54 protein-coding genes and 2 tRNA genes (2 of these 56 running past the window's edge) are annotated in these 57,518 nt (G+C 65.2%); 48 read left to right on the top strand and 8 right to left on the bottom strand.

From position 1 onward, the window contains the following. Nucleotides 1–1,665: the 3' portion of an energy-dependent translational throttle protein EttA gene (ettA, locus tag KI794_RS06915; protein ID WP_119279361.1), read on the top strand. It extends 15 nt beyond the left edge of the window; 1,665 of the gene's 1,680 nt are visible here — the last part of the coding sequence; the start codon falls outside the window, past its left edge; the stop codon is at nt 1,663–1,665. Between the two features lie 80 nt (nt 1,666–1,745). Further along, nucleotides 1,746–2,213, top strand: coding sequence for an acyl-CoA thioesterase (locus KI794_RS06920; protein WP_119279363.1), 468 nt, complete (start codon nt 1,746–1,748; stop codon nt 2,211–2,213). A gap of 66 nt (nt 2,214–2,279) precedes the next feature. Here KI794_RS06920 and KI794_RS06925 read toward each other — a convergent pair whose 3' ends face one another. Next, nucleotides 2,280–3,176 carry an acyl-CoA thioesterase gene (locus KI794_RS06925; RefSeq protein ID WP_255809595.1) on the bottom strand — a complete coding sequence of 299 codons (897 nt, stop codon included), beginning with the start codon at nt 3,174–3,176 and terminating at the stop codon, nt 2,280–2,282. Between the two features lie 81 nt (nt 3,177–3,257). On the opposite strand from KI794_RS06925, the gene KI794_RS06930 reads away from it, so the two are divergent. From KI794_RS06930 to KI794_RS06945, 4 genes are all read left to right on the top strand, one after another. Continuing rightward, nucleotides 3,258–3,920, top strand: a complete 663-nt coding sequence (locus tag KI794_RS06930; protein WP_119279615.1) for a hypothetical protein — start codon at nt 3,258–3,260, stop codon at nt 3,918–3,920. Between the two features lie 31 nt (nt 3,921–3,951). Further along, a complete protein-coding gene (rpoZ, locus tag KI794_RS06935; protein ID WP_119279365.1) occupies nt 3,952–4,203 on the top strand; it encodes a DNA-directed RNA polymerase subunit omega in 252 nt (83 codons plus the stop codon). A 107-nt stretch (nt 4,204–4,310) separates the two neighbouring features. Beyond that, a complete protein-coding gene (gene metK / locus KI794_RS06940) occupies nt 4,311–5,495 on the top strand; it encodes a methionine adenosyltransferase (protein WP_162920789.1) in 1,185 nt (394 codons plus the stop codon). Between the two features lie 13 nt (nt 5,496–5,508). Further along, nucleotides 5,509–7,626, top strand: a complete 2,118-nt coding sequence (locus KI794_RS06945) for a hypothetical protein (RefSeq protein ID WP_255809596.1) — start codon at nt 5,509–5,511, stop codon at nt 7,624–7,626. 223 nt (nt 7,627–7,849) lie between these two features. Here the strand turns inward: KI794_RS06945 and trpB (KI794_RS06950) are convergent, their stop codons facing one another. Further along, entirely contained in the window at nt 7,850–9,058 is a 1,209-nt protein-coding gene (gene trpB / locus KI794_RS06950; protein WP_119279370.1) for a tryptophan synthase subunit beta, read from the bottom strand. 207 nt (nt 9,059–9,265) lie between these two features. On the opposite strand from trpB (KI794_RS06950), the gene KI794_RS06955 reads away from it, so the two are divergent. The 7 genes from KI794_RS06955 to rpe all read left to right on the top strand — a co-directional run bounded on the left by KI794_RS06955 (nt 9,266) and on the right by rpe (nt 19,110). Further along, nucleotides 9,266–10,813, top strand: coding sequence for an SWIM zinc finger family protein (locus KI794_RS06955; protein ID WP_255809597.1), 1,548 nt, complete (start codon nt 9,266–9,268; stop codon nt 10,811–10,813). Further along, nucleotides 10,810–11,685, top strand: coding sequence for a hypothetical protein (locus KI794_RS06960; protein WP_255809598.1), 876 nt, complete (start codon nt 10,810–10,812; stop codon nt 11,683–11,685). Before KI794_RS06955 ends, KI794_RS06960 begins: the two co-directional genes overlap by 4 nt. Beyond that, on the top strand, nt 11,652–14,333 hold the full coding sequence (locus KI794_RS06965; RefSeq protein WP_255809599.1) for a hypothetical protein: 2,682 nt from the start codon (nt 11,652–11,654) through the stop codon (nt 14,331–14,333). Before KI794_RS06960 ends, KI794_RS06965 begins: the two co-directional genes overlap by 34 nt. A 49-nt stretch (nt 14,334–14,382) precedes the next feature. Next, nucleotides 14,383–15,333: a methionyl-tRNA formyltransferase gene (locus tag KI794_RS06970; RefSeq protein WP_119279374.1), complete on the top strand. Its 951-nt coding sequence runs from the start codon at nt 14,383–14,385 to the stop codon at nt 15,331–15,333. After that, nucleotides 15,330–16,856, top strand: coding sequence for an RsmB/NOP family class I SAM-dependent RNA methyltransferase (locus KI794_RS06975; RefSeq protein WP_255809600.1), 1,527 nt, complete (start codon nt 15,330–15,332; stop codon nt 16,854–16,856). The genes KI794_RS06970 and KI794_RS06975 overlap by 4 nt, the downstream gene beginning before the upstream one ends. A gap of 99 nt (nt 16,857–16,955) precedes the next feature. Beyond that, a complete protein-coding gene (locus KI794_RS06980) occupies nt 16,956–18,443 on the top strand; it encodes an MFS transporter (RefSeq protein ID WP_255809601.1) in 1,488 nt (495 codons plus the stop codon). Nucleotides 18,444–18,447: 4 nt separating this feature from the next. Beyond that, nucleotides 18,448–19,110, top strand: coding sequence for a ribulose-phosphate 3-epimerase (gene rpe, locus KI794_RS06985; RefSeq protein ID WP_255809602.1), 663 nt, complete (start codon nt 18,448–18,450; stop codon nt 19,108–19,110). On the opposite strand, the gene KI794_RS06990 is transcribed toward rpe, so the two are convergent. Both KI794_RS06990 and KI794_RS06995 read right to left on the bottom strand, forming a co-directional pair. After that, entirely contained in the window at nt 19,107–19,430 is a 324-nt protein-coding gene (locus KI794_RS06990; protein WP_119279380.1) for a DMT family transporter, read from the bottom strand. The two genes, rpe and KI794_RS06990, sit on opposite strands and share 4 nt — an antisense overlap. A gap of 81 nt (nt 19,431–19,511) precedes the next feature. Then, nucleotides 19,512–20,948, bottom strand: coding sequence for an NAD(P)/FAD-dependent oxidoreductase (locus tag KI794_RS06995; RefSeq protein ID WP_255809603.1), 1,437 nt, complete (start codon nt 20,946–20,948; stop codon nt 19,512–19,514). A 348-nt stretch (nt 20,949–21,296) separates the two neighbouring features. Here KI794_RS06995 and KI794_RS07000 point away from each other — a divergent pair, with 348 nt between their 5' ends. The 4 genes from KI794_RS07000 to KI794_RS07015 all read left to right on the top strand — a co-directional run bounded on the left by KI794_RS07000 (nt 21,297) and on the right by KI794_RS07015 (nt 24,273). Continuing rightward, entirely contained in the window at nt 21,297–22,754 is a 1,458-nt protein-coding gene (locus tag KI794_RS07000; RefSeq protein WP_119279385.1) for an aldehyde dehydrogenase family protein, read from the top strand. 113 nt (nt 22,755–22,867) lie between these two features. Then, entirely contained in the window at nt 22,868–23,395 is a 528-nt protein-coding gene (locus KI794_RS07005; protein WP_119279387.1) for an Lrp/AsnC family transcriptional regulator, read from the top strand. Between the two features lie 40 nt (nt 23,396–23,435). Beyond that, on the top strand, nt 23,436–23,837 hold the full coding sequence (locus KI794_RS07010; protein WP_255809604.1) for a cupin domain-containing protein: 402 nt from the start codon (nt 23,436–23,438) through the stop codon (nt 23,835–23,837). 94 nt (nt 23,838–23,931) lie between these two features. Beyond that, the gene (locus KI794_RS07015) at nt 23,932–24,273 is read left to right on the top strand and encodes a thiamine-binding protein (protein ID WP_255809605.1); all 342 of its coding nucleotides are present in this window, start codon (nt 23,932–23,934) and stop codon (nt 24,271–24,273) included. Here KI794_RS07015 and KI794_RS07020 read toward each other — a convergent pair. Further along, entirely contained in the window at nt 24,270–25,220 is a 951-nt protein-coding gene (locus KI794_RS07020) for a DMT family transporter (RefSeq protein ID WP_255809606.1), read from the bottom strand. The two genes, KI794_RS07015 and KI794_RS07020, sit on opposite strands and share 4 nt — an antisense overlap. 70 nt (nt 25,221–25,290) lie before the next feature. On the opposite strand from KI794_RS07020, the gene KI794_RS07025 reads away from it, so the two are divergent. The 15 genes from KI794_RS07025 (at nt 25,291) to KI794_RS07095 (ending at nt 37,735) form a co-directional block, all read left to right on the top strand. Further along, nucleotides 25,291–26,169, top strand: coding sequence for a LysR family transcriptional regulator (locus tag KI794_RS07025; protein WP_119279391.1), 879 nt, complete (start codon nt 25,291–25,293; stop codon nt 26,167–26,169). Between the two features lie 205 nt (nt 26,170–26,374). After that, nucleotides 26,375–26,638, top strand: a complete 264-nt coding sequence (locus tag KI794_RS07030; RefSeq protein ID WP_255809608.1) for a phosphoribosyl-ATP diphosphatase — start codon at nt 26,375–26,377, stop codon at nt 26,636–26,638. A 105-nt stretch (nt 26,639–26,743) separates the two neighbouring features. Further along, nucleotides 26,744–27,586, top strand: a complete 843-nt coding sequence (hisG, locus tag KI794_RS07035) for an ATP phosphoribosyltransferase (protein ID WP_255809609.1) — start codon at nt 26,744–26,746, stop codon at nt 27,584–27,586. Between the two features lie 12 nt (nt 27,587–27,598). Further along, nucleotides 27,599–28,384, top strand: coding sequence for an imidazole glycerol phosphate synthase subunit HisF (gene hisF / locus KI794_RS07040; RefSeq protein ID WP_119279395.1), 786 nt, complete (start codon nt 27,599–27,601; stop codon nt 28,382–28,384). A gap of 5 nt (nt 28,385–28,389) precedes the next feature. Continuing rightward, nucleotides 28,390–28,758, top strand: a complete 369-nt coding sequence (hisI, locus tag KI794_RS07045; RefSeq protein ID WP_119279623.1) for a phosphoribosyl-AMP cyclohydrolase — start codon at nt 28,390–28,392, stop codon at nt 28,756–28,758. Between the two features lie 69 nt (nt 28,759–28,827). After that, complete coding sequence (locus KI794_RS07050; RefSeq protein WP_255809610.1) at nt 28,828–30,438, top strand: anthranilate synthase component I; 1,611 nt, start codon at nt 28,828–28,830, stop codon at nt 30,436–30,438. Next, complete coding sequence (locus tag KI794_RS07055) at nt 30,431–31,123, top strand: Trp biosynthesis-associated membrane protein (protein WP_255809611.1); 693 nt, start codon at nt 30,431–30,433, stop codon at nt 31,121–31,123. The genes KI794_RS07050 and KI794_RS07055 overlap by 8 nt, the downstream gene beginning before the upstream one ends. 93 nt (nt 31,124–31,216) lie before the next feature. Further along, complete coding sequence (locus KI794_RS07060; protein ID WP_119279402.1) at nt 31,217–31,450, top strand: DUF6704 family protein; 234 nt, start codon at nt 31,217–31,219, stop codon at nt 31,448–31,450. A gap of 2 nt (nt 31,451–31,452) precedes the next feature. Then, a complete protein-coding gene (gene trpC, locus KI794_RS07065; protein ID WP_119279404.1) occupies nt 31,453–32,223 on the top strand; it encodes an indole-3-glycerol phosphate synthase TrpC in 771 nt (256 codons plus the stop codon). 54 nt (nt 32,224–32,277) lie between these two features. Further along, on the top strand, nt 32,278–33,528 hold the full coding sequence (gene trpB / locus KI794_RS07070; RefSeq protein WP_119279406.1) for a tryptophan synthase subunit beta: 1,251 nt from the start codon (nt 32,278–32,280) through the stop codon (nt 33,526–33,528). Further along, complete coding sequence (gene trpA, locus KI794_RS07075) at nt 33,525–34,313, top strand: tryptophan synthase subunit alpha (RefSeq protein WP_119279408.1); 789 nt, start codon at nt 33,525–33,527, stop codon at nt 34,311–34,313. The genes trpB (KI794_RS07070) and trpA overlap by 4 nt, the downstream gene beginning before the upstream one ends. Before the next feature lie 126 nt (nt 34,314–34,439). Then, nucleotides 34,440–35,378 (top strand): prolipoprotein diacylglyceryl transferase, encoded by a 939-nt coding sequence (gene lgt, locus KI794_RS07080; RefSeq protein ID WP_255809612.1) that lies wholly within the window; start codon nt 34,440–34,442, stop codon nt 35,376–35,378. Between the two features lie 11 nt (nt 35,379–35,389). Then, complete coding sequence (gene pyk, locus KI794_RS07085; RefSeq protein WP_255809613.1) at nt 35,390–36,853, top strand: pyruvate kinase; 1,464 nt, start codon at nt 35,390–35,392, stop codon at nt 36,851–36,853. 38 nt (nt 36,854–36,891) lie between these two features. Continuing rightward, nucleotides 36,892–36,975, top strand: a tRNA-Leu gene (locus KI794_RS07090). Nucleotides 36,976–37,126: 151 nt separating this feature from the next. Further along, the gene (locus KI794_RS07095; RefSeq protein WP_042544218.1) at nt 37,127–37,735 is read left to right on the top strand and encodes an ANTAR domain-containing response regulator; all 609 of its coding nucleotides are present in this window, start codon (nt 37,127–37,129) and stop codon (nt 37,733–37,735) included. A 111-nt stretch (nt 37,736–37,846) separates the two neighbouring features. Here the strand turns inward: KI794_RS07095 and KI794_RS07100 are convergent, their stop codons facing one another. Next, entirely contained in the window at nt 37,847–38,311 is a 465-nt protein-coding gene (locus KI794_RS07100) for a hotdog fold thioesterase (RefSeq protein ID WP_255809614.1), read from the bottom strand. A gap of 72 nt (nt 38,312–38,383) precedes the next feature. Here KI794_RS07100 and polA point away from each other — a divergent pair, with 72 nt between their 5' ends. Continuing rightward, the gene (gene polA, locus KI794_RS07105) at nt 38,384–41,005 is read left to right on the top strand and encodes a DNA polymerase I (protein WP_255809744.1); all 2,622 of its coding nucleotides are present in this window, start codon (nt 38,384–38,386) and stop codon (nt 41,003–41,005) included. 195 nt (nt 41,006–41,200) lie between these two features. Then, a complete protein-coding gene (gene rpsA, locus KI794_RS07110; RefSeq protein ID WP_119279626.1) occupies nt 41,201–42,649 on the top strand; it encodes a 30S ribosomal protein S1 in 1,449 nt (482 codons plus the stop codon). A 149-nt stretch (nt 42,650–42,798) separates the two neighbouring features. On the opposite strand, the gene KI794_RS07115 is transcribed toward rpsA, so the two are convergent. Beyond that, nucleotides 42,799–43,407, bottom strand: coding sequence for a DUF4126 domain-containing protein (locus KI794_RS07115; RefSeq protein ID WP_255809615.1), 609 nt, complete (start codon nt 43,405–43,407; stop codon nt 42,799–42,801). A gap of 45 nt (nt 43,408–43,452) precedes the next feature. Here KI794_RS07115 and coaE point away from each other — a divergent pair, with 45 nt between their 5' ends. Continuing rightward, nucleotides 43,453–44,079 (top strand): dephospho-CoA kinase, encoded by a 627-nt coding sequence (gene coaE / locus KI794_RS07120; RefSeq protein ID WP_119279423.1) that lies wholly within the window; start codon nt 43,453–43,455, stop codon nt 44,077–44,079. On the opposite strand, the gene KI794_RS07125 is transcribed toward coaE, so the two are convergent. Then, nucleotides 44,076–44,684: a vitamin K epoxide reductase family protein gene (locus KI794_RS07125; protein ID WP_119279425.1), complete on the bottom strand. Its 609-nt coding sequence runs from the start codon at nt 44,682–44,684 to the stop codon at nt 44,076–44,078. The genes coaE and KI794_RS07125 overlap by 4 nt on opposite strands. A gap of 265 nt (nt 44,685–44,949) precedes the next feature. Between KI794_RS07125 and KI794_RS07130 the strand changes: the two genes are divergently transcribed. From KI794_RS07130 to KI794_RS07190, 13 genes are all read left to right on the top strand, one after another. Next, nucleotides 44,950–47,556: an Rne/Rng family ribonuclease gene (locus KI794_RS07130; protein ID WP_255809616.1), complete on the top strand. Its 2,607-nt coding sequence runs from the start codon at nt 44,950–44,952 to the stop codon at nt 47,554–47,556. A 137-nt stretch (nt 47,557–47,693) separates the two neighbouring features. Continuing rightward, nucleotides 47,694–48,002 carry a 50S ribosomal protein L21 gene (gene rplU / locus KI794_RS07135; protein WP_119279627.1) on the top strand — a complete coding sequence of 103 codons (309 nt, stop codon included), beginning with the start codon at nt 47,694–47,696 and terminating at the stop codon, nt 48,000–48,002. Between the two features lie 28 nt (nt 48,003–48,030). Then, a complete protein-coding gene (gene rpmA, locus KI794_RS07140) occupies nt 48,031–48,285 on the top strand; it encodes a 50S ribosomal protein L27 (protein ID WP_119279429.1) in 255 nt (84 codons plus the stop codon). A gap of 168 nt (nt 48,286–48,453) precedes the next feature. Continuing rightward, nucleotides 48,454–49,962 (top strand): GTPase ObgE, encoded by a 1,509-nt coding sequence (gene obgE, locus KI794_RS07145; RefSeq protein WP_119279431.1) that lies wholly within the window; start codon nt 48,454–48,456, stop codon nt 49,960–49,962. Then, on the top strand, nt 49,959–50,747 hold the full coding sequence (gene proB / locus KI794_RS07150; RefSeq protein ID WP_119279433.1) for a glutamate 5-kinase: 789 nt from the start codon (nt 49,959–49,961) through the stop codon (nt 50,745–50,747). Before obgE ends, proB begins: the two co-directional genes overlap by 4 nt. 23 nt (nt 50,748–50,770) lie before the next feature. Further along, complete coding sequence (locus tag KI794_RS07155) at nt 50,771–52,021, top strand: glutamate-5-semialdehyde dehydrogenase (RefSeq protein ID WP_255809617.1); 1,251 nt, start codon at nt 50,771–50,773, stop codon at nt 52,019–52,021. Nucleotides 52,022–52,078: 57 nt separating this feature from the next. Next, the gene (locus KI794_RS07160; protein ID WP_119279437.1) at nt 52,079–52,288 is read left to right on the top strand and encodes a hypothetical protein; all 210 of its coding nucleotides are present in this window, start codon (nt 52,079–52,081) and stop codon (nt 52,286–52,288) included. A gap of 2 nt (nt 52,289–52,290) precedes the next feature. Beyond that, nucleotides 52,291–52,890, top strand: coding sequence for a nicotinate-nucleotide adenylyltransferase (gene nadD, locus KI794_RS07165; protein WP_255809618.1), 600 nt, complete (start codon nt 52,291–52,293; stop codon nt 52,888–52,890). Further along, nucleotides 52,887–54,389 carry a hypothetical protein gene (locus KI794_RS07170; protein ID WP_255809619.1) on the top strand — a complete coding sequence of 501 codons (1,503 nt, stop codon included), beginning with the start codon at nt 52,887–52,889 and terminating at the stop codon, nt 54,387–54,389. Before nadD ends, KI794_RS07170 begins: the two co-directional genes overlap by 4 nt. Nucleotides 54,390–54,426: 37 nt before the next feature. Beyond that, entirely contained in the window at nt 54,427–54,786 is a 360-nt protein-coding gene (gene rsfS / locus KI794_RS07175) for a ribosome silencing factor (protein WP_119279443.1), read from the top strand. A 100-nt stretch (nt 54,787–54,886) separates the two neighbouring features. Beyond that, a tRNA-Ala gene (locus KI794_RS07180) sits at nt 54,887–54,959 on the top strand. A gap of 236 nt (nt 54,960–55,195) precedes the next feature. Beyond that, nucleotides 55,196–56,191 carry a spermidine synthase gene (locus KI794_RS07185; protein ID WP_255809620.1) on the top strand — a complete coding sequence of 332 codons (996 nt, stop codon included), beginning with the start codon at nt 55,196–55,198 and terminating at the stop codon, nt 56,189–56,191. 113 nt (nt 56,192–56,304) lie between these two features. Further along, nucleotides 56,305–57,518, top strand: the 5' portion of a protein-coding gene (locus KI794_RS07190; RefSeq protein WP_255809621.1) for a GNAT family N-acetyltransferase. 418 nt of this gene lie beyond the right edge of the window; the window shows 1,214 of its 1,632 coding nt (coding positions 1–1,214); the start codon lies at nt 56,305–56,307; its stop codon lies beyond the right edge, outside the window.

A 57,518-nucleotide genomic window follows, 5' to 3' on the forward strand; every position in this document is an offset into this window, starting at 1 on the left:
TACCAAATGGTTCGCGCCCGCAAGGCAGTCGGCGAGAAGCTGATTCTTGATGACGTGACGATGTCGTTCCTTCCGGGCGCCAAGATCGGCATGGTCGGCCCGAACGGCGCCGGTAAGTCGACGATCCTGAAAATCATGGCGGGCCTCGATACCCCGTCCAACGGCGACGCCGCGCTGACCCCCGGCTACACCGTCGGCATCCTCATGCAGGAGCCCGAGCTCGACGAGACCAAGACGGTCCTCGAGAACATCGAGAGCGGTATCGCGATCAAGGGCAAGCTCGACCGGTTCAACGAGATCTCGGCACTCATGGCCGAGCCCGACGCTGACTTCGACGCGCTGCTCGCCGAGATGGGCACGCTGCAGGAAGAGATCGACGCCGCAGACGGCTGGGATCTCGATAACCAGCTCGCGCAGGCGATGGATGCGTTGCGCACCCCGCCAGGCGACGCCGAGATTGGCCCGCTTTCTGGCGGTGAGAAGCGCCGTGTTGCGCTCACCAAGCTGCTGCTCCAGAAGCCCGACCTGCTGCTCCTCGACGAGCCGACCAACCACCTTGACGCCGAGAGCGTGCTGTGGCTTGAGCAGCACCTGCAGAAGTACCCGGGAGCGGTCATCGCGATCACCCACGATAGGTACTTCCTCGACAATGTCGCGGAGTGGATCGCCGAGGTAGACCGCGGCCGCCTCATCGGGTACGAGGGCAACTACTCGACCTACCTGGAGAAGAAGCACGAGCGCCTCGAGGTCCAGGGAAAGAAGGATCAGAAGCTCGCGAAGCGCCTGAAGGATGAGCTCGAGTGGGTCCGCTCGAACACGAAGGGCCGCCAGGCGAAGTCGAAGGCGCGTCTCGCGCGCTACGAAGAGATGGCGAACGAGGCCGAGCGTACCAAGAAGCTCGACTTCGAGGAGATCCAGATTCCCGCAGGCCCGCGCCTCGGCAACCTCGTTATCGAGGCAAAGGACCTCAAGAAGTCGTTCGGCGATCGCACGCTCATCGACGGCCTCTCGTTTAGCCTGCCCCCGAACGGCATCGTCGGTGTCATCGGCCCGAACGGCGTCGGCAAGACGACCCTGTTCAAGACGATCGTCGGCTTGGAGCCGCTCGATGGCGGCGAACTGCGCATCGGCGAGACTGTGAAGATCAGCTATGTTGACCAGAACCGCGCAAACATCGACGCAGACAAGACGCTCTGGGAGGTCGTGAGCGAGGGCCTCGACATCATCACCGTCGGCAAGACTGAGATCCCGTCGCGCGCGTATGTGTCGAAGTTCGGGTTCAAGGGACCGGATCAGCAGAAGAAGGCCGGCGTGCTGTCGGGCGGAGAGCGCAACCGGCTGAACCTCGCGCTCACGCTGAAGCAGGGCGGCAACCTCCTGCTCCTCGATGAGCCGACGAACGACCTTGACGTCGAGACGCTGCAGTCGCTCGAAAACGCGCTGCTCGAGTTCCCAGGCTGCGCCGTCGTCATCACCCACGATCGCTGGTTCCTCGACCGCATCGCGACGCACATTCTCGCGTACGAGGGCACCGACGAGAACCCGGCTGACTGGCACTGGTTCGAGGGGAACTTCGAAGCCTACGAGGCGAACAAGATCGAGCGCCTTGGTGCGGACGCTGCGAAGCCGTCGCGTAGCCATTACCGCAAGCTCACCCGCGATTAGCGAATGATCGAGTGCCCGCAGGCGTGTCCTGCGGGCACTCGTATTTTGTCACCCAGAGGTTTCCGCGAAAGGATCGCACAATGGCCCGAGCCCACGTCACCCTGCAGCTTCGCTGGGGCGATCAAGACGCCTATGGGCACATCAACAACGTCGTGTTTGCCCGACTGCTTGAAGAGGCGCGCGTGCGCGTGCTGTGGCTCGGCGCGGCGACCGAACCCACCGGGCTTGAGGAGCATTTCCAGTCGAATATCGCAGGCGGGCCGAAGATGCTCGTTGCGAGCCAGTCGATCGAGTTTCTCAGCGTGCTCGAGTACTCGGAGCAGCCAGTCACTGTCGAGCTTTGGGTCGGCAAACTTGGTGGTTCGCACCTCGAGATCCATTGTGAGATTGTCGACGGAGCTGCGGCTGAGCGCTCAGTCGTCGCGCGCGCGATCACCGTCGCGGTGATGGTCGACGGCGAGACGCTGAGGCCGGCACGTCTGAGCGCCGAGGGCCGCACGGCCGTCCGAGAATGGATGGACGAGCCGCTCATGCTCGGGCGTGGCTAACGGAACATCGCTCGCGGACAACCGCTCCCAGGCCGTGGCTTGGGAAGCGTCGGTCGCGGGCCGTGGCTAACGGGGGAGTCGAATCATCGACTCCTGCGAGACGCTCGCGACAAGCGCGCCAGAGCGGTCGTAGAAGCGGCCATGCGCGAGTCCGCGGCCGCTCTGTGCGGTGGGCGACTCGAGCGTGTACAGCAGCCACTCGTCAACGCGGAAGGGTCTGTGAAACCACATGCTGTGGTCGAGGCTTGCCGCGCTCATCCCTGGCGTCGCCCAGGGAATGCCATGGCGCCGCGCGACCGGCTCGAGAAGGAGGTAGTCGGACGCGAACGCGAGCGCGGCTGAGTGCAGCGCCTGACCGCCGTCAAGCGGCTCGCGGCTCTTCAGCCATACCGCCTGATTGCTACGCGGCTCGCCCGCGTCGACCAAGATGTCGCCCTCGACGTGGCGGAAATCAAACGGCCTGTTGAGTACCCACGAATTGCGCCGCTCTCCGGTGAGATGGCCGTACTTGTCCCATACCGAGGGAAGCGACTCTGGCTGCGCGATTGCCGCGGTGTCGAGGCCGTCCTGATGGTCGAGCCCCTCCTCGGGCCCCTGGTACGAGGCGATGAGCGACATCAGTACGGCGCCATCCTGGTAGGCCTGGGCGCGCCTGGTCGAGAAGGACCTGCCGTCGTGAAGTCTTGCGATCTCGAACGTCATTGGGGTGTGGCTGTCGCCGGGGCGCACGAAGTAGCCGTGCATCGAGTGAATCTCGCGGCCCTCTGGAGCGGTGAGGCCTGCTGCCATGAGCGCCTGTCCGAGCACCTGGCCGCCGAATGCGCGGCCGTGGGGAGTCGGCATCGCAGGCCCCGTGAAGATGTCGTAGTGGGTGCGCGCCTCGGTGTTGGCGAGCGCGAGCATCTCAGCAAGGTTGGGGGCGGGAACCTCGTCGCCGTGCATAGTCTTCGCCGCGTCAGTCATAGGCATCAGTCTATGTCGCGGCTGCGCTAGCGGGTGAAAGCTCGCGGCTCGCATCAATCTTGCGGCGATAGGCTGATGCTGATGACCGAACAGACTTTCACTCTTGGCCTCGCAGACAAGCCAACACGAGACGACTTGCAGAACTACCTCTCCCGCCTCGCCCGGCTCGGGGAGGCCGAGGTTCGGCTGCAGACCCGTGGCAGCGCTCTCGCAGTGTACGGCTGCACACAGGCGCCGGTGGGGATCATGGACGAGTCGCCAGTCGTGCTCGTCATGCGCGCCTTCCCGTTGGCTGCCGCCCCGGCTGCGCCGATCGACACTGTCGTGGAGGTGCGTGCGCTCACAGATAGGCTTGCGCGTGCCGCATCCGGGCTCGATCTTGCGCTTCCCGACATGACAGTTGCTGCGGCGTGGGCCGGAGTACTTCCCCCAATCGCGGGTTGGGAGGCCCGTGGTGAAATGGACGCGGGGTCTCTCGCTGTCGTCGCTGCTGAGGGCATGGCGCGCGTCGCCGAAAACGTACCGGCCGATGCCGGCGATCCTGTTGTGCAGAAGGTTCGTCGGGCAGTTTGGGGCAGTGAAATCGCTCCCGGGATCCCTGCGGCGGCCGCGTTCGCGGCCGAAGGTCTCGGCTTCCTATCGGGCATTGATCGCCTGACGATTTCGGGTACTCGAGCCTGGACGAGGCTGAGCAGTCGTAACGGGCACGTCATCTTGCGCCGCGGCGTCGGCCTCATGGGCTAGAATAGACGGGTCTATCTAGAGGAGTTAATTCATGGCTAATGTCAACGGCATCATCGACCCACCGATCGACGATCTGCTCGACAAGGTGGACTCGAAGTACGCTCTGGTCGTCTTCGCTGCTCAGCGCGCGCGCCAGATCAACGACTACTACACTGATCTGCACGACGGGAACCTGTTCGATAACGTCGGTCCCCTTGTAGATTCGTCGGTGGATGACAAGCCGCTGTCGATCGCGCTGCACGAGATCGTCGAGGGCAAGCTGCAGATGACGCCGAAGGCGTAACTGCTCACTCTGTCGGTGGCGCCGGATACCCTCTAGGTACCGGCGCCACAGCCATTCTGGGGCCATACGTTTCGGCCCATTTCATCACTATTCGAGGAGCATCCGTGCTGCGTCAGTTCACGTCCGAGTCCGTCACCGAGGGGCACCCCGACAAGATTTGCGATCGCATTTCTGACTCGATCCTTGACGCGATGCTTGAGCAAGATTCGGGGGCGCGCGTCGCCGTCGAGACGCTCGTGACGACTGGGCTCGTACACGTCGCCGGCGAGGTGTCCACGAGTGGCTATGTCGAGATCCCGCAGATCGTGCGTGACGCGATCCGTGAGATTGGGTACACGAGCTCGGAGATGGGCTTTGACGCCTCGTCGTGCGGCGTGTCGGTGTCGATCGGGCAGCAGTCGCCAGACATCGCGGGTGGCGTGGACGTGTCGCTTGAGGCGCGCGAAGCCGGCGACGATGACGCGCTGAGCGCGCAGGGCGCAGGCGACCAGGGCATCATGTTTGGCTTCGCGACCGACGAGACCCCCGAGCTGCACCCGCTGCCGAGCTGGATCTCGCACCGCCTCGCTGAGCGACTGACTGAGGTGCGCAAGAGCGGCATCATCCCCGAGCTTCGCCCTGATGGGAAGACCCAGGTCACTATCGGCTACGACGGCGACCGTCCCGCGTCGATCGAGGCAGTCGTTGTATCGACCCAGCACGCGGCGAGCCTCTCGACCCCCGCGCTGCGCGAGGTTGTGGCCCGCGAGGTCATCAACCCTGTGCTCGACAAGGTCGACCTGCCGCGCGCCGGCGCAGAGTTCTTTATCAACCCGGCGGGCCCCTTCGTGGTGGGCGGCCCGATGGGTGATGCGGGTCTCACAGGCCGCAAGATCATCATCGATACCTACGGTGGCGCGAGCCGGCACGGCGGCGGCGCGTTCAGCGGCAAAGATCCTTCGAAGGTCGACCGCTCGGCAGCCTACGCGATGCGCTGGGTCGCGAAGCACGTCGTGCGCGCGGGCCTCGCTCGACGGGCCGAGTTGCAGGTCGCCTACGCGATCGGACGCGCGCATCCGGTCGGCCTGTATGTCGAGACCTTTGGCACAGAGATCGTTCCGACAGCCGTCATCGAGACCGCCGTGCGCGAGGTGTTCGACCTGCGCCCCCTCGCGATCATCCGCGATCTCGAACTGTTGCGCCCGATCTACGCACAGACGAGCGCCTACGGACATTTCGGTCGCGAGCTGCCCGACTTCACCTGGGAAGCGACGCCGCGCGTCGCCGAGCTGCGCGCAGCCGCAGGGCTCTAGTTGAGGCGGCGGCGTGTCGGCCGGTGAGCTGAGCGACGTCTCCGCAGCTGCGGGGTCTGGCAAGCGAGCTGAGGCGGCCGCTCCCGCGGAGCCAGTGGTTCCCGCGACCTCGTGCAGCTGTCTCGACGCCGAACGGCCGAACGGTCGGGCCGTCGCCGAGGTGCTCCTCGATTCGGCGCTGCCGCAACTCGACCACCTGTTCGACTACGCGATCCCAGAGGGGCTCGCAGGCGAACTTCGTGTCGGCCAGCGCGTTCGGGTGCCGTTTCGCAATCAACAGCGCAAGGCGTTTGGGTACGTCATTGGGTTCGCCGAATCGAGCAGCTTCGGTGGTGAACTCTCGCCAATCGCCGATATCGTGAGCCCTGTCCCGCAGCTCACACCAGAGATTTGGCGGCTCGCGCGCGCAGTGGCCGACCGCGCCGGCGGTTCTGCCGGCGACATCCTTCGTCTCGCAATTCCAGGCAGACAGGTGCGCGTCGAGAAGCAGCACCTCGCCGCGGCGGAGTCTCAGCCTGAGAGGCCCGACGGCGCGCCTGCCGGAGATCTCGATGCCGATTCCGCTGGTATCGCGGCTCGCCTCGTTGTTGGGGAGCGGCTCGCGCTCACCGCGAATCACTCACCAGAGCGGCTGTCGACAGGCGAGTGGGTCGGGGCATGGGCGATCCGGCTCGCGCAGGTCGCGATGTCGGTCCACGCCGCGGGCAAGAGTGCGATCGTTGTGCTTCCCGACTACCGCGATCAGGATCAGGTGCAGAGCGCCCTCGCCGCCCTCGGCGCCGAGGGCGTACTCAGGGTTGACGCGAGGCAATCAAACGCGGAGCGCTACGCAAGCTTTCTGCAGGCGCTCGACTCGGCGCCGCGAATTATTGTCGGGAATCGTTCTGCTGTGTACGCCCCGGCGCACGATCTTGGGGCGATCCTGATGTGGGACGACGGCGATCCCGTGCTCGCCGAGCCGCTCGCACCATATGTGCATGCCCGCGACGCGGCGCTTGTGCGCGCCGAGCAGTCGGGCGCCGGGCTCTTCTTCGCCGCGCACGCTCGCAGCGCTGAGGTCGAGCGGTTGGCCCTCATCGGATACGTGCAGGATCAGGTGAACCCGCCCAGGCGTACCCGCGTGATTCACGCCGACCAGTCGATCGCGCCAGACGCGTTCGCAGGGCGTGTGCCTGACTTCGCGGCGAAGACTATCAGGGAGGGGCTGCGCACCGGCCCCGTACTCGTGCAGGTCGCGACGCCAGGATATGCGCCAGTCTCGGTGTGCGGCGACTGCGGTGACCTTGCCCGCTGCACCGGGTGCGGTGGCCCGATCGGGTTTCGCACGGCAGGCACCGCCGCGTGCCGCTGGTGCGGACAGCACGCGGGGGGCTGGGCGTGCTCTGGCTGCGGCGGGAACCGGCTCGCGGAACGCGGCATGGGGTCGGCGCGCACTGTCGAGCAGTTCGAACGGCAGTTCCGCGGATTTCGCGTGCTGCTCTCCGACGGCGACCACCCCCGCGAGCGTGTGGACGCGAGACCGGCGATAGTCGTCGCGACTCGCGGAGCTGAACCGCTCGCGGCTGGCGGCTACCGGGCGGTCGTGCTGCTCGATGCCGAGCGGCTGCTGAGCCTCGAGAACCTCCGGGCCGGCGAAGACTGCCTGCGATGGTGGGAGAACGCGGCCGCGCTCGCTGCTCCTGACGGGGTGTGTCTGATGGCATCAGGGGGAGGCCCCGTGGTGCAGGCGTTCGTCACCGGGCGGCTCGACGAGTGGCTGCACAGCGAGCTTCGCGACAGGCAGGCGCTGAGGTATCCACCCGCAGTCCGCGTTGCGAGTGTGACAGGCGGTTCCGCCCAGGTCGACCGTGCGATCGCGGCGCTCCGCACTCCCGACATGCTGGCGGGTGTCGAGGTGCTCGGGCCGACGCCCGTATCAGCATCCGACCCAGCTGCACGCGGCGCTGGGCTCGTACGCGCCATTGTGCGGTTCGAGTATGCACGCGGCAGCGACGTCGCGAAACGGCTGCGCGGCGCGCTCGTCGCCGACGCGGCTGGCGCGTCGTCACGGCAGAAGGGTCGGGCTCCAGGGCGGGCCGTCCCAGAGGCGCTCAGGCTGCGATTCGATGACCGCGGGGTGTTCGATGGGTGAAGCCGGTGAATCCCGCAAAGTCGGGAGCTGCTGGCCGGGCCCTGCCGACCTCAGCTGACCCGAGCTGACCGCTGCCGTTCCCTGCTGTCTCTGCCGCTATGCCCGGGAACGCCAAGACACACGATCCTCGTGAGAACACATGTCAAACTGCTCGGTGAGCGTGTGTTCTCGCGAGGATCGTGTGTTCGCGGGCCACTGGGAAGCCGTGGCCTGGCCGACCGTGCTACTGCGCGAGGCGCTCGGCGACGAAATCGACATCCTTGTCGCCGCGGCCCGAGAGGTTCACGATGATCACGGCGTCCGAGGGCAGCGTCGGCGCGAGCTTCACCGCGTGTGCGACGGCGTGTGACGACTCGAGCGCGGGGATGATGCCCTCGGTGCGAGTCAGCAGCTGGAACGCGTCGAGGGTCTCGGCGTCGGTGGCGGTGACGTACTCGACGCGGCCGAGCTGCTCGAGCCTGGCGTGCTGCGGGCCAACGCCCGGGTAATCGATGCCCGAAGCAATTGAGTGAACTGCCGAGGGCTCGCCGTTTGCGTCCTGCAGCACCTTCGTGTGCATGCCGTGCAGCATGCCGGGGGTACCGAGCGTCATGGTTGCTGCGTGGCGGGTGCCTTCGAGACCCTCACCGGCTGGCTCGACGCCGATGATGCGCACGCTCTCATCCTCGAGGAACGCGTCGAAGAGCCCCATCGCGTTGGATCCTCCGCCGACAGCTGCGATGAGGTAGTCGGGGAGCTTCCCCTCCGCTTCAAGCATCTGCGCGCGGGCCTCGCGGCCAACCACTGACTGGAAGTCACGCACCATCGACGGGTAAGGGTGGGGCCCGACGACCGAGCCGATCGCGAAGAAGTACTCGTCGGGGTTCGCTGCGTAGACGCCGAACGCTGAGTCGACTGCCTCTTTGAGTGTCTTGCCGCCCTCCTCGACCGAGACGACCTTTGCGCCGAGCAGTTCCATGCGTACGACGTTCGGGTGCTGTTTGGCGACGTCGATGGCCCCCATGTGAATCTCGCACTCGAGCCCCACGAGCGCCGCGGCCGTGGCGAGCGCAACACCGTGCTGGCCGGCACCGGTCTCTGCGATGACCTTCGTCTTTCCCATGCGCTTTGCGAGCAGCGCCTCGCCGAGGCAGTGGTTGATCTTGTGCGCCCCAGTGTGGTTGAGGTCTTCGCGCTTAAGGTACACCTTGGCGCCGCCGAGCTTTGCGGTGAGGTTCTCAGCGAAGTACAGCAGCGAGGGCCGGCCGACGTACTTCGAGAGTAGCGACTGGTACTCCTCTTGGAACGCGGGGTCAGCGCTCGCCTTCGCGTATTCGCGTGCGACCTCGGCGATGGGCTCGACGAGGAACGGCGGCAGCGGCGCGCCCCCGAACTCGCCAAAGAAGCCGTGCTCGTCGGCGCGGTAGGGGGAAGCAGTGGTGGTCTGAGTCATGAGTGGAGATCCTTCGTGGTCACTGAGTGGTGGTCTGAACGCCACTCGTGAGACAAAAAACACCGCCTCAGAGAGGCGGTGTCGAGGTGCATGCAGATGCGTGAAGAGTGACCGCCCTAGGCGGCCCACCACTGAATCACGATCTGCATGTGGCGAGTTTAGCACCAGCCGCGCGCGTGTGTCACCCGTGGTCGCTAGCATCGAGATATGACGATGCAGCATGCGACGGCTCAGGCAGCCCCGCGGGCGTTCGGCATGCTGACAGGGGCGTCGCCTGACGGGCTCGTGCTCGGACTCGCTCCCGCCCTCACCAGGCACGGAATCGACGGTTCGCCGAGTTTCTTCTCCGGCTTTGCGACGGAGCCGCTGGTGCTTGCCCGGGGACTGCTCGCGCTCGCCGACATCACTTCGACCCGCTACTTCAACTACGTGCCGACAACGATGCGCGACCCCGTACTCACCGCACAGGGCGACAGGCTTCGGGCCGAGTGCTTCTCGGCCTGCAACAGCGTGTACGCGAGGCTCGACTTGCTCGGCACAGGTTTTGACGGCGGAGACATTGCGCACGGCACGACGAACGTCGACCTGGGGCGGCAATCGCGTGCGGTGCTGACGGGGGTGCGGCGCGCCGAGCTCCTGCACCTCGATGTCGGGGTCGGCGGTGCGGTGCTCGCCACACCGAACGCGCACGCCACGGAGCGCCCGGTAAACATGCCGGGCCGGTGGGTGCGGGCGTTCGGCAACGTTGCCGAGCTCCACAGCCGCATGGTCCCGCTCGCGAAGCTCACTGCGTCGGAGGCGCGCGCCTTCGTCGCGGCGGTTCCGCCAGCGACGGCGAATGGGAGAACGGCGTGGATCGTTCCCGCGACGGCGGGTGTCAGGATCACGTCGCGGCCGGTGGCAGGGGCGGTCGCGGTTCCGGGGCTGCACCGCTTGAGCGCGGCGAAGCGCCTCCTCCCACACCTCCGGGGCGCGACAGTGCACGGCGCGCCGCACACGGAGACTGGCTCGGTCGCCGTCGTACTCGAGCTCCCGCACGCGCGACTCACACTCGGGCTAACCGCTCAGGCGTGGCGCGGGCACTCGGGGGAGGGCGCGCTTCTCGCGGCGCTTGCGAGTGACGACGTCGTGGCCGACGCGGAGCGTGTTTCCGCGTTACTTGCGTTCGAACCCGTCCTCGATGCCGCAAGGCTTGCCAGCGCGGCAGGGCTCACGCGTGCCCGCGCGGACGGGGCCATCGCGGTCCTTGCCGCCTCGGGGCGTGTCGGATGGGATCTCGAAGGTGGCGCTCACTTCCACAGGGAGCTTCCCGATGACCCGGCGCGTGTCGAACGCGACGGCCCCCGCCTCGCCGCGGCACGGGCGCTCGTCGCTGCGGGACGAGTGATGCCGCTCCCCGGCGAAGGGAGCTCGAGCGGACCGCGGAGCTGGATCGTGCGAGGCGGGAGCGCTGGTGGTGACGGTGGTGGTGGCGGCGGAGGTGCTGGTGGCGGCCGTGGCGTTCGACCGGCAGGCGGGCCTGGCGGCGACGCCATTGTGCGCGTCGGGGACGGCGGGAAGCTTGACTGCGGTTGCGCGTGGGGCCTGAATCACGGGAACGGACGCGGCCCGTGTAAGCACGCGCTCGCCGTCGAGATCACCCGCGCCCGCGCATCCCAGGGCGATCGCCCGGTCACGCCGGCCGCATCTTCCACTCGGACACAGACATCGATACATACGTCGACCCAGGCATCGACGGAGAAGGAGCAGGCGTGAGCGCCTCCGTAGCATTGAACGACTCACTCGCGGTCTACCGCGCGCTCGGCTGGGCTGACCACACCCCAGGCCTGGCGCCAGAAGCGATCCTCGCGCTGCCGCTCGGCACTCCCGAGCAGCAGCGCACCGCGTTGGCGGGGCTCAAAGCTGGCGAGTGGGGATCATTCGAGGCTCTCGACGCCGCGAGCTACGGGTGGCGCAGCTGGCTCGGTGACGGCGTGCACGCCGGCATGCTCGCCCTGTTCGCAATCCGCGTCGGCGTCGCCGCCAAGCGCGCCGTCGCGATCGCTCCAGCGAGCGGGGCAATCAGTGACGAGGTTCTCGCCGCTGTCGTCGCCGCCCGGGGAGTGGAGTATGCCCGGAGCTTCGTGACTCACGCGTCGGCGCGCGGAGGCAGGCTGTGGATCGATGCGACCTCGCGGTTGGCGGGCGCCACCGTCCGCCTGGTGCATGACCTCGCACTCCCGGTGCCCGAGCACGTCGACTACCTACGCGACTGGGCCGTCTACGCTCTCGGCGCGCCGGCAAATGACGGCTGGCTGCAGCCGCGCGACCGCGGCAATATTTCGGGCGAGTCGCTCGGCCCACGCTTTCGCGAGCACGCAGAGACAGCGGTCGCGCTCGGGCTGAGCGTCACTGGGCCGTTCGGCGGACTGCTCCCGGCTGCGCTTGAGCGCGGCTGGCTCGACACCGACACCGCGCTCGATCTTGCACTTGCGGGTCTCGACGCTGCCCAACGGCCCGCGACCGGAAAGTCTGGGCCGCCTTCCTCACCGAGCACCTCGGGCTCACTAGCGAGGCGCGCCGGACAGACCTCCTCAACCGTGCCGACGCGCTCGTGTCAGCAATCGCGACGGGAGACGCCCCACTAGTTGAGGCGTTCGGCCCGGCGCTCATCGCACACGGCGATGACAACACGCTCCTTGAGGTGCTGCAGCTCGGGCTCGGAGTGAAATCGAAGAAGGCGCGGCGCGCGCTGCTCGCCGCTGCCACCGGACGACAAGCCCCGAGCGCCGGTGTCGCCGCGGACGTCGCAGTGCTCATCGAACCGCTGAAGATAGGCAACGACGTCCCGCTCGCTCGCGCTGCGAGACGGTTGCTCGACGCCTGGGGAATCGCCTCGGGGCCGGGTGGCGCCGTCGCAGACGCGTCGGCATCATCGAACACCGCGCAGACGGAAGCCCGCGGCCGCTGGGACGCGACTCCGCCCCTTTGGCAGGTGCCGCTGTTCTCGCTCGCACTGGGTGAAGCAGGGGGTGGGGCAAGCGGACCCGCAGGAGGTGCCGCGCTCGCCACCGCGGGCACTGAGGCGCTCGCCGTCGCGGACACTGACGCGCTCATTGCTGCCGTCACCGCGGCGGCCGCCGAACTCACCGGACGGCCCGAAGGCGGTGCGGTCGACCCAACCGCCGAGCGCGTCCTCGCACTGGCGAATGAGCTGGCGCGGAGAGACACTGGCCTCGCGCGAACTGCGCTTCGGGGTGTGCGGCAACACTGGGTTCCTGGGCTGCGGTGCATCGCCCAGTGGGTTGCTGGCGAGCAGCTCACAGCGCTCGACCGGCCTGCTCGCCCGGACTTTCCTGGCTCGAAGCCGACGATCTTCGGCCCGTCACCCGCCCGTGATGCGGCGGTGACCAAGCGCCTCGGCGAGGTTCCAGTGCTGCTCTCGACGCCGACGTGGGACGACATGGGCCTCTCAATCGATGAGCTCGTCGCGAGGCTGCGGGTGTACGCCGACGAGCGCGCGACAGCGAGCGAGGCCGACCTGCTACTCGCGCTGCTCCGTGTCGACGCCACGACCGTGACGCTCACGCACCGCGACGCGCTCAGCGAGCTCGACGTCGCCATCGTCGGACAGGACGGGGCTACGCTCCCGGTCCGCGCAGGCGCGGTCGCCTGTGCCTATCTCGCGCACCCGCTCACCGAGCCAGAAGTGGAGCTCGACCCCCAGCGGCACTGGTGGGCGCCGACAGGTCTCGAACAGCCGCCTGCGCTCGCTGCATTCCCCACCCGGCTGAAGGCAGACACCTACCGGAGCGATATCGAGGTTGGGGTGCTGCCCGCAGGCGGGGACTGGGCGTCCCTGACAACCGGGGATACTGATAGCTCAGCCCTTGGCCTCGTGCTGCGACAGCTCGTACGGAGGCGCACACCGCTCACTCCCGGGCAAGCGGTGAACCTCATTGGGGCCCAGCGCGGCCTTCACGAACGCGCCGTCGCCGACGGGGTTCTCGCGATCCGCGAGGGCTGGGAGCGCGGGCTCTTGATTCCCGGGGTCGCCGACGTGCGCAAGCTTGGCTGGACCGACACTCCAACGAAGCTCGCCGCACTCGCGAGCGCGTGTCTCGATCTCGCCGATGAGGGAATGCTCGCAGTCGTGTGGCCGCTGCTTGATGACCTCGTCGCGCTGTCACTCGCAGCCCCTAGGCGTCTCGCTGGAACGGCAGAGATAGTGGAAGCCGTCGGAGAGCTGCTGCCGGCAGTGATCTCAGCGGTCGAGGTAGGTGTTGCTACAGGCACCGCGCTCGAGATCGCCGGCGTTAGGGCGCTCGCCGCAGCCGGCGGGTCGTCGCGCGCAGTGCAGCTTGCCCGATCAGTGGTGGAGAGGCTCGCGGAGGTGGCGCCGACGCTTCCCGAAGCTCCGAGGGCAACAGTGCTCAACCCCGCGACACACGTCCCTGCAACGTTGACAGAGGCCGAGTTCGCAGTGTTCTGGCCCGCTGACGTTGAAGCGCAGCCCGTTATCGATGACGGCGCATCTATCAAGGCGACCTGGCAAGACCCAGCGGCCTCGACACGGCTGTTAGAGATCGAACTCGAGTTCGCCCCCGAACGCCTCGCAGACCCGACCGACGGCCCCCGCCGGTTTCGCACCCGGACTGCGTGGTTCTACGACATCGAGGAAGAGGGCCAGTGTGGCATGACCGAGATCCTCTCGGACGCCGATGACGTTCGGCACGACTCCCGTGCATGGCTGCGGTGGGACCCCGCGGCGCGGGCGGTACGGGTGGCTGAGCACCGCAACTGGCGTGACGGCAACGCGGGCCCGCTCGGGCGGGGGGAAGCTGTGCCACCTATTACGGTCGGTATGGTCGCGGTGCTGCTCAGTGGGATGAGCCACGACAACGGCAGCGGCTACCACGTGCTTGCCGCGGTGCGCGCCGGGCTCGTCGGCGCTGACTCCGTGCGGCTCGCGGTCGGGCGGCTGCTCGAGAGCCCAGATTTCACCCCCGTGAAGCTCGCAGGAATGATCGAGTCCGAGCCGGACACGCTGCGCGCGCTCTGGCCTGCGCTGACCGAGTCCGTTCGCGTTGCGGCCGAACAGTCGGCCCCGCCGAAGTGGCTGAACCGTGTGCTTGACGCCGCGCTCGTGCGGGCACCCGTACTCGTCGAGGCTCGGAGGCGAGGACTCATTGCCGGCGACGCTTCGGCGTGGCCCGGGCTCGCCGACATCGCGGCGCGCAAGGGCTCGCAAGCCGCCCTGCGGAAGGCGCGAATGCTGCTTGACGCTCTCGGGTGACGCCAGCCGTGCGTGCGTCGTCTCGTCTGCGGGGTGAGAGAATAGCCTGATGCGTATCGTGTTTGCCGGAACCCCGGAGTTCGCCGTCCCCAGCCTGCGAGCCTTGGTCGAGGCCGGCCACGATGTCGTCGGCGTTGTCACGCGTGAAGACGCCCCGCTTGGGCGTAAACGGGTACTCACGCCGTCACCAGTCGCCCAGGCGGCTGCAGAACTCGGGATCGAAGCGCTCAAGGCGAACCGACTCGGCGACGAGGCCACCGCTTGGGTCGCTGAGCGCGCGCCCGATCTCGGTGTCATCGTCGCCTACGGCGGACTCATCCGCGAGCCGCTCCTGTCGAGCCCCGCTCACGGCTGGATCAATCTGCACTTCTCGGATCTCCCGCGCTGGCGCGGAGCCGCTCCAGTGCAGCGGGCGCTCATGGCGGGAGAGCAGGAGCTGGGCGTCACTGTGTTCAGACTTGTCGCTGCGCTCGATGCCGGGGACGTGCTCACTCGCGACTCGACGACGTTTGCGCCTGGCACCTCTGCGGGCGCGGCGCTCACCGAGCTCTCTGTCTCGGGCACAGGCGCGCTGCTGCGTGCCGTCGAGCTGCTCGCCACGGAACCGGGGGCGGGGGAGCCGCAGACCGGGGAAGACACCTACGCGCACAAGCTCTCCCGCGAGGACGGGCTCATTTCGTTTGGCTCGGGGGTGACTTCAGAAGCCGCGCTCGCGCACTGGGCTGGCGTGACGCCCGAGCCGGGCGCCTACGCGCTCATCGGTGGCGAACCGATCAAGCTCACCGAATTGCGCCCGCTCGATTCCGGCCTCTCGGCGGCGCTGCCGACTGACCTCGCGCCGGGCGAGGCGCGCATCGTTTCAAAGCGTGCAGTTATTGGCTGTGCGAGCGGGCAGTCTGCTGCCGGGCTTGAGCTTGTGCGCGTGCAGCCCGCGGGAAAACCTGCGATGGACGGTGCCGCCTGGTTGCGCGGCCGTGACGGAAAGGCGGACCTCGCGTGAGCGACAAGCATTCACACAGTGGGCGCGGCCGCAACTCGGCTCAGGGTGGCGCTCGCGGACGCGGCGGCAAGCGTCAGAGCCGGCCGCGAATTTCGGGCGCCAGGATCGTCGCCTACGACGTGCTGCGTGACGTCGTCGAACGCGACGCGTACGCGAATCTTTCGCTTGCCTCTCGGATTCGTGACGCGAGGCTCGACGGACGCGATGCGGCCCTCGCAACCGAACTCGCTGCGGGGACGCTCCGCTCGCTTGGCAGGCTCGACCGCATCATCGAGCTCGCGGCCGATCGGCCGACCGAAGACATCGACTCCCGCACCCTGAACGTGCTCAGGATCGGCGCGCACCAGCTGCTCGCCATGCGCACGGCGGCTCACGCCGCGGTCCACGAAAGCGTCGAGTTGCAGCGCCTCGTCGGCAACGAGCGGGCAGCCGGGTTCGTGAATGGTGTGCTCAGGGAGATCGGGCGGTCAACGAACGAGGAGTGGGATGCGCGCATTTCTGACACCGCGAAGAACGCCGACGACGCTCTCGCGGTCCGCACGTCGCACCCCGCCTGGGTCGTGCGTGCCCTCCGCGACGCGCTCCGTGCGGAGGGGAGCGAGACCGAGCTCGACGCGTTGCTCGACGCCGACAATGCCTCACCGCGTGTAAACCTTGCCCTGCTTGAGGGCGCTGGTATCACCGCTGAGGAACTCGCGCTTGTCGAACCAGATGCTGTCGATGCAGTCGGCCCATCGCCTATCGGCCTTGAGCTCACCGGCGGCGATCCCGGCCGTGCAATCGCGGGCGCCGAAGAGCGCGCCGCGATCCCTGCTGGGCTGCTGCGCGTGCAAGATCAGGGCTCCCAGCTCGCCGCGCTCGCGCTCGTGCGCGCGACGCCGGTTGCCGAGGGTGAGCGTTGGCTCGACCTGTGCGCGGGACCTGGCGGTAAGACTGCCATCCTCGGCGCCGAAGCAGTTGTCGAGGGCGCCACGGTACGCGCGAACGAGGTGTCCGATCACCGGGCTGATCTTGTGCGGAACTCGGTTGACGGCATCTCGGCGCTTTCGCCCGGGACCGTGAAGGTCGTGAGCCATGACGGCCGCGACGAGGAGGCATTCGGGTGCGGCCGTGACGGGCACGAGCAGTACGACAGGATCCTCGTCGACGCGCCATGCTCCGGTCTTGGAGCGCTTCGCCGCCGGCCTGAAGCGCGCTGGCGGAAACAGCCGAGCGACCTGCCCGAGCTCACAGCGCTGCAGAGCGAGCTCATCGATGCGGCGGTCGCGCACCTGAAGCCGGGCGGCGTGCTCGCCTACGTGACGTGCTCACCGCACCTCGCGGAGACGCGCGTCGGCGTCGATCGTGCGCTCAAGCGCCACCCGCAGCTCCGGGAGCTCGATGCAAAGGCGGCCGTGCGGGCTGCCGCGCGCGAGGACTCGCGGCCCGAGCTTGCGGGTGAGCATCTCAGTGCACAGCTGTGGCCGCACCGCCACGACACCGACGCGATGTTCGTCTCGTTGCTCACCCGCGACGCAGAGTAGCGGGAGGCCCCGCCGCCACCGCTCCGCGCGCCTGGGAGTTACGCCCGCGTGCGGGATGAGGCTCTTTCGTTTCATCGATGCGACGCATACTCTTGGCCTATGAATGAGTCGGGTGCGATGGAGCCCCGCCACCCTGACGCGGCGCGCGGGGCCGCAGGAGCGCCCGCGGCTGTCCCCAGTGGCGTGGCCGGGCAAGCTCCGAGGACAGGCCCGGAGACAGGCCCGGGGGAGGTGCCGCCAGCTGGGGGCCGAACCTTCGCCCACGTCCTCGTGAACACCGCGGTTGCGAGCCTGACGACGAACTTCCTGTGGTTCGCCATCGTGTTCTGGGTGTACTTGGAAACCCGGAGCATTCTGGCCACCGGGGTGCTCGGCGCCGTCTACATGATTCTGCTTGCCGGTTGCTCAATGTGGTTCGGCTCGCTCGTCGACAGGATGCGCAAACACCGCGTCATGCTGCTGAGCGCCTGGGCGACGCTCGTCTCCTTCGTCATCGGGTGCGCACTCTTCTTTGCGGTGCCCAGTGACACGCTGCTCCGCCTCGACGCCCCCTGGTTCTGGCTGTTCACACTTGTCGTTCTCGCGGGCTGCGTCGTCGAACTCATGCGGAACCTTGCGCTTGCGACGACCGTAACGCTCCTTGTTCCCGTCGAACGCCACGCGAATGCGAACGGGCTCGTCGGCACCGTCCAGGGACTCGCGTTCATCGCGACGAGCGTGCTCAGCGGACTCTCAGTCGGCCTCCTCGGTATGGGGGCGACGATCCTGCTCGCCACGCTCTTCGTCGCGGTTCCGCTCGTGCACCTGCATCTACTGCGGATTCCCGAGCCAGTCGTCGCCCGAGACCCAGACCGCGCTGCCGTCGATTTCCGCGGCGGCATGGCCGCAATGCGTGCAGTGCCTGGACTCTTCGCGCTCGTGCTATTCAGTACGTTCAACAACCTCGGCAGCGGAGCGTTCATGGCGCTCCTCGACCCGTATGGGCTCACGATGTTTCAGGTCGAGATCTGGGGCCTCGTCTTCGGCCTTGCATCGACGGGCTTCATCGTCGGCGGCCTCGTCGTTGCCAAGTGGGGGCTTGGGCCAAACCCGATTCGCACCATGCTTGTGCTCGTCGGGATCCTCGGATTCGTAGGAATCGCCTTCACCCTCCGCGAGTGGCCCTGGCTGTTCATCGCGGGAATCTGGGTGTTCATGGCGCTCATGCCAGCGGTCGAGGCGGCCGAACAGACTGTCATCCAGCGCGTCGTGCCGTTCGAGAAGCAGGGGCGCGTCTTCGGGCTGGCGATGACGTTTGAGGCGGCGGCTGCGCCAATCACCGCGCTGATAGTCGCGCCGATCGCCGAGTTCTGGGTCGTGCCGTTCATGCGTGGCGAGACCGGTCAGCGCGATTGGGGATGGTTACTCGGGCAGGGCGACAGCCGGGGGATCGCGCTCATCTTCGTCTGCACGGGACTTGGAATGATCTTGCTCGCGTGTGCGGCATTCTTCACTCGTTCCTACCGCACACTGTCGCGCGTCTTCGCCGAACAGCCCAGCTCCGGACAGGCGACGCGGCACGGCGCGGCAGAGTCCGCCGTAGACTAGTCGGGTGACCGCGCAGCGCATTAACCCCAGCATCCTGTCCGCAGACTTCGTGAACCTCCAGGCAGAGCTCGAGGCAATCCGCACCGCGGATTTCGTGCACGTCGATGTGATGGACAACCACTTCGTTCCGAACCTCACGATGGGCCCGCCGATCGTCGAGCGAATTCAAGCGGTGTCGCCGGTTCCGCTCGACATGCACCTCATGATCAGCGATGCCGACCGTTGGGCGCCTGGGTACGCTGAACTTGGCGCGTTCTCGGTGACATTCCACGTCGAGGCATCGACCGATCCCGTCGCGCTCGCTCGGAAGATCCGCGACATCGGTGCGCGCGCCGGCATCGCGCTCAAACCCGGTACCGACCCAGAGCCCTACCTCGAACTGCTGCCTGAGTTCGACCAGGTGCTCGTGATGACTGTCGAGCCAGGGTTCGGCGGCCAGTCGTTCATGCCCGACATGATGCCGAAGCTTCGGCGCTTCGCTGAGGCCCGCGCGCAGCACGGCCTCGACGTCTGGCTGCAGGTCGACGGCGGTATCACCGTCGACACCATCGGGATCGCGGCTGAGGCTGGCGCCGACACGTTCGTCGCGGGCTCAGCTGTGTACGGCGGCGTTCCCGAGGAGCGAATCGCCGACCTGCGCGCAGCGGCCGCCGCGCACGCCCACTAGTCTGCGGCGCCGCCGACGTTGAGTAGCACCACGCCGGCGATGGTCAGTGCGACGCCGATGAGCTGCAGTGACGTCAACCGCTCGTGGTAAGCGACGAACCCGATCCCGACGACGAGCACGGTGCCGGCGGCCGACCAGATAGCGTACGCGGTGCCGACGGGCATGGTTTGCAACACTCGCGATAGCAGAAAGAACGAGAGCGCGTAGCCCGCGAGGACAGACACTGTCGGCCAGAGCCGCGTGAAGCCGTCCGATATCTTGAGCATCGAGGTTGCGAACACCTCGAGGGCGATTGCTGCGGCGAGAAGAGCCCAGTGCATGAGTGTCCTTCGTGTTTCGAATAGTGTCCGTGCATGTGGGGGCGGTTGCCAAGCGCGCTCGCCCCCACTCCGGCACGCGTCCTAGGAATCGAAGCCCATGCCGATAGCATCCATGGTGCTGAGCCACAGACCGCGCTTGCCTTCGCGCCTATCGGATCGCGCCATCTCAGCGGTGGTGATCTTGACGCCGAGCGCGGCAATCGGCTCGGGCGGGAACGGGATCGGCTTCTTCTTGACGAGCTCGAGTTGGGTGCGTTCGGTCTGCAGGCCGTCAAGCAGGTCGAGCATGACGTTTGCGCCGAACCGAGTCGCTCCAACACCGAGCCCTGTGAAGCCGGTAGCCGACACGACGCGATCCCGGTGCGCCCGTGTGAAGAAGGAGAAGAACCGGCTGCACGAGTCGATCGCGCCGCCCCACGCGTGGCTGAAACCGATGTCTCCGAGCACGGGGAACGTTTCGTAGAAGTGTGCGACCAGTCTCCGGTAGGTTGGCTCGCTGTTGTAGTACTCCTCGTTGAGGCCCTTTCCGAAGTGGTACAGCGCGTCGTATCCGCCGAACAAGATCCGCTCGAGTCCGTCGGAGCCGCGCGTCTTACGGATGTAGTGGAACCGGTTGTTCATGTCGGCAAGGCCCTGGTTGCCCGCCCAGCCGAGCGCCGCGGACTGCTCAGCGGTGAGCGGGTTGCTCATGAGCGCATAGTCCCACACCGGAACAGTAAACGGCCGGGCTCGCCTCAGGAGATTCGGGAACACATTCGTGGCGAGCGCGACGCGCTGCGCCCGGATCGTGGCACCGCCGTCGGTGGTGACCGTAACGGCGTCGGCTGAGGCGCTGATGTCAGTTGCCTGAGACTGCTCATAGATGTCGACGCCGAGCTCGAGGCAGACGCGCCTGAGCTCCCATGCGAGCTTTGCGGGGTGGACGAGGACGTTTCCTTCGCGCTCCCACAGCGCGCCGTGGTACACGGGTGAGTTGATCTCTGTCTTCACCGCGGCGGCGTCGAAATAGACGGCGCCGGGATCCTGCGCGGCGTCCGCCCTGAGGATCGCGTCCTGGTAGGGCTCCGAGGCGACGCGCAGCACACCCGTCTCGCTCCAATCACAGTCCATGTTGTAGCGGCGAACCGTCTCCCCGAACTCGCGGATGTTCTCGAGTCCAAGCTCGTGCAACCGCGCGGTCTCCTTCGGCAGGTGGCGCTCGCCGTTGCTTGCACCATGCGTCAGGCTGGCCTCGCAAAATCCGCCGTTGCGGCCCGTTGCGGCCCAGCCGATTCGCTGACCTTCGAGCAGAATCACGCGCCGGGAAGCATCGCGTTCCTTGGCAAGGAGCGCGGTCCACAGTCCGGTATAGCCGCCCCCGACGACGAGGAGGTCGGTCTCGATCGCACCCGCGGCGGGTGGGAGCGCTGCAGGGCGCTCGTCCGAATCAAGCCAATAGGGCTCGCGGAGGGTGTTCGCAAGGGCTGCGTCGATGCGCTCCGCCGAGACAGCCGCCTCGGCGCGCTCGTAGGTGGTCATGCGTGTTCCTTTTCGATCGTAGGATGGGCCCCGGCCCGCGAGCAGCGGGCCGGGGCGGGGAAGCCCGGCTGTGACCGGGCCGTCGCTGAGCTGGCGGGCTCAGCTGGTTTGGGGGTCGTGGTCGCCGCGGCCGGCGAGTGTGTGCGTCATGACAACTCCGTTGTTATCGGGGTGTACCCCTGCGTCGAGTGGACAAGACGCATCGTGCACTGATTTGCTGAAATAGTCAATTCGAGTACGCTGAATTGTTTTCTCAGCAACTCCACCGGGATCTATCTTGCGCAATCGTGAAGCGTGTCGTATGGTGGGCATGCAACATTGCAGTTACTGATACACGGAGGTATCGCCATGAGTTCCCTGCCAGTGCCGACTCGGACCCAGCTGTTCATCGCCGGTGAGTTCACCGACGGTGCATCCACCGAGCGGGCCGACATCTTCAGCCCCTCGACGGGCGAGAAGATCGCGTCGATCCCTGTCCCAACAACCGCTGACCTCGACCTTGCCGTCGCGAAGGCACACGAGGCAAAGACTGCATGGCGCAAGCTGGGTGTGTTCGCGCGCGCTGAGATCTGCCACAAGGTCGGCACCGCGCTCGAGTCCCGCGTCGAGGAGCTCGCACGCCTGCAGTCCCTCGAACAGGGCAAGCCCTACGAGGAGTCGCTCGCCGACGTCAAGGAAGCGGCACAGCTGTTCCACCTCCACGCTGAGGACGCCGTGCGCCTGTACGGCGAAACGCTCCCATCGAACGATATTCAGAAGCGCCAGATCACCCAGCGGGCCCCGATCGGTGTGTTTGGCATCATCACCCCGTGGAACTTCCCGCTGCTGATGTTCGCAGAGTTCGTCGCTCCAGGCCTCGCGACAGGCAACGCGCACGTCGTGAAGCCCCCGACGAACACGCCCCTCACTGTGCTCGCTGCGATGGACGCGCTCGTCGAGGCTGGCGTGCCGAACGGGCTCGTCTCGGTACTTCCCGGCGAGGGCGAGTTCGGTGCGGCGCTCGTGTCACACCCAGGCATCGACGCTGTCGGCTTCATCGGCTCGTCGGCAACCGCTACGAAGATCCAGGCGACAGCCGGCCTCAAGCCGCTGCTCATCGAAGCATCTGGCAACGGCCCTGTCGTCGTGCTCGCCGACGCGAACATTGAGCGTGCCGCTAAGGCCGCGGTTGACGGCGCCTTCTACTGCGCCGGCCAGGTCTGCTGCGCGACAGAGCGCGTGATCGTTCACAAGGATGTCCACGAGAAGTTCGTCGCTGCAGTGCTCGAGTACTCGAAGACTGTCGTGCTCGGCGACCCCTTTGACCCGAACACAAACCTCGGCCCGCTGAATAATGAGGGCGTCGCAGCGAAGATGGACCGGCACATGGCCGACGCGCGTGAACGTGGCCTCGACATCCTGCTCGGCGGCGGGCGCCGTGAGGGCCAGCCGACTGACCTCTACTACGAATTCACCGTCGTTGACAACGTGACAACCGACAGCCTGCTGTCGCGCGAGGAGTCCTTTGGACCCGTCCTCCCGATCATCGTTGCCGAGGACGACGACGACGCACTGCGCATCGCCAACGACGATCCGCTGGGGCTGCAGGGCGCCGTCTTCACTGAGAACCTGTCGAAGGCGTTCCGCTTCATGGAAGAGATGGAAGTTGGCCAGGTCGTTGTTAACGACTCAAATGGCTGGTGGGACGTCAACATGCCGTTCGGCGGCGCGGGCGGCAAGGGCACCGGCTGGGGGCGTATCGGCGGCATGTACACCTTGCACGACATGACCTACCTGCGCACCGGCGTGATCCACATCGGCGCGTAGCGCGCGGTCGCGGAGAACGCGAGGATCGGCGACGGGGCGTGGTTCCCCGTCGCCGATCCTCGCGTTGGTAGATTGTGACGAGCGCGACCCCTGACCGTCTTGAAGGAGCCCACATGAAAACCGACCTCGACGACATTGACAGGCGACTCATCGCCATCCTGCAGACCGATGGCCGACGATCGTTCAAGGAGATATCTGAGGAAACCGGGATCCCGGCGTCGTCGGTGCGCTACCGGGTACAGCGCCTCGAAGAATCGGGGACGCTTCAGATCGTCGGCGTCGCAGACCCCCTCAGGATCGGATTCGACAGGCTCGCTCTCGTCGGGCTGAAATGTGAAATGGGCAAAGCCCGGCTCGTGTGCGAGGAGCTCTCGAAGCTCCCTGAGACGAGCTACGTTGTGCTCACGACGGGACCGTTTGACGTCATGGTGGAAGTCGTATGCCGCGATGTCGCGCACTACACCGAATTTCTCCACGACCGCCTCCCGAAACAAGACGGAATTATCGGCGCCGAGACGTTCTTCGTTCTCGAGGCATACAAGCTTGCCTATGGCTGGGGCGTCGGCGACACGCCGGCCGAGCCCGCGGCTGAGGCATCAGATGACAAGCGCGGTGAGCTCGACGAGCTCACCGCGCAGTGAATAACTGCCGCGCACGCGGCACAGTCGAAGGAGACATACTATGACTCAGGATGAGACAGTCCCGCCACCCGCTGGTGACGCGCCGCTGCAGGCGGGCGCGGTGCTCGATACGCTCGCTCTGGCGCTGCCACTTGAAGACTTGCCTGTCGAGGAGGTCCGCGCCGGCGCGCCGCTTGCCGGCGCGATCGATATCGATGCAGGGCCGGGCGTCTCCCTCGGCGTCTGGGAGATGACAGCCGGGACCGCTATCGACGTCGAAGCCGACGAATGCTTCGTTGTGCTCCGCGGGAGCGCTACGGTAACAATTTTTGCTGACGGCGGCGATCCGGCGACCGTGCTGGAGCTACGGCCGGGCTCGCTCGGGCGCCTCTCCGCAGGCATGCGTACCGAATGGGTGATCCACGAGGATCTGCGGAAGGTTTACATTCTGCCGACGGAGTAGCGGTGTGGGCTCCCTGCAAATCTGCAGGGAGCCAACCGATACTCTGCTGGAGGGCGCTACCTTGAGTGCGTCGCCACGTGGAAAGGACTTGGTTGTGATTCTCGCGTTCTCTGTCGCTCCGAGTGGGGGCGAATCGAGCTCTGACGGTTCCGTATCGGAGGCGGTCGCACAGGCCGTTGCCGTCGTTCGAGCCTCGGGGCTTCCTCACCGAACGAGCAGCATGTTCACCGAGATCGAGGGCGACTGGGACGAGGTGTTCGACGTCGTCAAGCGCGCGACAGAGGCCGTGGCGAAGTACGGCTCGCGGGTATCTCTCGTGATGAAGGCCGACATTCGGCCTGGTTTCACCGGCGAGCTTGATGGAAAGCTCGAGCGCCTCGAACGCGCGATCGAAGGTGGCGCGCCTGGTACGCCGGCGCGCGGCCGCCATAGCTAGCGGAGTGCGGCAGGGCTAGCCACTGGCGGTGTGTCGCCGTGTCGCTTTCGCCTGTCGAAGAGCCCCTGGCTGGCGAGCACTCCCAGAACGATGACGACCCCACCCACTGGTTCGTTCCAGTGGACAGATTCGCCGAGCACCGCGACGCCGAGCGTGACGCCCACAACGGGGGTGAGGTACGTGACTGTTGACGCACGTGCCGGGCCCCATGCTCGAATGATGCCTGTGTACCAGATGTACGCGACGCCGCTTCCAAGGATTCCGAGTGCGAGCATTGCAGCGATGACGCTCGGTGTGAGTCGCACCGGCTTGAGCGAGATGAGCGGCGCTGCCGCGAGCGCGAGCAGACTTGCAGTGGTGAGCTGCATCGCAGCTGCCGTGACCGCGTCGAGCCCAGTTCGGGAGAGAAACTTTCGCATGTATAGGCCCCCGAAGCCGTAGCAGAGCGTAGCCGCGAGGCACGCTGCGAGCCCGGGCAGTGAGACGCTTCCGTCGGCTGCGAGGTACCGCCACGGTGCCACAAGGACCGCGACGCCGATGATGCCTGTCACTAGTCCGATTGATTGCCGGCGGCTCAACTTCTCCGCGGGGATCAACAGCGGCGTGAGTAGGAGGGTCATGATGGGCGTCGTTGCGTTCGCGATACTCGCCACGGTTGTCGGGAGCACTGTTTCTGCCCAGGCGAAGAGCATGAATGGGATGGTGCACAGGGTCGCGCCGATGACAATCATGTGTGCCCAGACTCGTCGCTCGCGGGGCCATTGTCGACGGGTGAGGCGCATGATTGCAGCGAGAGTGCATGCACCAAGTGCGAGTCGGCCGAGCGCAACCTGACCGGGGGACAGGCCGACAAGTCCGAGCTTCATGAGGAGGAAGCTGGAACCCCAGATGAGCGCAAGGGCAGAGAAGGTGAGCATCGTCGTTCGGTTCTTGCTGGGCTGCGCCATGTGGGTTAGCTTAGAAATTCCGAAATTATGAGGCAAATGTATCTACCTCATGCTGGCATGAGGAGAGTTCATGAGCATCACCGTGCAGCAGCTTCGCACGCTTGTGGCTGTCGTTGACGAGGGGTCGTTCACTCACGCGGCGCTTGTTCTGGGCAATAGCCAGTCTGCGGTCTCGCACGCGGTCGCTGCGCTCGAGCGGGAGCTTGGCGGACCCGTTGTCGAGCGTGATGTCCCGCTCGTGCCGACTCCGTTGGGGCTCCGCGTGCTGCCACACGCGCGTACCGCGGTGGCCGCGATCACTGCGGTCGAGGTTGCCGCACGGGGCGATCGTGCGCTCGCGGGCTCGGTGCGGCTCGGGGCCGTGCCCACAGTGTGCCAGGGGCTCGTTCCGCAACTTCTTGACGAGTGGCGCGGGGCGCTGCCCAACGTGCGTGTCGAAGTCGTAGAGGGTGATGACGATGAGATGCCAGTGTGGCTTGAGAACGGGTTTGTCGATGTGGCAGTGCTCGTCGACCCGCCCAAACTTCCTCCGGGGGCGAAGCTCATTGCGATTGATGAGTACGCAGCGGTTGTTCGCGATGATCACCCACTTGCTGGACTCGCGGAGATCCCCCTCGAGGAGCTTGCCGAGGACGGCGTGATCGTGACTACCGGGGGATGCGAAGCCCACGTTCGCGACATGCACGAGGCGGTCGGGCTCACGTTCGCTGCCAGGCACCGGGTACGCGACATCGGGTCAATGTTCGCGATGGTGCAGCGCGGTTTCGGAGTGTCAATTGTGCCGAGCTTCGGGAGAAAGCTTGTGCCCGACGGGATGCGGATGCTGCCAGTCATTGAAGGCCGAGCTCGGCGACACGTTATCGCGGTGCCGCAAGAGCGCGAGCCTCACCCGATTGCAGTCGCCCTCGTCGAAGCGGCGACCCCCCAGCGTTCCGGCGTCGCCAACTAGGCTCCGGGCAATGCCAATGTCATCTGCTGTTCCAATGCCCGGCCGCTGGCACTTTGGACATGTCAACTGCAGATTGCATTGGTTGTGGTTGTGGTTGTGGTTGTGGTTGTGCTGGCTTGTGGTTGCGGCAACGCTGCAGTCGGGTCCGGGGCGCCCCGGGGGGACCGTGGCACGGGTCCGCCGCCAGCCCTGATAGGGTTATCGCGTGAAAACCTTCGACACGCTCTTCGCCGAGCTCGCCGAGAAGGCCGCGTCGCGGCCCGAGGGCAGCGACACTGTCGCCCGGCTGGACGCTGGCGTGCATTCGATCGGCAAGAAGATCGTCGAAGAGGCGGCAGAGGTATGGATGGCGGCCGAGTACGAGTCGCAAGACGCCTGTGCCGAGGAGATCAGCCAGCTGCTGTATCACCTTCAGGTGCTCATGCTCGCAAAGGGCATGACCCTCGAAGACGTGTACGCGCATCTGTAGCGTCGACGCTCGGCTTGAGCCATGCGTCGGCGCGTTTCGCTGACCTTTACAACTCACTCGGCCGAAACACTCCCGTGCGTCGGCCACGATGGAAGGAAATTCCACATGCTGCGCATTGCAGTTCCGAACAAGGGTTCGCTGTCTGAGATCGCGGCGGAGATGCTCGCTGAGGCCGGCTACTCCGGCCGAAAAGACTCCCGCAAGCTCGTTCACGCTGACCCGAAGAACGACGTCGAGTTCTTCTACCTTCGCCCGCGCGACATCGCCACATACGTGGGGTCGGGCGCGCTCGACGTCGGCATTACTGGCCGGGACCTGCTGCTCGACTCTGGCTCTGAGGCGCACGAGATCGCCGAGCTCGACTTTGCAGATTCGACATTCCGCTTCGCCTCGCCCGCGGAGGGCGCCATCAAGGAGCTCACCGATCTCCACGGAAAGCGTGTTGCGACGAGCTACCCGCTGCTCGTTGATACTTTCCTGCGTAAACACGGCGTTGAATCGACACTTGTGAAGCTTGACGGTGCTGTCGAGTCGGCGGTTCAGCTCGGCGTCGCTGACGCTGTCGCTGACGTCGTCTCGACGGGCGCGACACTCCGTGCCGCAGGCCTTGAGATCTTCGGCCCCGTCATTCTCGATTCGACTGCGGTGCTCATTGGTGGCCCGAGCCAGCACCCCGGCATGGAGCGCCTGATGCGCCGCCTGCGCGGCGTGCTTGTCGCCCGAAAGTTCGTGATCATGGACTACGATCTCCCGGTCGCGCACCTTGACGACGCTATCGCCGTCGCCGGCGGCATCGAGTCGCCCACGGTATCACCGCTGCGCGATGAGGAGTGGGTCGCTGTGCGTGTCATGGTCCCATCTGACGACGCGAACACGATCATGGACAGGCTCTACGATCTCGGTGCCCGTGCAATTCTCGTCACCGCGATCCACGCCGCACGTCTGTAGAGAGGAGCACTCATGTCTGTTGCAGTACGTGTGATCCCCTGTCTCGACGTCGCCGGCGGGCGCGTCGTGAAGGGCGTGAACTTTCTGAACCTCCAAGACGCGGGGGATCCCGTCGAGCTTGCTGCGAAGTATGCGGAGCAGGGCGCGGATGAGCTCACGTTCCTCGATGTGACCGCGACGGTAGACGGCCGGGCGACGACCTACGACGTTGTGCGTCGTACCGCCGAGCAGGTCTTCATCCCGCTTACCGTTGGCGGCGGCGTCCGCGAGGTCGATGATGTTGCACGCCTGCTCGAGGTGGGGGCCGACAAGGTTGGAATCAACTCTGGTGCGATCGCTCGCCCCGCGGTGATCGGCGAGATCGCAGACCGCTTCGGCGCACAGGTGCTTGTGCTGTCGCTTGATGTGAGGCGCAGCGACCGGATGCCGAGCGGTTTTGTCGTGACGACGCACGGTGGCAAGCGTGAGACTGACCTTGATGCGCTTGAGTGGTGTGCTGAGGCCGTTGAGCGTGGCGCTGGCGAGCTACTCGTGAACTCGATGGACGCCGACGGAACCCAGGACGGCTTCGATCTCGAACTCGTTCGCAGGGTGCGAGAGCTCGCAAGCGTGCCTGTGATTGCGTCGGGCGGGGCAGGCGAGCTCGAGCACTTCGCTCCCGCAGTTGATGCTGGCGCGGATGCCGTGCTCGCTGCTTCGGTGTTCCACTACGGCAAGTTCACTATCGGTGACGTGAAGGGCGCGCTCGCAGATGCGGGCCACACTGTGCGGCTCGGCGCGACGGGCGGTGCAGCGTGAACGCGATATCCGCAGAAGCAGTTGAAGCCGCCATCGACGGCTTGAAGTTTGGCGAGGGCGGCCTGATGCCAGCTATGGTGCAGGATGCTGAGTCTGGTAACGTGCTCATGCTCGCTTGGATGGACGCTGAGGCAGTTCGCCGCACCCTGTCGACTGGCCGCGTGACGTATTGGTCGCGCTCCCGCGGAGAGTACTGGCGCAAGGGCGACACGTCGGGCCACCGCCAGTACGTGCAGTCTGTCGCTGCTGACTGCGACGGCGATACCCTGCTTGTGCGCGTCGTGCAGATCGGCGCTGCCTGCCATACGGGCAGCCGCACGTGCTTCGACGACCGCGGGCTGCCCGCTGTTACAGGCAGCCCGGACGCCGACTAGCGCACCTGCCTGCCGGAGCTCGGCGGCCCGCACAGACGACCTGGATACCCCGAGAGATAAGCTGAGTTCGTGAGCAACACCACCACCCGCGAGGAGTTCGAGGTCGAACGATCCGCGCACGCTGTCATTCCCGTCCGCCGCGAGGTCTTCGCAGACGCTGACACTCCAGTGAGCATCTACCGAAAAGTCGCGGGGTCGCGAATCGGTACGTTCTTGCTCGAGTCTGCTGAGCAGGGCGGGGTGTGGACACGCTTCAGTTTCGTCGGCGCCGGCAGCTTCGGCGTGCTGGGCGAGCGCGACGGCTTCGCGCAGTGGACGCCAAGCGTGGGTGGCTTCGGGGAGACTGCCGGCGCGGGCCCCGCGCGTGAGCTCGATGAGGATCGCCTGCTGCCTGGCGGCGTGAGCCACCTGCAGCCTGTCGAGGCGCTTCGCGCGGCATACGAGCGTTGGAAAGCGCCGCAGGTGCCCGGGCTTCCTCCGCTCGCGAGTGGTTTCGTTGGATACCTCGGCTGGGAGACAGTGCGACAGTTCGAGCGCCTTGATTCACCACCGGCGGTCCCGAGCGGCTTGCCAACGCAGGGGCTCAGCTTTGTCTCGGAGCTTGTCGTGATTGACCATCGCGAGGGCTCGGTGATCCTCATTGCGAATGTCTTGAACGACGGTGCGCTTGCGCGAAGCGGCACGGAAGCGCCGACAGGCGAAGCGGCTGACGCGCAGTGGGCCGACGCGCAGCGGCGCCTCGATGCACTCCAGGCCGCCCTTGCAGCCCCCGAGCCGTCGCCACTTGGCGTGCTCGACCGGGCCGCGCTTCCTGACCCGCAACGACTCACGACGACTCCCGAATATATGGCGACGGTTGACGCGGCGAAGCGGTACATCGTCGACGGCGACATTTTCCAGGTTGTTCCGTCGCAGCGGTTCGATCAGGAGTGCACTGCCGACCCGCTGGATGTCTACCGAGTGCTCCGGCATCTCAACCCGAGCCCGTTCCTATACCTCGTGCAGCTCGAAGACAACGAGGGAGTGCCGTTCTCAGTCGTTGGTTCGAGCCCCGAAGCGCTCGTGACTGTGCAGGAGCACGGCCACGTGATGACTCACCCGATCGCGGGATCGCGCCCCCGCGGCGACACCGTAGAGCAGGACAACCAGTACGCGAAGGATCTGCTCGCTGACGAGAAGGAGCGGGCAGAGCACCTGATGCTTGTCGACCTCGCGCGCAACGACCTTGCCCGAGTGTGTGAGCCTGGCAGCGTCGAGGTGACCGAGTTCATGCGCATCGAGCGTTTCAGTCACATCATGCACATTGTCTCGTCGGTCGAGGGGCAGGTCAGGCCTGACCAGAACCCCGTTGACGTGTTCCGCGCGACGTTCCCGGCGGGGACGCTCAGCGGCGCGCCGAAGCCGCGGGCGCTTGAGATCATCGACGAGCTCGAGCCTGTGCAGCGTGGGGTCTACGGGGGCGTGGTCGGGTACTTCGGGCTTGGCGGCGCGGCGGACTTGGCGATCGCTATTCGAACAGCGACTATTCGCGACGGCGTTGCGATGGTGCAGGCAGGCGCAGGCATCGTCGCGGACTCGGTCCCCGAGACAGAGGACGCCGAGTGCCAGAGCAAGGCAGCGGCACCCCTCAGGGCGATCGCTATCGCTAACTCCCTGACGAGAATGGAAGCGCATGTCTGACGGTAAGCGGAGCAAGCTCACTGGCAAAGGGGGCCTCATCGGTCTTGTCGTGCTCGCGGGCGCTGCAGCATTGCTCGCGTCTGTGCAGCCGTGGCTTCACATTGAGTTGCTGCCCGGCGTCGCCACGGTCGAAGAACTCGCGGTGACCGGGCAGCAGATCACCCCGGCTCTCACGTTGATCGCTCTCGCGGCGCTCGCCACCGCTCTGGTGCTCACGATCGCTGGCAGAGGATTTCGCCGGGTCATCGCGCTCCTCATCATTGTGCTCGGGGGAGGCCTCGCCTATTCGGGCGTTGAAGCGATCGTGAACCCGCTTGATGGTGCCAGTGGTTCGCTCGAGGGCGTCAGCGGTATCGCGGGTGAGGCGCAGTCAGCGCTGGTGAGTTCGGTCGCAGTGTCGGCGTGGCCGGCAGTCACTGTCGCTGTTGGCATTGTGCTCGCGCTTGCTGGCGTGCTCATCTTGCTGTTCGGTTCGCGGTGGAAACAGGGCGGCCGAAAGTACGAGTCGAGCACCGAATCGAAGCGGGCTCGCGCGGCCGGAACTGCAACCGGAGACCGCATTTCTGATTGGGAGGCGCTGTCAGACGGTGATGATCCCACTGACGACGACTACCTCGATGACGCCATCTCAGATGAGGTTGCGAGCGCCGACTCAGAACAGAGCGACTCAGACTCGCGGCAGTGAAGCGCGTGCGCCACGCGCGCCGCATTCGCTGAAAGCTGGGAGTTCCCGGTAAGATTGAGACGTCCGAATGTGCACACCTGCCAGAGGAGATACATGAGTAACCAGCACGGAGACCCCGGTCACGGCGATTCGCCCGCGGCATGGACAGCAGTGGTGGTGATGCTCATTGGCATTGCTGCCGGAACTGTCTTCTTCTTCCTGCACATGCCGACCCTCGTGTGGGTCTGTGTTGGCGTCGTCGCGCTCGGCCTGATCCTCGGGTTCGTCCTGGCGAAGGCCGGTTACGGCGTGAACGGCCCCCGTTTCACCCCGAAGTCACACGACTAACTGTGCTTGATCAGCTCCTCCAGGGTTCGCTCGAGGACGCGAAATCCCGCAGGCAGATCAGGCCGTACGCAGTCGTAGAGGCTGAGGCGCTTGCGCGTCAAGCAGCCCTTGACGCGCTCGCGCACCTCGCCCCGGCTGACCATATTCGGGTCATCGCCGAGGTGAAGCGTGCGAGCCCGTCACGCGGAGACCTCGCAGAAATCGCCGAACCGCACGCTCTTGCGAGCCAGTACGAAGCTGGCGGCGCGAGCGTCGTCAGCGTCCTGACCGAAGAGCGTAAGTTTAAGGGGTCGCTCGACGACCTCGATGCGGTTCGTAAGGCCGTCAGCATTCCTGTGCTCCGCAAGGAGTTCATTGGCGAGGAGTACCAGATCCTCGAGGCGCGTGCCGCAGGCGCCGACCTCGTGCTGCTCATTGTTGCAGCGCTCCCGCAGGAGACACTTGAGCGCCTGTACTCCTTCACTCTCGAGCTCGGCATGACGCCGCTCGTCGAAGCGCATTCTGCTGACGAGGTCGCGCGGTCTGTTGACCTCGGTTCGCAGCTCATCGGTGTGAACGCCAGGGACCTGTCGACGTTCGAGCTTGATCGCGACCTGTTCGGTCGCGTCGCCGACCAGATCCCCGCGGGCGTGATTCGCGTCGCAGAGTCGGCAGTGCTCGGCATCGACGACGTCGTGCGTTACCGTGAGGCCGGCGCCGACGCGATCCTCGTTGGTGAGGCGCTCGTGACGAGCGATCCGATCGCGACCCTCGCTTCGTTCTTGAGCGTCTAGTACGCTCTTCGGCGCCCAGCGCGACGCCGTTCGTTCCACCTTCGAAAGGCGACAATGTCAGACCAGACCTCAGTGACGAGTCTCAGGGATCAGGAGGGGCCATTCTTTGGCTCCTTTGGCGGCAGGTTCATGCCCGAATCGTTGATCGCCGCGATCGATGAGCTCTCTGACGCGTATGCGGAGGCGAAGGCCGACCCTGCGTTTCAGGCGGAGCTTGTCGAGCTGTTGCGAGACTACGCCGGCCGGCCGTCACCGATCACCGAGGTCCCGAGGTTTGCAGAGCACGCAGGCGGTGCGCGCATCTTTTTGAAGCGCGAGGATCTGAACCACACTGGCTCGCACAAGATCAACAACGTGCTTGGTCAGGCGCTCCTGACCAAGCGTCTCGGGAAGACTCGTGTTATCGCCGAGACAGGGGCGGGTCAGCACGGCGTCGCTACCGCAACCGCAGCCGCGCTGCTCGGCCTCGAGTGTGTTGTCTACATGGGCGAGGTCGACACCAAGCGACAGGCCCTGAACGTCGCGCGCATGCGGCTGCTCGGTGCCGAGGTCGTGCCAGTCACCACCGGCTCTCGGACGCTCAAGGACGCGATCAACGAGGCCTACCGTGACTGGGTCGCAACGGTTGAGCGAACCAACTACATCTTCGGAACTGCGGCCGGGCCGCACCCGTTCCCGGCGATGGTGCGCGACTTCCAGAAGGTGATTTCTGAAGAAGCGCGCGCCCAACTGCTTGAGAAGAACGGTCGGCTCCCTGACGCTGTTGTCGCGTGCGTGGGCGGCGGATCGAACGCGATCGGCATGTTCGACGCGTTCCTCGACGACGAGGGCGTCGCGCTCTACGGCGTTGAAGCGGCGGGCGACGGCGTCGACACTGATCGCCACGCGGCGTCGATCGAGCGTGGCCGCCCCGGCGTGCTGCACGGCGCGCGCACCTACGTGCTCCAGGACGAAGACGGTCAGACAATCGAGTCGCATTCGATCTCGGCTGGTCTCGACTACCCGGGCGTTGGGCCTGAGCATTCGTGGCTCTCAGATATCGGTCGCGCGACCTACATCCCCGCAACCGATGACGAGGCGATGCAGGCGCTCAGACTGCTGAGCCAGACCGAGGGAATCATTCCGGCGATCGAGTCGGCGCACGCCCTCGCAGGCGCGATCCGGATCGGCAAGGAGCTGGGCCCGGACGCGACAATCGCAGTGAGCCTGTCTGGCCGAGGCGACAAAGACATGGCTACCGCTGGTCGATACTTTGGGCTGTTTGACGGCACCGAGCTTGATGCTGCCGAGGAGGCCGCCGAATGAGCACATCACGCGTTGAAGCCGCGATCCTCACCGCCAAGCGCGAGCGCAAGGGCGCTCTCATCGGCTACCTGCCTGTCGCCTTCCCCGACCTCGACACGAGCGTCGACGCCGCGATTGCGATGGCGCGATCCGGTGCAGACGTGATTGAGTTTGGCGTGCCATATTCTGACCCGGTGATGGACGGCCTCGTGATCCAGGAGGCAACTCAGACTGCACTGAAAGCAGGCTTCAAGCTATCTCAGCTGTTCGAAGCGATCAGCCGCGTCACCGCCGAGGTCGACGCGCCGGTGCTCGTGATGACGTACTGGAACCCTGTCGTGCAATACGGCGTTGAGCGGTTCGCGCGTGACCTCAAAGCTGCAGGTGGGGCGGGCCTCATTACGCCAGACATCACACCGGACGCCGCTGCAGAGTGGATCGAGGTGAGCGAACGGTTCGGTCTCGACCGAGTTTTTCTCGCGGCACCGACGTCGACCGACGAACGCCTCAGAATGATTTCTGAGCAGAGCACGGGCTTCGTCTACACAGTGTCGACGATGGGAATCACCGGAGAGCGCTCTGAGCTTGACGCCGCAGCCCGAGTGCTGACTGGCAGGCTTCGAGAGGCAGGCCACAAGCTCGCTTGCGTCGGCATCGGAATCTCGAACGCCGAGCAGGTCGCCTCGACGCTCGAGTACGCGGATGGCGCGATCGTCGGAACGGTGTTTGTTCGGGCGCTGCGCGACGGCGGGGTCGACGGGCTCGCGGCGGTGGTTCGCGAGATCGCTCAGGGCACCACCAGCTAGGATTGATCTCGGTGCCGGGGGAGACCACGGCTAGAGACAAGATTTCAGCGGCGCATGCGCCGGGTGCGCCTTGCCCGGTGGTTCGTAGCCGCGAGTACGTAAGATTCGCCCGCGAAAGAGGAGCAAATGATTCTCCCGCTCAGTATCCCGAGCCCCAGCTTCCAGTTCTTTCAGATCGGACCGCTGACTATCCACCTGTACGCGCTGTGGATCATCCTCGGGATTGTCCTTGCGGCAATCTGGACTGGCCGCCGACTCACCGCTCGCGGTGCCGAGCGCGGTGTCGTGCTCGACTTCACTGTGTGGTCAGTGCTCATGGGCATCATCGGCGCCCGGCTCTACCACGTTGTCACTCACTGGGGGTTCTACTTTCAGGAGGGGCGCCAGTGGTGGAACCCGTTCGAGAAGGACGCAATCTGGAACATCTGGGACGGCGGAATCGCCATCTTCGGTGCGCTGCTCGGTGGCGCAATCGGCGTGCTCATCGCCTCACGGCTGACGGGCGTCCGGTTCCTTTCGTTCGCTGACGCGCTCGTGCCCGGCCTGCTGCTCGCACAGGCATTCGGCCGCCTCGGCAACTACTTCAACCACGAGCTCTTCGGCGGCCCAACAACGGCACCGTGGGGGCTCGAGATCGATTCCTCGAACCCGGCATTCCCGATCGGACTGCCCGAGGGGACTCTGTTCCACCCGACCTTCCTGTACGAGATCCTCTGGAACCTCGTCGGGATCGTCCTGCTGCTCGCGATCGAGCGCAAGACCCGCCTCCGCTGGGGTAAGTTCTTCGCGCTGTACCTCATCTGGTACGGGATCGGCCGAGCGATCATCGAGTCGATGCGCGTCGATCCGAGCCTGCTGTTCCTCGGCCTGCGCACCAACGTGCTGGCTGCTCTGCTCGCGATCGTGCTCGGCGTCATCATCTACCTCGTTCAGCGCCGCAGGCACGTTGGCATCGAGACCAGCGTCTACCTGCCCGGCCGGTCGAACCCGGCTGATTCGATCCTCAAAGACACTGCGGATCCCGAAGAATTTCACCACGTGATCAACCGCGGCAACGCGGAATAGAAGGAGTAGCCATGCGCCACGCCAAGATTGTCGCAACCTGGGGCCCCGCGGTCTCGAGTTACGATCACACACTGGATCTCATCAGTGCTGGCGTCAACGTCGCTCGACTGAACATGTCGCACGGCACCTACAACGTCCACGAGGGCATCTACCGCAACATTCGTCGCGCCGAGGTTGAGGTGAAGCGCCCGATCGCCGTGCTCGCCGATCTGCAGGGGCCGAAGATTCGCCTCGCAACGTTTGCCGACGGGCCGCACGACCTTGAGGTTGGCGACGAGTTCGCGATCACGATCCTTGACGTTCCTGGCGACCGTACAATCTGCGGGACGACCCACAAGGGACTCCCCGGCGACGTGAGCGTCGGAGACCCGCTGCTCGTCGATGACGGCAAGGTCGCCCTGCGTGCGGTCAAGGTCACCGAGGACACTGTGCACACGGTCGTCGAGGTGCCAGGTCGCGTCTCGAATAACAAGGGCATCAATCTCCCCGGCGTTGCTGTGAATGTGCCTGCCCTGTCGGACAAGGATGAGGAAGACCTCCGGTGGGCCCTCAAGCTCGGGGTCGACTACATCGCTCTTTCGTTCGTGCGTGACGCCGCAGACATCGTGCGCGTCCACGAGATCATGGATGAGGAAGGCATTCGCCTTCCCGTGATCGCGAAGATCGAGAAGCCCCAGGCGGTCGAGAACCTCGAAGAGATCGTCGACGCGTTTGACGGCATCATGGTCGCACGCGGCGATCTCGGCGTCGAGATGCCGCTCGAGCGCGTGCCGCTCGTGCAGGCCGAGGCGATTGGCATTGCGCGCCGCAACGCGAAGCCGGTCATCGTGGCGACCCAGGTACTCGAGTCCATGATTGAGAACCCGCGCCCCACACGTGCCGAGGCCTCTGACTGCGCCAACGCGGTGCTCGACGGCGCTGACGCTGTGATGCTCTCGGGCGAGACGAGCGTGGGTGCATACCCAGTCGAGGCCGTACAGACTATGGCCCGCATCATCGAGGCGACTGAGGATCACGCGCTCGATCGCATCGAGCCACTTAAGACCGCGCCGCGCAGCCAGGGCGGTGTGCTCACGCGCGCTGCCGCGGAGGTTGCGGAGTTCATTGGGGCGCGCTACATCTGCGTGTTCACCGAGTCTGGCGACACCGTCCGTAGGATGTCGCGTCTGCGCACACCGATCCCGATCATCGGGTTCACGCCCTCGGTCGCGACACGTCGGCGGATGGAGCTCACCTGGGGCGCACGCTCAATCGAGATGGAGCGTGTCGGAAGCACTGACGAGATGTTCGCGCAGGTCGACGCCACGCTTGAGCCGCGCGAGAACATCGAGCTCGGTGAGCGAGTTGTCATCGTTGCTGGCTCGCCTCCCGGGGTCGTCGGCACAACGAACACGCTTCGTATCCACCGAGTAGGGGAGATGAGCGGCAACCTCGAAGCCGCCGGCCCGCGCAAGCACACACTCGCTGAGGGGTAACGAACACGGGTCTCCAGTACAGTAAGCTGGAGTCTCTTGCCGGATTGGTGGAATGGTAGACACGGCGCACTCAAAATGCGCTGCCGAGAGGCGTGCGGGTTCGAGTCCCGCATCCGGTACCAACGGTCACTCGCGCGAGTGACAACAGATAAGGCCCGCGACACGCGGGCCTTATCTGTTGTGAAGCTGTGTGTTCGACGCGATTTGTTCATCGTTTTCCCCCACGCGCAGAAATCTCGGCGTTATCCAAACGAGATAACGTAAGCTGGAGGTGTGAATGACCAGAGTGTTGCACCGACCGCGCCCAGGCGCGTAGTCGTAGCAGAAGACGAATCCCTCATCCGCCTCGACATCGTCGAGACGCTGCGCGACAACGGGTTCGACGTTGTCGGTGAGGCAGGCGACGGTGAGACCGCTGTTGCCCTCGTGAAAGAGCTCCGCCCCGACCTCGTCGTGATGGATGTGAAGATGCCGAAGCTTGATGGCATCTCGGCGGCCGAGCAGATCAACGAGGAGCACATTGCCCCCGTCGTCCTGCTGACTGCGTTCAGCCAGCGCGAGCTCGTCGAGCGCGCGACCGAAGCAGGCGCGCTCGCCTACGTCGTGAAGCCGTTCACCCCCGCAGACCTCATCCCTGCAATTGAGATCGCGCTCTCGCGTTTCCAGCAGATCGTCGCCCTTGAGAGCGAGGTCGCTGACCTCGCCGAGCGCTTCGAAACCCGAAAGCTCGTCGATCGTGCGAAGGGTATCCTCAACGACAAGATGGGCCTGTCTGAGCCTGAGGCGTTCCGTTGGATTCAGAAGGCGTCGATGGACCGCCGCCTGACGATGCAGGACGTCGCGAAGACGATCATCGATCAGCTCGGGCCGAAAAAGGACTAGCGTTCGCCCCTGAGCCACGCCCGACGGGCAGCACAACGAGAAAGACCCCGCCAGCGGCGGGGTCTTTCTCGTTGCTGCTCGTTCTCGGTGTTGTCGCGCGCTGAGGGCGCGCTACGCCGAAGGGACGGTTTTGTAGAAGTTCGTGATCCTGAGCGTCGAGCATCGGCGACCAGTGTCGTCGGCGCAGACGATCTCGTGCACAGTCATTGATCGGCCAGCGTGTATCGGTGTGCATACGGCAGTGATTGAGCCCTCCGTGGCGGAGCCCGTGTGAGTGGCGTTGATATCGACACCAACGGGAACCTTCCCTTCTGGGGCGAGGAAGCCCGCGTGCATCGAACCGAGTGTCTCGCCGAGCACTGCGTACGCGCCGCCGTTAACGAGGCCGAACGGCTGAGTGTTTCCCTCGACGGGCATCGTCGCGACAATGCGCTCGGCGGTGAACTCCGTCACGACGATACCCATCCGTGTAGCGAGAGCTCCGAGACCGCGGGCATTGACGAGATCTACGTCTGCGCTGTCGCTTCCAGGCTCGACTCCGAAACGGTTCCTGGTTGCTGCATCGTGCTCTGGCATTGCCACTCTTTCAATGTCGGTTCAGCCTTGTAGGCTGGGTACGTGTCGAATAACACTCAGCAGCCTACCCTCATGGTCATCGACGGTCACTCCCTCGCTTTCCGTGCCTTTTACGCGCTCCCGGTCGATAGTTTTCAGACCCAGACTGGCCAGCACACGAACGCGATCCACGGGTTCATCTCGATGTTGATCAACCTGCTCGCGAACGAGAACCCAGATTCTCTCGCGATCGCGTTCGACATCTCGCGGCACTCGTTCCGCACTGAGGAATACCCCGAATACAAGGGAACTCGCGGCGAGACCCCCGTCGAGTTCAAGGGCCAGATCCCGCTTTTGCAGGAAGCCCTGCACGCGATGGGGATCCGCACGATCGAGAAGGAGGGCTACGAAGCCGACGACATCCTCGCGACACTGTCGCTCGAGGGCGCAAACGCGGGTTACCGCGTGCTCGTGGTCTCCGGCGACCGCGACACGATCCAGCTCGTTGACGACAATGTGACGCTGCTGTACCCGTCGAAGCAGGGCGTGAGCGAGCTCACGCGCTACGACGCCGACAAGGTGATGGAACGCTACGGCGTGCGCCCCGAACAGTACCCAGAGATCGCGGCGCTCGTCGGTGAGACGAGCGACAACCTCCCAGGCGTGCCTCGTGTCGGCGAGAAGACAGCCGTCAAATGGATCAACCAGTTTGGCTCGCTCGAGGAGATCATCAGGCGGCAGGACGAGATTGGCGGCAAGGTCGGGGAGAGCCTGCGCGAGAACGCGCACCTCGCCGAGCGCAACCGGCGCCTGAACCGCCTCGTGCGTGACGTAGAGCTCGACCTCACGCTTGACGACCTCAAGCGTGGCGACGTCGACATGGAGGCCGTGCAGCAGAAGTTTGCGGAGCTCGAGTTCCGCACGCTGCTGCAGCGAGTCGCGAAGCTCGTCGGTGCCGAGGTACCCACGGGCTCGGGCAAGCCCGCTGCGATCGGTGCGACCCTGCCCGAGGCACGCCTGCTCATTGACGAGGAGCTCGGCGACTGGCTCTCGAAAGCGAAGAGCCCCGCCGTGTACCTGGCGGAGACCGGTGGCGGCATCGACGTTGGCCTCGCCACTCCCGAGTCGACAGTGAAGCTTGTCTGGCAGCCTGGCGGCCGCGACTACGCCCAGTTCGAAGAGTGGCTCGCGTCTGACGCACCGAAGATCTTCTTTGACGCGAAGCAGCAGCTTCGCGTTGCAGCTGCGGTTGGTGTGACAGTCAACGGGATTGCTGGCGATGCGCTGCTCGCTGCGTGGGTGTTGCGCCCGATTGCGCCCGAGAAGACGATCGCTGAGGCCGTGTTCCGCTACCTCGGCGAGGAGGTGCCTGTCGGAGACCCGAACCAGCTTGTGCCCGAAGAGGGGAGCGTCGCGACCCCTGAGCAGCTCGCCTGGTACATCGTGCGTGTGCACGCCGCTATCGTCGGCAGGTTCGAAGGCCGAACCGCCGAAGTCTACGAGCAGATCGAGCTTCCGCTGCTGCCGATCCTCGCGCAGCTTGAGGCTCGCGGCGTTGCGATCGATCTGCCGCTCCTTGAAGCGCACAACGCCGAGCTCACCGAGCGCGTTGCGGCGCTTGAACAGCGCGCGTTTGATTCGATCGGCCACGAGGTAAACCTCTCGTCGCCGAAGCAGCTGCAGCAGGTGCTCTTCGAAGAGCTCGACATGCCGAAGACCCGCAAGACGAAGAGCGGGTACACGACTGATGCGGCGGCGCTCGCCGATCTGCAGCAGAAGCACCCGCACCCCTTCCTTGACTCGCTGCTCGCGCATCGCGACGCGAACAAGCTTCGGCAGATCATTGAGACACTCATCAAGGCTGTCGGGACTGAAGACCAGCGGATCCACACCACACTCGTGCAGGTGGGCGCGAGCACGGGCCGGCTCGCATCGACTGACCCAAACTTGCAAAACATTCCAGTGCGCTCCGAGGAAGGGCGCCGCATTCGCGAGGGCTTCATCCACGCCCCCGAATACGCGACACTGCTTACCGCTGACTACTCGCAGATCGAAATGCGGATCATGGCGCACCTCTCGGGTGACGAGGGGCTCATCGAGGCGTTCAACGCGGGCGAGGACCTGCACCGCTTCGTGGGCTCGCGCATCTTCGGCGTGACGCCCGCCGAAGTGACGAACGAGATGCGCTCCAAGGTCAAGGCCATGTCGTACGGCCTCGCCTACGGGCTCTCCGCATTCGGGCTGTCGAAGCAGCTGAACATCTCCGCCGGCGAGGCGAAGCAGCTCATGGAGGACTACTTCGAGCGGTTCGGGGGAGTGCGCGACTACCTTCGCTCGGTCGTTGAGCAGGCGAAGCGTGACACCTTCACCGAGACGATCTTCGGCAGGCGGCGGCCGTTCCCCGACCTCGCGAGCCCGAACCGGATCCTGCGCGAGAATGCAGAGCGAGCCGCGCTCAACGCGCCGATCCAGGGCTCTGCGGCCGACATCATCAAGATCGCGATGATCCGCGTTGAGGGCCACATGCGCGAGGCTGGCCTGAAGTCGCGCATGCTGCTGCAAATTCACGATGAGCTCATGTTCGAGGTTGCCGATGGCGAGCAGGAACAGCTCGAGGCGATCGTACTCGCCGATATGGCGGGAGCTGCCGAACTCAAGGTGCCGCTCGAAGTGCAGTTTGGGCACGGCCCGAACTGGAATGCTGCGGCGCACTAGCGAACTACGAGCGGGCGACGCGCCGGGAATCGTCACTTGCCGAGCGCGTCGAGAGCGCGTTAGACTGAACTGTCACATCTGTGGCGACTAAACCATGTCCACGTGTGGGACGTCTCGCGGAACCGAAGCAATTCGGTTCCGGCCAATTTGGCACGCGCCCGCCTGAATATCCTGTCCATTCTGGAGACCAATTACATGACGAACGCAACGACCACGAGCAAGCAGGTCGCAGTAAACGACATCGGCTCAGCCGAAGACTTCCTTGCAGCGGTCGAACTGACCATTAAGTCCTTCAACGACGGGGACCTCATTGAGGGCACCGTCGTGAAGATTGACCGCGACGAGGTTCTCCTCGACGTCGGGTTCAAGACCGAGGGCGTCATCCCCTCGCGCGAGCTGTCCATCAAGCACGACGTCAACCCTGATGAGGTTGTTCAGGTCGGCGATTCCGTTGAGGCACTCGTGCTCCAGAAGGAGGACAAGGAAGGTCGCCTGATCCTGTCCAAGAAGCGTGCTCAGTACGAGCGTGCTTGGGGCGACGTGGAGAAGGTCAAGGAGACCGAGGGCGTCGTCACCGGCACCGTCATCGAGGTTGTCAAGGGCGGCCTCATCGTTGACATCGGACTCCGCGGCTTCCTCCCCGCATCGCTCATCGAGCTCCGCCGCGTGCGCGATCTCACCCCGTACCTTGGCCAGGAGATCGAGGCGAAGATTCTCGAGCTCGACAAGAACCGCAACAACGTTGTGCTTTCGCGTCGTGCGCTCCTCGAAGAGACGCAGTCCGCTACCCGCTCCTCGTTCCTCGCCGACCTCAAGCCCGGCCAGGTTCGCAAGGGCGTCATCTCGTCGATCGTTAACTTCGGTGCGTTCGTTGACCTCGGTGGCGTTGACGGCCTCGTGCACGTCTCGGAGCTCTCGTGGAAGCACATCGAGCACGCTTCGGACGTCGTCGAGGTTGGCCAGGAAGTCACTGTCGAGGTGCTCTCGGTCGAGCTCGATCGCGAGCGCGTCTCGCTGTCGCTGAAGGCTACGCAGGAAGATCCGTGGCAGGTATTCGCACGCACCCACGCAATCGGTCAGATTGCTCCGGGTGCTGTTACCAAGCTCGTTCCGTTCGGCGCGTTCGTTCGCGTTGCAGACGGCATCGAGGGCCTCGTGCACATCTCCGAACTCTCGGGTCAGCACGTTGAGCTTGCTGAGCAGGTCGTTTCGGCAGGCCAGGAAGTCTTCGTCAAGATCATCGACATCGATCTCGAGCGTCGCCGCATCTCGCTCAGCCTCAAGCAGGCGAACGAGGGCCTCGACCCTGAGGGCACCGAGTTCGATCCGGCTCTGTACGGTATGACTACCGAGTACGACGAGAACGGCGAGTACAAGTACCCCGAGGGCTTCGATCCTGAGACTCAGGAGTGGAAGGAAGGCTTCGAGAGCCAGCGCGAGAAGTGGGAGCAGGAGTACGCTGCTGCTCAGGAGCGTTGGGAAGCACACAAGAAGCAGGTCGCCGCTATGCTCGCAGAGCAGGCAGCTGCACCCGCTATTGATGCGCCTTCGGCCTCGAACTTCTCGAGCGACTCGGCTTCGACCGGCGCACTCGCTGACGATGAGGCACTCGCTGCACTCAAAGCTCAGCTCGAGGGCAACTAAGCCCGAGCTAGTTTTCACTAGCTGCTAGCCAAAAGCCCGGCCCCGCATGTGCGGTGGCCGGGCTTTTGCGTTTCTTGCATGGCACTGGTGACCGGAGGGGACACAGTCTCTCGGGGCGCGGATCCTCAAGGGCTTCAGGATCCCCGCCTCTAGGCGACGGCCGGAGTCCCGCTGTTCCCTTGCCTGCGGTCCCGCAGCTTCCTGAACCAGCGGACTCCGAAGACAATGAGTAGCACGATGAGGGCGAGTGCGACGAGGGGGAGAAGTATCGCGAGCACGGTAACGACTACGGCCGCGACGTCCTCGATTGTGCTCATGATCGACGCGCCGACTCCCGCTGACATGAGGTTGACCACGGGCCTTGCCACAAGCTTCAGTATGTGGGGCACGAGTGCGATGAGCACACCAATGACGAACGGCCAGAAGGCTGAGGAGTTCACGAACGCCGCGGGGTCGGTGACTGCGACAGTTGAGCTCGCTGATCCTGCGCTGAACACGAGGCCCCCTGAAGCCGGGCGCACTATGGTCTGGAGGATGTCGTTCGCCGTGTCAAGGGCCGGAACTTTGTCGACGATCATCTCAACGATGAGCAGGCCGCCGAGTACACCGAGGGCCCACCCGTTCTCCAGCCAGTCCCAGCCTGCGGGCAGTGTCAGGAGGTCAGTGAAGCGCGAGAGCAACCCGAGCCCGAGCAACGGGATGTAGGCGTTGAGTCCCGCGGCTGACGCGAGTGCGAGACCGGTGATGGCTTCAAGCATGGTGACCTCCTGACTCCTAGCCTACGGGCGCGCTAATGTTGGCGTATGCAACTCATTGCCCTTACTGGTGGAATCGCGGCAGGAAAGAGCACTGTTGGCGGGCGGCTCGCGGAACTCGGCGCGATCAGGATCGATGCTGATCAGCTCGCCCGTGACGCGGTCGCTCCTGGATCGCCCGGCCTCGCCAAGGTTGTCTCGCGGTTTGGTGTGAGCCTGCTCGAGGAGGACGGCTCCTTGAACCGAGCTGCACTCGGTGAGCGTGTCTTCGCGAGCCCTGAGGAACTGCAGGCGCTCAACGCGATTGTGCATCCTGAGGTGCGCAGGCTCGCAGACGAGGCCATTCAGGCGGCGGCCCGTTCCCGCCCTGACGCGGTGATCGTGTACGAGATCCCGCTCCTTGTGGAGAGCGGGGTCATGCCCAGCGAGGGCGGGCTTGACTGGGACATGATTGTTGTCGCGGAAGCGCCAGTCGAGACGCGTGTTGCACGACTGGTTGAGCTGCGCGGAATGACTGAAGCTGAGGCGCGAAACCGCATCGCGAATCAGGCGAGCGACGCGGCCCGCCGTGAGATCGCGGACGTGGTGATTGACACCTCGGGTACGAAAGGCGAGACGATTGAGCAGGTCGACGCGCTCTGGCGTCGGATCGCTCCAGCGTCCTCGGCGACTTAGCGCGAGAACTCGGCGAACCAGTTGAGCTGGAACTGCGCGACAGCCGCGATGACGAGGTACGAAATAAGTACGAGTACCCACGCCCACGAATTGATCGCGGCAAACGCCTTCTGCGTGCTCGGTTTCGCGGCGTAGTAGCCCTGTGCCTCTGGCCGGAACGCAGTGAAGAAGAACAGCGGGATGGTGGCTGACCATACGACCATGCACCACGGGCAGAGCGTGTTGATGTAGAAGATGCTCTGGTAGGCGAGCCAAAACACGAAGATCACGCCGAGCGCGAGGCCTGCGCGGTAGAGCCACCAGAACCAGGCAGCGAAGCGGGCGCCGGCGAGCATGCCGACACCGACAGCGATCGGGGCGACGAACGCCATGAGGCCGATGATCGTGTTGCTGAAACCGAGTATGGATCCCTGCCACGAGTCCATGTTCGGCCCGCAGGTCACAAGAACTGAGAGCTCACAGTTGGGGACGTAGTCTTCCACCTGCAACGTCTTGATGTATTCGGTGGCGAGTTCCCACGAGGCAAACAGGCCGATCGCGCCGAGAACGATGGTGACGATTGCAAACCCACGACTCTTCGGGGTTTGGACTTCGATAGCACTCATGTGTTGATAGTAACGCGCGAATCCTGTGACAACGCGCCGCGAGCAGCGTTCCAGCAATGTTCAGTGTGTCCGTGACATAATGATTACCGTTGGATAACGCCACGACGGCACCGTCCACGTACAGTCTTTGGCTGCCCCAGGGTGGCCGCCGGCATCAGCCGAACACTCACGTCGAGTGGGTGAATTCAAGGATTTGCGGTGAATCCCGCACTCAATATTGGTTTCCGCGGAGCTTCACGGCCGTGGTTGAAGGAGCACACCAGAGATGGTGAATACACAAGAGAACACCGAGGATGCGGCTGGCGCCGTCGTTGAGGCAGCAGCATCTGTAGAGAACGAGCCGACACAGACGCACGAACCCGACGGCGAGGCGAGCGAGGAGTCAAGCTCTGCTGAAGCGAATGAGGCGCCGGAAGAGAGCAGCGAATCGCCAGAGAAGACATTCTCTGACGGGCTGCCGCTCGTGCTGCCGCTCGCTGACATGTCGCCCGAGGAACGCTTCCGCGCAACGACGCGCCTGATCTTCCTCGCGCCTGATGTGCCGCCGGTGCAGCCGATGCCGCGCCGCAACGAGCTGCGCAAGCTCGACGATATCCTCGACTCCCGGTTCCCGGGCAACGAGACTCGCGACCGCAACCAGCGCGATCGCGGCGAGCGGGACCGAGACCAGGATCGCGGTGAGCGCGATTCTGACCGCGGTGGAAGGGACTCGGGCAACACCCGCGGCGGTTCGCGTCGCCGCCAGGGTGGGGCAGAGCATGACGAGGAAGACGGACGTCGTCAGCAGCGCCAGGCGCCGGTGGTGGCCGAACCTCAGAAGCTTCGCGGGTCGACCCGACTTGAGGCGAAGAAGCAACGGCGTCGCGATGGCCGCGACGCCGGACGCAAGCGCATGGTGATCACCGAGTCGGAGTTCCTCGCCCGCCGCGAGTCCGTCGACAGGGAGATGATTGTCCGCACCACTCCGGATCGAATCCAGATCGGTGTGCTCGAGGACAAGGTGCTCGTCGAGCACTACGTTGCGCGTTCGAGCGAGTCTTCGCTCATCGGCAACGTTTACCTTGGCCGCGTTCAGAATGTGCTTCCCAGCATGGAGGCGGCCTTCGTTGACATCGGTCGCGGCCGGAACGCGGTGCTCTACTCGGGCGAGGTCGATTGGTCTGAATTTGAGGGCGGAAACACTGCCCGGAAGATCGAGAACGCGCTCAAGCCGGGCGACCAGGTGCTCGTACAGGTCACGAAGGATCCGGTTGGCCATAAGGGCGCCCGACTGACGAGCCAGATCTCGCTCCCCGGCCGTTTCCTTGTGTACGTGCCTGGCGGCGCGATGAATGGTATTTCACGGAAGCTTCCAGACACTGAGCGTGCACGCCTGAAGAAGATTCTCAAGGAAGTGCTGCCGACTGGCGCTGGCGTAATTGTTCGCACGGCTGCGGAGGGGGCGACCGAAGATCAGCTGACTCACGACGTGCAGCGCCTCACCCGTCAGTGGGAGTCGATCCAGGCTCGGGTGAAGAAGGGCGGCGGCCCTGCCATGCTGCATTCCGAGCCCGACATGCTGATTAAGATCGTGCGAGACGTCTTCAACGAGGACTTCCTGCGGATGCGCATTGAGGGCGCCGAGACCCATGAAGTCATTGAGAACTACCTCTCAGCGGTCGCCCCTGACCTGATGCAGCGCGTGGAGCGTTACGAGGGTGAGCGCGACATTTTCGACGAGTTCCGTGTCACCGAACAGATCGCGAAGGCGCTGGATCGCAAGGTGTGGCTGCCGTCGGGTGGTTCGCTTGTGATTGACAGGACCGAGGCCATGACAGTTGTCGACGTCAACACCGGAAAGTTTGTTGGCGCTGGCGGCAACCTCGAAGAGACTGTCACGAAGAATAACCTCGAGTCGGCTGAGGAGATCGTGCGACAGCTCCGACTCCGCGACATTGGCGGCATCATCGTCATCGACTTCATTGACATGGTGCTCGAGTCGAACCGAGACCTCGTGTTGCGGCGCCTCATCGAGTGCCTCGGCAGGGACCGCACGAAGCACCAGGTTGCCGAGGTGACCTCTTTGGGACTCGTGCAGATGACACGCAAGAAGCTCGGTCTCGGGCTCCTTGAGTCGTTCAGTGAGCCCTGTGATGTGTGCGCGGGCCGCGGCGTGATCGTGCATCACGAACCTGTGCACCGCCACCGCAGCGAGTCGACAGGGCGCCAGAAGCGTGGCGGATCACACTCGGGGTCGGGCAATGGCTCGTCGAACGGGAAGGCTCAGACTGAGCCGAAGGCGCAGACGCACGCGATCAGTGACGGCGCGAAGAACATGCTCGCGCAGGTGGCGGCGTCGACGATCCCGACGGCGAAGGCTACCGAGGAATCGGCGCCGACGGCCGTGCTTGAGAGCGTGCTTGATGCGCTCCCTGATGCGCCTCCAGCCGGTGCGTCGAAGTCGCGCAGCCGCCGCGTAAGCTCGCGCGCCGGAGCTCCAGCCAGTGCACCAAAGGCGCAGGATCAGAAACCAGCTGACCACGCGACTCGCAGTGCGGGCGAGTCTGGCGGGTCAGTTGCAGCTTCTGGCAGCCCGGGTGTGGAGCCAGCGGGGGAGCGCCGCGACGGCGATAGCACTGATCCGATGGCGCAGCTCGCTGCGGCGTTGGACGGAGATACGCAGCGGAGCGGCCGCACGCGAGGGTCGCGTTCGCGCTCGTCGCGCGCGCAGTCCCAGAGTGGGGCTCAGGGCGCGGCGAACGCCGCGAGCGAAGCTTCCGGCGCATCAGCGGGCAATGACGCGCTCGATCCGGAGCGCATGCTCCTCGACGCGCTTGACGCCCGCACACAGGGTCGCGGCGAGGCTCAGGCTGACACGCCGACCCACATTTGACCGAACGCGGTAATTCGCGTTATTATTGACCGTTGTGCGTACTCGCTTTTGAGGCGGGAAGTGCACGTATGACTTCGATCGTGACGGGTTCGCGATTCGACACGATTTAAGACGATCCTCGAGAGATGGGTGACCAAGTGGTTTACGCAGTAGTGCGCACAAGCGGACGGCAGGAGAAGGTCGAGGTTGGCTCGATCATCACTGTAAACCGTGTAGCGGGAGACGCTAAGGGAAAGATTGAACTCCCGGCAGTGCTCCTCGTTGACGGCGACAAGGTGACGAGCGACGCTTCGGCTCTCGCAAAGGTGAAGGTTACCGCTGAGGTCCTCGACGACCTTCGCGGACCGAAGATTGTCATCCAGCGTTACAAGAACAAGACCGGTTACAAGAGCCGCCAGGGGCACCGTCAGGATCTGACGCGCCTCAAGGTCACCGGCATCAAGTAACACTTTTAGACTCTAAGGAGACAGACCAATGGCATCCAAGAAGGGCGTCGGCTCCAGCAAGAACGGCCGCGACTCGAACGCACAGCGCCTCGGCGTGAAGCGCTTCGGCGGTCAGCAGGTGAACGCCGGCGAGATCATCGTGCGTCAGCGCGGAACCCACTTCCACCCCGGCGTCAACGTTGGCCGTGGCGGAGACGACACGCTTTTCGCTCTCGCAGCGGGCGCAGTTGAGTTCGGTGCGAAGGGTGGCCGCAAGGTCGTCAACATCGTTGCCGCTGCGTAAGTAGTTCGGTACCGACAATAGGCGAGCTTCGGCTCGCCTTTTGTCGTATCTGGCCGGATTGTGCGGGCTCGAGCTCGCGCACGACGTGATTCGGCGTCGCCTTGACGATTTTCGTCGGGCAGAATGTAGTTACTCGAGCGCGTCTTCGGGTCGGAAGGGAAAACTCTCATGGTGACGTTCGTTGACCAGGTCCAACTACACCTGCAGGCGGGCCGCGGTGGGAACGGCTGTGTCTCTGTTCGGCGCGAGAAGTTCAAGCCGCTCGCCGGCCCAGACGGTGGCGCAGGTGGGAACGGCGGCACGATCGTGCTGCTCGCCGACCCGCAGGTGACGACCCTGCTTGAGTACCATCGCCGGCCGCATCGTACGGCTGAGAACGGCGCGTACGGTGCGGGCGACTACCGGGCAGGCGCGCACGGCGCCGAGCTTGTGCTGCCGGTTCCGGTGGGCACTGTCGTCAAGGACGCTGAGGGTGAGGTGCTCGCGGACCTCACAGAGGCCGGCACGCGCTTTGTCGTTGCCGAGGGCGGCCTCGGCGGCCTCGGCAACCATGCGCTTGCAAGCCAGAAGCGCAAGGCCCCCGGCTTTGCTCTCCTCGGTACCGAGGGCTGGGCGGGTGACGTCACGCTCGAACTCAAGACGATCGCCGATGTCGCGCTCGTTGGCTTGCCCTCGGCTGGGAAGTCAAGCCTCATCGCTGCGATGAGCGCCGCCCGCCCGAAGATCGCCGACTATCCGTTCACCACGCTCCACCCAAACCTCGGCGTCGTCGAGGCGGGGGAGACCCGCTTCACAGTTGCTGACGTTCCTGGCCTTATCGAGGGCGCGAGCGAGGGTAAGGGTCTCGGCCTCGACTTCCTCCGCCACGTCGAGCGCTGCAGCGCGCTGCTGCACGTGCTCGACTGCGCCACCCTCGAACCGGGGCGCGACCCGATCTCTGATCTTGAGATCATCAAGAAGGAACTCGCGGCATACGAGGTTCCTGATGGGCAGGTCCCGCTTCTCGACCGTCCGCAGCTCGTTGCGCTCAACAAGATCGACGTGCCTGAGGCGCGTGAGCTCGCGCAGTTCGTTCGCCCAGACCTCGAGGCGATGGGGTACCGGGTGTTCGAGATCTCTACTGCATCACGCGAAGGGCTCCGCGAGCTTGGCTTCGCCCTTGCGGAGATCGTGGAGGATGCGCGCGCGAAGGCTGAGGCTGAAACTGAGCGCCTCGAGCGAATCGTGCTCACGCCGAAGGCCGTCGACCGTCAGGCTGGTTTCCGAGTTGTGACCGAGGGCGGATCGTATGGGACGCTCTTTCGCGTGCTCGGCCAGAAACCAGAACGCTGGGTGCAGCAGACTGACTTCCAGAACGATGAGGCCGTCGGCTACCTCGCAGACCGCCTGCAGAAGCTCGGCATCGAAGACGCACTTGTGAAGGCGGGCGCAGTCGCCGGCTCAACAGTGGTGATCGGCCCCGGCCAGGGCGTCGTCTTTGACTGGGAGCCGTCGCTGACGAGTGCCGCCGAGGTACAGGTCGGCGTCCGCGGCAGCGACGACAGGCTCGACGGGCCGCAGCGCCGCACCAACAAGGAGCGTCGTTCCGACTACCACGACCTCATGGACGCGAAGGCAGCCGCGCGCGAACAGCTTGAGGAGGAACGGAAGTCAGGGATGTGGGAGTCTGACGAGTGAGCGGCGCAGGTTCGCGCGGCGCGACGCTCCTTGCGGCGCGCCGCGTCGTCGTGAAGGTCGGCTCGTCGTCGGTCAGCGGCGACAACGCCGGACAGATCCCCACCCTCGTCGACTCGCTCGCGCGGTTGCGGGCTGCCGGGGCCGAGGTGATCCTCGTCTCCAGTGGTGCGATCGCGACCGGTGTCCCGTTTCTGAACATTGATGCGCGACCTGACGATCTCGCGACGCAGCAGGCCGCCGCTGCTGTCGGGCAGAACATTCTTGTGAACCGGTACCAGCGTGCGCTCAGCAGTCACGACCTCGTCGCCGGGCAGGTGCTTCTCACCGCGCACGACATGGAGAACCCGACGCACAGGGGAAACGCCAGGCGCGCCCTCGAACGGCTGCTCGCGCTCGGCACCGTGCCGATCATCAACGAGAACGATACCGTCGCTACCCACGAGATCCGGTTCGGCGACAACGACCGCCTCGCGGCGCTCGTCGCGCGGCTCGTCGAGGCTGATCAACTCGTGCTGCTCTCTGACATCGATGCGCTCTACACGGCTCCACCAGAGATGGTGGGCGCTGAGCGCATCGCACACGTCGCGTACGGCGACCCACTCGATGGCGTGAAGATCGGCGAAAGCCAGTCGGGCTGGGGGACCGGTGGCGCGACCACGAAGGTGCAGGCTGCGAGGCTCGCTGCTGACGCAGGAACGTCTGTGCTGCTCACTGAGGCTCGGCTGCTTGCCGCAGTTCTCGATGGTGAGGATCACGGCACCCTCTTTGGGGCGGCAGCGCGGTAGCTCCGGCGGGCTAGAATGGCGGCATGTCTCGCACTGATGCCTTCGTCGACCTGTTGACCCTGGCGAAGGGTGCCTCGCGCACCCTTGCTACTGCTACCACGGCGCAGAAGAACGCCGCGCTCGAAGCGATCGCGGTCGCGCTCGAGGGTGCGGTCCCAGAGATCATCGCCGCGAACGAACTCGACCTTGCGAGGGGAACCGCGAACAACATCGGTGACGGTCTGCTTGACAGGCTGAAGCTCGACGAGGCGCGCATTCTCGGGCTTGCTGCCGCGGTGAGGGAGATCATCGCGCTTCCCGACCCTGTCGGCGAGGTGGTTCGGGGCAGCACGCTCGCGAACGGGATGACTATCGCGCAGAAGCGAGTTCCTTTCGGCGTCGTCGGTGCGATCTATGAGGCGCGCCCGAACGTCACTGTTGATATCGTCGCCCTCGCGCTCAAGAGCGGGAACGGGGCAGTGCTTCGCGGCGGCTCTGCCGCAGAGGATTCCAACCGCGTGCTTGTGAGCCTGATCCAGGACGCGGTTCAGCGCAGCGGGATCGATGGCGACGCTTTCCAGACGATCGATCCGTTCGGACGCGAGGGCGCAGGGAGGCTCATGCGTGCGCGGGGCTTCGTTGATGTACTCATCCCGCGCGGCAGTGCTGGCCTGATCGCGACGGTCGTGAACGAATCGACAGTGCCCGTCATTGAGACGGGGGCTGGCATCGTTCACGTGTTCGTCGATGCAAGCGCGGACGCTGCGATGGCGGAGTCAATCGTCGTGAACGCGAAGACGCATCGTCCGAGCGTCTGCAACTCCGCAGAGACGCTGCTTGTGCACGCGGCGCATGCGGACACGCTGCTGCCACGCCTCGTCGATGCGCTCGCGGAACGCGGCGTCGTGTTGTATGGCGACGAGCGCGCCCAGGCGGCGGGCGTGCGCGAGCCCGCCACTCCCGAGACGTGGGCGACCGAGCACCTCGACCTTGTGATGGGAGTGCGTGTCGTGGATTCAATCGACGAAGCGATCGCCCACATCGACGAGTTCTCGACGAAGCACACGGAGTCGATTGTGACGAACGACTTTCAGAGCGCCGAGCGCTTCCTCTCCGAGGTTGATTCGGCAGTCGTGATGGTGAATGCCTCGACTCGGTTCACCGACGGTGGCGAGTTCGGCTTCGGGGCGGAGGTTGGAATCTCAACCCAGAAGATGCACGCGCGCGGACCCATGGGACTGCCCGAACTGACAAGCACGAAGTGGGTTGTGCGTGGCGCTGGGCAGATTCGATAGCCAAACCCTGTAGGGTTGTAGTAAGTATTTCTGCCATACGAAAGGTCAGGGCTCTTCATGTCATTTGCAGCCACGATTGCAGCAGCCGAGGGCGCAAGCCACGTCGTCACGGAGCTTCCGATGCCTGCGCCCGTATACGGCGTCATTGTCTTCTCCGTCTTCGTTGTTGCCGCACTGGTGACGTTCTCCTTCCGTGACGTTGCGAACCGTCACGCAGAGAAGGCAGCGGCATACGCCCGCGAGCACGGTGAGGCGCAGCAGCACTAATCGTGGCTAGTCGGCGACGCGTGGGGGTGATGGGCGGCACCTTCGACCCAGTTCATCACGGCCACCTCGTCGCCGCCAGCGAGGTTGCGAAGAGCTTCGACCTCGACGAGGTCGTCTTCGTGCCCACCGGTCAGCCCTGGCAGAAGAGCAACGTCTCGGAGAGCGAACACCGCTACCTGATGACAGTGATCGCTACGGCATCGAACCCGCAGTTCACTGTGAGCCGAGTGGATGTCGACCGGGACGGGCCAACCTATACAGTTGACACGCTCCGCGATTTGAAGCGGCTCATGCCTGACGCGGAGCTCTTCTTCATTTCTGGAGCAGACGCGGTTCAGCAGATCGTCAGCTGGAAAGACGTTGAAAAGCTCTGGGAGCTCGCGCACTTTATCGCGGTGTCGCGCCCCGGACACGAGCTCTCCCTCTCGGGCCTTTCACACGATAACGTAAGCTTGCTTGAGATCCCGGCGCTCTCGATCTCGTCTACGGACTGTAGGGAGCGGGTGTCGAGAGGTTACCCTGTGTGGTACCTAGTGCCCGATGGGGTGGTGCAGTACATCGCCAAGCACGGCTTGTATTCCGAGGAAGCGACAGACGAATGAGTGAGCAAGACCACGAACGGCCCTTGACGCGGCGCGAGATGCGCCTGCGCGAGCAGGCTGAGCGCGAGGGCGCCGAATCGATCGAAGAGGTCCCGGCCAGCGACGCCAGCGAAGCCAGTGCTGCGGCGGAAGAGGCGGCGTCGGGAACAGCTGCAGTCGACCTTGCGAGCATCGAGATCGACCCGCTGAATCCCGATGGGACCCCGCGGACCAGGCGCGAGATCCGTGAGCTCCGCGAAGCGGCCGCGGCCGCGCTCGTGGCAGAGCAGGAAGCCGCCGACGCTGCGAAGGTAGCTGCCGGGGCTGCGGAGCAGCCTGCCGCAGAGGCAGAAGCTCCCGCTCCCGCCGAGGACCCCGTTGTCGAGGACCACTTTGATTCGTTCGGTGCACCGACTGAGGCGCTGAGCTTCGAAGACCTGCCTGCAAGCGGCGCCTCCTCGGAACAGCCATCGGGTGAGTCGGTCGACGCTCCAACCGAGGCTTTCTCGCTCGAGGACCTCCTTGACGCTGCAGAGCCCACCTCGCCGACTGGTGACGCTGATGCGGTCGCGAACCTTTTTGCAACCGGCTCGAACGATATCGTCACGCCAGTGGAAGCAGAAGCTGTTGTCGGCGCTGACACTGAGGCCGCTGTTGACACCGAGGCAGCAGTCGACACCGAGGCAGCTGTCGACGTTGATGCAGAGGAGGTCGTTGTTGAGGCTGAGGCCGTCAGTGACGACGTCATCGCGGATGCGGTTGTTGTCGACGAGGTAGTTATCGACGATGTCGTTGTTGACGTGACAGCAGGAGAAGCGGGTGAGCCTGTCGACGTCGTTGATCCTGACCTCGTTGCCGCAGACCTCAACGCAAGCGCCGTCGACCCGAGCGACCTGGCCGCTGATGCAGCCGAGGCCGCTGCCGAGGCCGACGATTCGCGCGATACCGGTACCGACACCGCGGGCTACTCGTTCCCAGACATCCAACCGCCCGAGGAGTGGCGCTCGGTGTTCGACGACCCCGCGCGTGCGGCAAACATTAGCGCTCCCGGTGATTCGGGCGACTTCGACGATCTCATCTCCCGCGCAGTCGCGCAGGAGGGGAGTACGGGAGGAACTGGTGCATCCGCGCTGATCCTGCCCTCCCACCCAGGCGAGACCGGCGGCCTCACTGGCCCGCTCGGCGCGACAGGCGAGCTCTTCGTGACGGGTTCGATCGAGCTGCCGAAGTCGATGGGCGAGACCGGGGGGCACTCCGGTATTCACGACTCAATCGACTTCGATCCGTTCCTGACGGGCGAGACGCCCGACGCGATCACTTCAACGTCGGAGTCGGGACCCATGCCGGTCTCTGCCCGCAGTGCGGTGAGCGCGCGTCGTCGCCCAGAGGTGCCTGTCGTAGCGGAGCCAACCAAGGACCGCAGCAAGGTGCCGCTCATCCTCGCGCTGTCAGGCGGCGGGCTGATCGTCATCGTTATTGGTGTTGTGGTTTTTGCCGCAACCCAGGGATTCTTTAACTAACACCTTGAGGGGTACACACGTGGCAGACGCTCGAAACATGCTCGCCGACCTGCAGATCGCCGTTCGCGCGGCCGACGCGAAGGGCGCAACGGCTCCCGTCGCGCTCGAAGTGGGGGAGCTGTTCGGCTTTGCCGATGCGTTTCTGATCGTGTCTGGCAGCGTCGAGCGAAACGTCCAGGCCATCTCAGACGAGATCGAGCGCGACCTCAATGAGGCCGGCGTTCGCACCATTCGTCGTGAGGGGCGCGAGGGCGGCCGTTGGGTGCTGCTCGACTTCGGCGACATCATGGTGCACGTCTTCCACCACGAGGAGCGCGACTTCTACCAGCTCGAGCGACTCTGGCATGACTGCCCAGTGATCGACGTCTCCGAGATGCTTGAGGTCGCCCCGCAGTAAGGTTTCAGGCCAGGTTCCGGGCGCGTCGATTTGCTTCGCGCGATCCGGGCTGGTGTAGAATAGAGGAGTTGTCGGGCGAGCATTCGCCCGACTTCCATGAGGGTCTGTGGCGCAGTTGGTAGCGCACCTGCATGGCATGCAGGGGGTCAGGGGTTCGAATCCCCTCAGATCCACTCTTAGGGTTCACGAGTCGCCACTGTTCGCTGATGCGGGTGGCGATTTTGAGTTTTCGGCATCTCCACTCTGTGAACTGCGTGATTCGCGGCTATGTCCGACAGGTCCACTTCTCAGGGCTGTCCGTGGAGCTCCTCGAATGGCGCGCGGGCCATTCGAGGGCGCCAGGCTACGAAGGACCCCGAGCCACGGCTACGCGCACGAAGTGGCAACGCACGAGACCTAGACTTGGACGGTGCTGAAGAAACGCCGAACACTCTCCTCGACGCTCTCGGGGCAATCGGTCACACTCACGAGTTCGAGGCTGCGGCCTGGTCGATTCGAGCTCAGCGTTGACGGGGTTGCGCAGTCTGTCGTCTCGCTGTCTGACCCCACCAAGCTCGCGTATCCATACACCCGCCATATCGCGCGCGCGATCGATGCCGCTGCTCCGAGCGGTGCACCGCTCTTCACGGTGCATCTTGGGGCTGGCGCCCTGACGTTGGCGCGGTACGTTCAAGCCACCCGTGCAGGCTCACCACAGCTCGTTGTCGAGTTCGAGCCGGAACTCTACGCAACAATGCTTGACGCGCTTCCGCTGCCTGAGGGGAGCGACGTGCGTGCGGTCTTCGGAGATGCGCGTGAGGTCGCCGAGGCGGCCAGCGCCTCCGGGGCAGGGTGGGCGCCGGGGCCGGCGCCAGGGCAGGGGCCAGGGCAGGTATCCGAGCCGGAATCTCAGCAGGTGTCCGAGCCGGAGCCAGCCCCGCAGTCCAGGCACGCTAGTCAGGTCGACGCCGGGCGCACCGCAACGCCAACAGACTGGGCCGAAGCTGAGTTCACGATTGTCGACCTCTGGGATGCGGCCGTGATCCACCGTCGCGTCGCGAGCCGCGAGTTCTTCGCCCTCGTCGCCGCGCGCTCCGCGGCTGGCGGAGCCGTCGTGGTCAACCTGCTCGACGGTCATCCGTTCGAGTACGCGCGCCGGCAGGCCGCAACGCTGGGCGACGTGTTCGCGCACGTTGCTGTCGTGCTCGACGCCGACCCGCTCGACGCAGATGGCCCCCTGGGTAACGTGCTGATCTTCGCGAGCGACGCGCCGCTCGCAGTCGCAGCTGATCCAGACCTGCTTGGACCGCCGCGGCCGCACCTGCTGTGCGCCGGCCAGCTCGCGGCGTGGGTGGGAGATGCTCGCGTCATGACCGACGGCGATGGTGCAGAATCACCGGATCCGAACGATCCTCGCTGGGAGTAGCATCTGTGCGCGCCGTGAAAGTACCTGACATTGCTCGTGGCGTGCGTGTTGTGCCTGGCGGAGCGAGCACATTGGCCGATAGTGTGCCCGTGACACGTGAGTAAGGATGGGCAATGACAGGTGGTCTCCCTGCAGGAATCGCTGACTTTCGTGACGGCGTCGCGATGGCTGACCCGTGGGTGGCGGGAGAGCCGCCCCCTGAAGCGCTGGCTGTCGTGCCAGCGAACCCGGGTTGGCCCGAGCGGGCGCGCGTCCTGGGCGACGCGATCCTCGCGGCAGTCGGATCTGTGGCGGTTTCGCTCGAGCATGTCGGCTCAACTGCGGTCCCACGCCTACCGGCAAAGGACGTCATCGATCTTGACCTCGTCGTAGCCGACCCCGACGATGAGTCACGCTACATCCCCGCGCTCACCGCACTGGGGTATCGGCATACCGTACGGGAGCCGGAGCTCGACGGCCACAGGATGCTGAGGCTCGAGGAACCGCGGGTCAACCTGCACGTGTTCGATGCCGGTACTGCCGAGCCCGCACGCCATGTGCTCTTTCGTGATTGGCTTCGCGCGCACCCGGAGGACGCGGAGCGCTACGCTGCGGCGAAAGCCGCGGCAGCGGAGGGCGCCCCGCAGACTGCGATGGCCTACAATCGCAGGAAACACACGACTGTGCGGGAGATCTACGCGCGTGCGTTCGCTGCGGCCGGAGTTTCGCTCGCAGACCGTGCGCTCGCACCAGACGCGCTGCCCGAGCTCCCCGCGACAGCCGGCGGTGAACACCTGAGCTGGCGCCCCGCGACTGGCGATGATGCCGAGGCAATCTGCGAGCTATACCGCGCGGCGGGAGTCATCGACCACCCGTATGAACTGTACGGACTGGATCTCGTGAAGCTCTGGCTCACCGGAGATCGCTTTACTCTGGCGACCGACACCGTGCTGGCGTTCTCGAACGCTGGTGTCCTCGTCGCGTTTGGGGAGGCGAAGCTCGACGACGAGTGGCGTGACCAGGTCGACGTCTTTGTCGACGGCGTTGTCCACCCCGAGTGGCGGGGTCTTGGTATCGGTACCGGGATGCTTGCGTGGCAGGAGGCTCGCGGTCGGCAACTACTCGCGACGGTCGATGCGAGGCTGCCTGGGCTGCTCAGCATGGGCGCACGGGAAGCGAACTCCGACACTCTCGCGCTCGCTGCGAATGCCGGATACCAGCCGGTGCGGTGGTGGATGGAGCTCGGAAGATCCCTCGCTGGCGAGATTCCCGCCCGCAAGTTGCCTCCGGGGGTTGAACTCCGCCCGTACACCGCGGAGGTGTCTGAGGCTACGCGGCTCGCGGTCAA

Origin of the sequence: Leucobacter aridicollis (assembly GCF_024399335.1) — a bacterium.
Taxonomy (GTDB): domain Bacteria; phylum Actinomycetota; class Actinomycetes; order Actinomycetales; family Microbacteriaceae; genus Leucobacter; species Leucobacter aridicollis_A.

Coding starts and splice junctions, on each gene's coding strand:
- KI794_RS06920 (WP_119279363.1), top strand. CDS start 1,746: ATGGCCCGAGCCCACGTCACCCTGCAGCTTCGCTGGGGCGATCAAGAC.
- KI794_RS06925 (WP_255809595.1), bottom strand. CDS start 3,176: ATGACTGACGCGGCGAAGACTATGCACGGCGACGAGGTTCCCGCCCCC.
- KI794_RS06930 (WP_119279615.1), top strand. CDS start 3,258: ATGACCGAACAGACTTTCACTCTTGGCCTCGCAGACAAGCCAACACGA.
- rpoZ (WP_119279365.1), top strand. CDS start 3,952: ATGGCTAATGTCAACGGCATCATCGACCCACCGATCGACGATCTGCTC.
- trpB (WP_119279370.1), bottom strand. CDS start 9,058: ATGACTCAGACCACCACTGCTTCCCCCTACCGCGCCGACGAGCACGGC.
- KI794_RS06955 (WP_255809597.1), top strand. CDS start 9,266: ATGACGATGCAGCATGCGACGGCTCAGGCAGCCCCGCGGGCGTTCGGC.
- KI794_RS06970 (WP_119279374.1), top strand. CDS start 14,383: ATGCGTATCGTGTTTGCCGGAACCCCGGAGTTCGCCGTCCCCAGCCTG.
- KI794_RS06980 (WP_255809601.1), top strand. CDS start 16,956: ATGAATGAGTCGGGTGCGATGGAGCCCCGCCACCCTGACGCGGCGCGC.
- KI794_RS06990 (WP_119279380.1), bottom strand. CDS start 19,430: ATGCACTGGGCTCTTCTCGCCGCAGCAATCGCCCTCGAGGTGTTCGCA.
- KI794_RS06995 (WP_255809603.1), bottom strand. CDS start 20,948: ATGACCACCTACGAGCGCGCCGAGGCGGCTGTCTCGGCGGAGCGCATC.
- KI794_RS07000 (WP_119279385.1), top strand. CDS start 21,297: ATGAGTTCCCTGCCAGTGCCGACTCGGACCCAGCTGTTCATCGCCGGT.
- KI794_RS07005 (WP_119279387.1), top strand. CDS start 22,868: ATGAAAACCGACCTCGACGACATTGACAGGCGACTCATCGCCATCCTG.
- KI794_RS07010 (WP_255809604.1), top strand. CDS start 23,436: ATGACTCAGGATGAGACAGTCCCGCCACCCGCTGGTGACGCGCCGCTG.
- KI794_RS07020 (WP_255809606.1), bottom strand. CDS start 25,220: ATGGCGCAGCCCAGCAAGAACCGAACGACGATGCTCACCTTCTCTGCC.
- KI794_RS07025 (WP_119279391.1), top strand. CDS start 25,291: ATGAGCATCACCGTGCAGCAGCTTCGCACGCTTGTGGCTGTCGTTGAC.
- hisG (WP_255809609.1), top strand. CDS start 26,744: ATGCTGCGCATTGCAGTTCCGAACAAGGGTTCGCTGTCTGAGATCGCG.
- hisF (WP_119279395.1), top strand. CDS start 27,599: ATGTCTGTTGCAGTACGTGTGATCCCCTGTCTCGACGTCGCCGGCGGG.
- KI794_RS07055 (WP_255809611.1), top strand. CDS start 30,431: ATGTCTGACGGTAAGCGGAGCAAGCTCACTGGCAAAGGGGGCCTCATC.
- KI794_RS07060 (WP_119279402.1), top strand. CDS start 31,217: ATGAGTAACCAGCACGGAGACCCCGGTCACGGCGATTCGCCCGCGGCA.
- trpB (WP_119279406.1), top strand. CDS start 32,278: ATGTCAGACCAGACCTCAGTGACGAGTCTCAGGGATCAGGAGGGGCCA.
- trpA (WP_119279408.1), top strand. CDS start 33,525: ATGAGCACATCACGCGTTGAAGCCGCGATCCTCACCGCCAAGCGCGAG.
- lgt (WP_255809612.1), top strand. CDS start 34,440: ATGATTCTCCCGCTCAGTATCCCGAGCCCCAGCTTCCAGTTCTTTCAG.
- pyk (WP_255809613.1), top strand. CDS start 35,390: ATGCGCCACGCCAAGATTGTCGCAACCTGGGGCCCCGCGGTCTCGAGT.
- KI794_RS07100 (WP_255809614.1), bottom strand. CDS start 38,311: ATGCCAGAGCACGATGCAGCAACCAGGAACCGTTTCGGAGTCGAGCCT.
- polA (WP_255809744.1), top strand. CDS start 38,384: ATGGTCATCGACGGTCACTCCCTCGCTTTCCGTGCCTTTTACGCGCTC.
- rpsA (WP_119279626.1), top strand. CDS start 41,201: ATGACGAACGCAACGACCACGAGCAAGCAGGTCGCAGTAAACGACATC.
- KI794_RS07115 (WP_255809615.1), bottom strand. CDS start 43,407: ATGCTTGAAGCCATCACCGGTCTCGCACTCGCGTCAGCCGCGGGACTC.
- coaE (WP_119279423.1), top strand. CDS start 43,453: ATGCAACTCATTGCCCTTACTGGTGGAATCGCGGCAGGAAAGAGCACT.
- KI794_RS07125 (WP_119279425.1), bottom strand. CDS start 44,684: ATGAGTGCTATCGAAGTCCAAACCCCGAAGAGTCGTGGGTTTGCAATC.
- KI794_RS07130 (WP_255809616.1), top strand. CDS start 44,950: ATGGTGAATACACAAGAGAACACCGAGGATGCGGCTGGCGCCGTCGTT.
- rpmA (WP_119279429.1), top strand. CDS start 48,031: ATGGCATCCAAGAAGGGCGTCGGCTCCAGCAAGAACGGCCGCGACTCG.
- obgE (WP_119279431.1), top strand. CDS start 48,454: ATGGTGACGTTCGTTGACCAGGTCCAACTACACCTGCAGGCGGGCCGC.
- KI794_RS07155 (WP_255809617.1), top strand. CDS start 50,771: ATGTCTCGCACTGATGCCTTCGTCGACCTGTTGACCCTGGCGAAGGGT.
- KI794_RS07160 (WP_119279437.1), top strand. CDS start 52,079: ATGTCATTTGCAGCCACGATTGCAGCAGCCGAGGGCGCAAGCCACGTC.
- KI794_RS07170 (WP_255809619.1), top strand. CDS start 52,887: ATGAGTGAGCAAGACCACGAACGGCCCTTGACGCGGCGCGAGATGCGC.
- rsfS (WP_119279443.1), top strand. CDS start 54,427: ATGCTCGCCGACCTGCAGATCGCCGTTCGCGCGGCCGACGCGAAGGGC.